Raw genomic sequence first — 46342 nt, 5'->3', positions numbered from 1 at the left:
CCCCACCCCCACCTCGCGCGTCGATCATGGAGTTGTGGTGGGGGACGAACCGGAGCAGAAGAGGTCTGATCGGGCGCCATGAGTGCATGATCGACGCCTCGGGGTGGGGCGCGGGGGCGTCAGTGGGGGGTGCGGGTGGGGGTGAAGCCCCGGGGGAGTTCGAGGCGGTGGCGGGCGAGGCGGTCGGCGTCCGCCAGGAGGTCGGCCGTGGGAGCGTCGGCGACGATGCGGCCGGCGTCCAGGATGACCGAGCGGTCGCAGAGTTCCAGGGCGTACGGCAGGTCGTGGGTGACCATCAGCAGCGTCACCGGCAGGGCGCGCAGGATCCCGGCCAGCTCGCGGCGGGCCGCCGGGTCGAGGTTGGACGACGGTTCGTCGAGGACGAGGATCTCCGGGTGCATGGCGAGCACGGTGGCCACCGCCACGCGGCGCCGCTGCCCGAAGGAGAGGTGGTGCGGCGCGCGGTCCCGGTGCTCGCCCATCCCCACCGCGGCGAGGGCCTCGTCCACCCGGGCGGACAGCTCCGCCCCGCGCAGGCCCAGGTTGGCCGGCCCGAACGCCACGTCCTCGGCCACCGTGGGCAGGAAGAGCTGGTCGTCCGGGTCCTGGAAGACGATGCCCACCCGGCGGCGTACCTCGGCGAGCGTGGCCCGGTCCTGGCTGACGGTCAGCCCGCCGACGCTCACGCTCCCCTCAGCCGGGGTGAGGATGCCGTTGAGGTGCAGCACCAGCGTGGTCTTCCCGGCGCCGTTGGGGCCGAGCAGCGCCACCCGGTCGCCGCGCGGCACGGTCAGGTCCACTCCGTGCAGGGCGACGTGCCCGTCCGGGTACGCGTAGCGGACACCACGAACGTCCAGGGAGAGGGCGGTCTGCACGGCACCGATCATGTCAGCACGACGGCCGTGGCGGCGATGCCGGCCGCCAGGACCGGCACGGTGGCCGCGACCAGCCACTGGCCGGCGGTCGCCGCGCCCGCGCCCTGCCACACCGCCGGCATCCGCCCGGTGTAGCCGCGCGACAGCATCGCCAGGTAGACCCGCTCGCCGCGTTCGAACGCCCGCAGGAAGAGCGCGCCGACGCCGGTCGCGAAGCCGCGCAACTGCCACAGGAAGCGCGGGTCGTCGCCCCGGGACATCCGCGCCACCCGCATCCGGCGGGCCTCGCCGACCAGCACGTCCAGGTAGCGCAGCATGAACGTGGCGATCTGGGTGAGGATCTGCGGGCAGCGCAGCCGGTCCAGGCCGACGATCAGGTCCCGGGTCGTGGTCGTCGCGGCGAGCAGCAGCGAGGCGAGCACGCCGAGGGTGCCCTTGGCGACGATGTTCCACGCCCCGAGCAGCCCGTCGGACGACAGGCTCAGGCCGAACACGTCGACCCGCTCACCGGCGCCGAGGAACGGCAGCGCCACCGCGAACAGCACGAACGGCAGCTCGATCAGCGACCGGCGCAGCAGCCAGCCGGGCCCGACCCGGGCCAGCGCCGCCACCACCGCGACCAGCAGGGCGTACGCGCCGAAGGCCCAGAACGCCTCGCGCGGGGTGCCGACCACGGCGAGGGTGAACGCCACCATCGCCGCGATCTTGACCTCGGGCGGGAGCCGGTGCACCGGTGACGCGGCGTCCCGGTACAGCACGTGCGCGTGCCCGGCGCCCATCCGGCCGCTACTCCCGACCCGACGCCCCGACGGGGGTGCGGGCGCCCCCGGCCGCGTCCTCGTCCCGGGGGCCGCGGCGGCGGACCAGCCAGAACGCCCCGCCGGCCACCGCGAAGGTGAGCAGCACGCCGAGGACGCCGGACAGGCCGGTGGAGAGGAACTCGTTGTCGATCCCCGCGACCCCGTAGTCGGCCAGCGGCCCGCCGACCTCGTGTTCGCGCTCCCGCTGGGCGGGGCAGTTGCCGCCGGTGATGTTGTCGTCGGCGTCGAAGGTGCAGCCCTCGCGCAGCGACGAGTCCAGCCCGTCGGGGTGGGACGAGGCGAAGTTGCTGACCACCCCGGCGAGGAGCAGGGCCACCAGCAGCCCGCCGACGACGAATCCCCAGGAACGCTTCCTCACCGGGCACCTCCGACGACGGGGACGGCGGGCGTGGACGCCGCACGCAGCCCGCGCAGCGCGTAGACGAGATCGGGCCGTACCTTCGCGACGGTGACCACCGTGGTCGCGGTGATCAGGCCCTCGCCGATGCCGATCAGCAGGTGCACGCCGGCCATCGTGCCGGCCAGACCGCCCAGGTTGCCGCCGAGGTCGGTGGTGCCGCCGAGCTGGTACTGGAGCACGAAGCCCATCGACGCGACCACCACGCTGACCAGTGCGGAGACGAAGGCGGTCACGCCCAGGCCGGCCGGGGTGCGCGGCAGCACCCGCAGCAGCAGCGCGATCAGCAGGTACGCCGCGGCGGTGCCGAGCACGGCCATGTTGGTGATGTTGAGCCCGAGCATGGCCACGCCGCCGTCGCCGAAGACGAGCGCCTGCACGACCAGCACCACGGCCACGCAGAGCGCGCCGACCCACGGGCCGACCAGCATCGCGGCGAGCGCCCCGCCGAGCAGGTGACCGCTGACGCCGGCCGTGAAGATCGGGAAGTTGAGCATCTGCACGGCGAAGATGAAGGCCGCGACGAGCCCGGCCATCGGGGCCAGCCGGTCGTCCAGGTCACGCCTGCCGCGCAGGACGCAGAACGTCGTCGCGAGCAGCGCCACCGCCGCGAACACCGCCGCGACGGGACCGTCGATGATCCCGTTCGAGATGTGCATCGCCAGGTTCTCCACGCGGCCTCCCACGCGTCGCCCGGCCAGGCCCGGCCGTTGACGTCAGCCTATTTCCCAGGCTTGGCAGTTGCCAAGAGTTGGCAACTGGCGTACGCCCGAGTGCGCGTCCGCCGCCGACCCGGCGTGCCGGCCGGGGCGGCGTTCCGGTCGGGTCGGCGCGCCGCTCGGGAGCGGCCGGGACGCGTTCCGGTCGGGGTCGGCGTGCCGTCCGGGGACAGCCGGGGCCGGCGGTAGGGTCGGGGCCATGACCGCGCCCGACCGCCTCTCCCCCGGTGACCCCGCGCCCGAGTTCAGTCTCCCCACCGACACCGGCGAGACGCTCTCGCTGACCGACCTGCGCGGCCGCAAGGTCGTGCTCTACGCCTACCCGGCGGCCATGACGCCCGGCTGCACCAAGCAGGCCTGCGACTTCCGCGACTCGCTCGCCTCGCTCCAGGCCGCCGGCTACGAGGTCGTCGGGATCTCGCCCGACAAGCCGGAGAAGCTGGCGAAGTTCCGCGAGCGCGACGCCATCACCTTCCCGCTGGTCGCCGACACCGACAGGTCCGTGCTGACCGCCTACGGCGCGTACGGCGAGAAGCAGTCGTACGGCAGGACGGTGACCGGCGTGATCCGCTCGACCTTCGTCATCGACGCGGACGGCAAGATCGAGCGCGCGCTCTACAACGTGAAGGCCACCGGCCACGTCGCCAAGCTGCGCCGGGATCTCGGGCTGGACTGAGGTCGCCGCCCGCGCCGGGACCGAGCACACCACCGGCTCGGCGCGACACTCTAGACTCAGCGGGTCGGCGGGAGTGGCGTAACGGCAGCCGCGGTAGGTTTAGGTCCTATTGTCCGAAAGGACGTGGGGGTTCGAGTCCCCCCTCCCGCACCGAGCGCCCTGTCGCGCGCGTCACGATCGCGGGTCGGCGCGGGGCCCGCGCGGTCAGGATTACCGGGTGAGCCTGCGCTTCGTCCTCGATCCCGAGCTGACCCCCGAGTTGCGGGAACGGATCGTCGCCCTCTGGGTCGACGTCACCAACGCCGGCGGGGCGGTCGGCTTCGTGCCGCCGGTCACCGTCGCCGACGTCCGGCACACGGCGGACCCCACCTTCGCCGGCATCGCCGAAGGCCCGGACCGCCTCCTCGTGGGATATTCGGGCGAGCGGCCCGTCGCCGCGCTGATCTTCTGCGACAACCGGTTCGACCTGAAGGCGCACTGGTGTGTGCTGAAGCGGGTGATGGTCCACCCGGACACCCAGGGCAACGGGTACGGCGCCGCGCTGATGCGCGAGGCCGAGCGCCTCGGCCGTGGGATGGGATGGGAGGCGCTGCACGTGACCGTCCGGGACGGGCTGGGGCTCGACCGGTTCTACCGCGGGCTCGGTTACCGGGAGATCGGGCGGCTGCCCGGCGCGCTGCGGGTCGCCCCCGGCGACGACCGAGACGAGATCCTCATGTGGCTGGACCTGACCGCCCCGCCGGCAGCCAAGGGCTGAGCCGAGCCCGGCCTCAGCCCCCGCAGGCGCGCGGCGACGTGGACGTGAGCGCGGAAGGCTCGACCGCCGCGTCCACCACCGGCCGGCCGGAGGACCGCACCGCCGACGGGGTCGCCGGGGCCGTGCCGGTCGGATCGGGCCGGGCCGAGGGTGACCGCGTGGGCGACGGTGGGCGGGTCGCGGCGGCGCCGCCCCGGCCGTACATCCGGACCGTGCCGCGTTGGACCTGCCCCGGCACCATCCGGACGCCGGTGGCGGTGACCCGGTGACCCCGGGTGTCGGTGACCCGGATCTCGTACGGGCCGGGCCCGGCGCCGGACGGGACGAGCCAGTAGTTGTAGTCCTCCCGGGCCGCCGAGCGCCAGTCACCGCCGCCAGCCGGCCGTACCTCGACGGCGCGCAGCGGGTTGCCGTGGCCGGCGACCAGGACGGCGAACCACCACCGCGACGAGCCCTCCTTCATCCGGAAGGTGAGCGGGCCGGTCAGCGCCGGGTCGGCCACCGCGCGGTAGCTGACCCGCACGACCCCCTCCGCGGGATTGGCGATCCGGGCGAACGCCTCCCGGGAGAGGTCGAGGTGCCCGTCGGCGCACTCCGGGCACTGGTCCATGACGAGGACGCGCACGGTGCCCTGCGGGCCGGTCACGTCGAGGTACCCGCCGCAGGCCGCGCCGGCCGCGTACGCGTCGGGGCCCAACGCGACGTAGAGCCGGTTCGCGGGCGCGGCCGGGTAGGAGCAGTTCCCGCCGGCGCCATTCGAGTCGTAGAAGGTGGCCTGTCCCTTGTGGACGACACCGGCGGCGGGCGGCGCGGCGCAGGCGGGGGTGGGCCCGGAGCGCAGGGCCAGGCTGAGACCGAGCACCGCCGCGAGCGCCGCGACACCGCCGACGGCGAGCCGGCGGGGGGCCCGGGAGCGTGGCGCGCGGCGGCGTCCGGGGGTGCGCACGTCTGCCGTGGGAGCGGTACCGTCGGTCACACCGGTCAGTCTTCCACCACCAGCTCGTCGCCGAGCGCGACGCTGCCCGTGGCCGCGGGGACGAGGTGGAGTCCGAAGAGGAGCTTCTGCCGGACCTTCCGGTGCCGGGCGAGGGTGCGCAGCGGTTCCTTTCCGCGTACGCCCGTCTCCTGGTCGGTGGTGGTGACCACGCAGCGGTCGCACGGCCCGGCGGCGCGGAAGCGGGCGGCGCCGATGCGCAGCCGGCGGCCGACCCAGTCGTCCTCGGCCCAGGCCGGCGCGCCCTCCACCACCAGGTTGGGGCGGAACCGCGCCATCGGCACGGGCTCCTCGTCGGCCTCGGCGAGCCACCCGTTAAGCGCGTCGAGCGAGCCGGCGGTGGCCAGCAGCAGCGGGTAGGCGTCGGCGAAGCTGACCTGCTCACCGGTGTCGTGCTCCCGGTCCCCCGACGGGATGTGCCGGGTCGGTCGGGCGAGCCAGACCAGCCGGACGGCACGGCCCAGGAACGCGCCGATCCAGGCGTCGGCCGCCAGCCCGGCGGCGAGCGCGGGGACGGGAAGCTTGCGGTTGCGGAAGGTCCGCACCGCGACGGGTTCACCGCCGACCGGCTCGGGCACGACCAGGTCGTCGTGCCCCTCGGCGCGCAGCAACAGGCCGCCGTCGTGGGGCGTGGCGTGCAGGCCGACCAGGCGCGTGGTCTCCCGCTGGGTGACGCCGACGCCGTCCGCGTCGACGATCATCCAGCGCCGGTCGCCGGCCAGGCCCCACGGCTCGACGCCCGCGACGTCGTGGTCGAGCCGGCGACAACCCTTGACGGGGTACGTGTGGATGGCGCTCAACCGCATCAGGCAACCCTGTCATGACGATGGATTCCCGACCAGCCAGTTGTCGGACGGCCAGGGACGATCGCGGGCACCCAGCCGGGGTGGGTGCCCGAGAAGGTTCATCGTGCCGTCATGCCCAACCGGAGCGGGTAGTCGTCGGTGTCATACAGCGCATCGACGTGCGACGCCGCAACGGTCATCGCCTCGTCGAAGCCCAGTCCTTCCGACCTTCGCTCGTACAGCACGTGCGAACCCGGCCCGAACCTGCCCAGCTGGTCCTCCAGGTGAGCCTCCACGAAGGACTCGACCCGCGCCTCATCCGCTTCGAACGTCAGCACGAGGCGGACGACGAAGACGTTGGGCAGATCCGCATCCGCCGCCGAGGACGCCTGCAGACAGCTGCGGATGTCCACCGACGATCTCTCGGTCTCCACCTCCGTCGTCAGATAGGGCAGGTGCTCAGCGTTCGCCCCGAAGTCGTACTTGAGCCAGATGTGGCGCCCGTACTCAGCGATCGAAAGCTGGCACCGGTGCACGGCGGCGATGAGCGTCATGGCCAGTCGGTGTTCTGTCACCACGCCAATCTCCGTTCAGTCACGAGGCGCCCACCAACTGCGATCCCCGCCTTGGGCGGCAGCGAGCAGATGTCTACCAGGCGATGCCGATGCCGTCTCCCGGGTACCAGTGGTTGGCGGGGGTCTCCCGGTAGGCGAGGAAGCGCCGGCCGGTGCGCTCGGCGTGCTCGGCGAGGACGTTGGTGGCGGTGACGTTGTCGGTGAGCAGGATCGCGCCCGGGGCCAGCCTGCCCTCGACCGCCTCGAACTCGCGCTTCTCGTGGGCCCGGCTGTGGTCGCTGTCGTGCAGGAAGAGGTCGACCGGCCGGTCCAGCGCGGCGATGGAGGCGATCGAGTCGCCGATCACCAGGTCGACCACCTCGGACCAGGGCGCGGTGCGGGCGAGGTAGCCGGCCTCCGGGTTGATGTCCAGCGAGGTGACCCGGCCGGGCTGCCCGTCGGCGGCGTTGCGCAGCAGCGCGGCGGCGAGCACGCAACTGCCGAGCCCCTTGTCGACGCCGGTCTCGACCACGTGCGTCGGCTTCGTGGCGCGCACGATGGCGTACCAGCCGATGCGGCGGGCGTAGCGGACCTGCCGGTCGGCCAGGCCCCGGCGGGCGGCGCCGGCCGTGGCGGACTCGATGTGCCGGCGCAGCACGTCGTCCGACTCGATCTCGGTGAAGTACGCGCGGACCTGCTTGACGGGCACGTCGCAGACCACGCTGACGAACCAGGCGAGGTGGTGGCGGCTCAGCTTGGTCAGCTCGTACGTGTAGTTGTGGTGCTCGCGCGAGGTGACCAGCCAGCGGGCCGAGGTGCGCAGCACCTTGGCGTCGTGGCGGACGACGCGGGCCAGGCGCTTGGGGAAGGCCGCGACGGGGGCGAGGGGGGTGCGGGCGATGGCCCGCCGGAGCTTCGTTGCGTCCACGCAAGGGTTCTACCAGCCGCAGGCGGTCAGGTGTAGTGCAGAGCGCACCCCGCGCACAAGTTGGTTGGCAGGTGGCGCGCCGAGCGGGAGCACCTCGGCCAGAGGGGCTCCCGCTGGGCGCAGTCTGTAGCAGTAGTCACCTCAGAGGAGTGCGGATCTCCGACCGAAGTTCAGCCAGGCCGTCGTCGCCGCCCTTCGCCTCGGCCCAGGCAATGATCTTCGATACGTCCGGCAGAAGCAGCCCGAACTCGTGTCGTGCCGCAATTCCCGCCGCGATGTAACGGCCTTCGCCGTGATCTCTGATGGCGCGGGCCACGTCACCGATGTCACCGCCCTCGTCCACGATCCTGCGGAGGAACGGACGCCACTCGTCCCACACGATCACAACGGTCTCCCGAAGGTAGTTCGCACCGGCTCCTTCTCCTGCACCTTCTGGTCAACGTACAGAAGCTTGGTGAAGCCGTGCTCGCCCGCCATCCTGCCAAGGGCCGCTTCGGCCGGCATCCAGGAGGTCGCGCAGGGCCTGGTGTCGCCGTATTGCTTGTGAAAGTTTTCATGCATAGAGTCGCGGCATGAATGAGGGAGCTGTCGTGGCGCCCACCGAGCGGGTGCTGGACCTGTTCCAGGGGGTCCGGCTCACCCCCACCCAGCGCCGCATCGCGCACTGCCTCGTGCAGCACGCGCCGGCCGCCGCGTACCTCTCGGCGGCCGAGGTCGCCGAGCTCGCGGGGGTCAGCCAGCCGTCGGTCACCCGGTTCGCGGTCGCGCTCGGCCACGACGGCTACCCCGCGCTGCGCCGCCGGCTGCGCGAGCTGTCCGCCGGCGCCCCGGGCGACGCCACCGACGCCGGCAACGAGCTCCAGCAGGCGGTACGCGCCGAGATCGGCAACCTCGACCGCCTCGCCGGGCAGCTCGCCGACCGGGACCGGATCGCCGAGACCGGGAGGCTGCTGGCCGCCAGCCGCCCCCTGCCGGTGCTGGGCCTGCGCGCCGCCGCCCCGCTGGCCGCCTACTTCGCCTACTTCGCCGCCAAGGTGCACCCCGACGTACGCGTGCTCGACGACGGCGGCAGCCTGCTCACCGACCGCCTCGAACAGGCCGCCGAGGCCGGGGCGGGCGCCCTGCTCGCCTTCGTCCTGCCCCGCTATCCCCGGGAGACCCTGGACGCGCTGCGCGAGGCGCGGGCCGCCGGCCTCACCGTGGTGGCCATCACCGACTCGCCGGTCAGCCCGGCCACCGAGCACGCCGACGTGGTGCTGCCCGCCGCCGTCGGCGCGCAGCTCGTCTTCGACCTGCACACCGCGCCGATGGCCCTGGCCATGGTGCTGCTCCAGGCTATCTGCGACGCCACCCCGACCGACACCCAGCGCCGGCTGGAGGCCTTCGAAGCCTCCGCCGCCCGCCGCCAGTTGTTCCTCGGATGACCCGGAGGAGAACCGAGATGACCCAGCCCGTCCGCGCCGCACGCGGCACCGAACGCACCGCCCGTGGGTGGCCCCAGGAGGCCGCGCTGCGGATGCTGATGAACAACCTCGACCCGCAGGTGGCCGAGCGCCCCGACGACCTGGTGGTCTACGGCGGCACCGGGAAGGCGGCGCGGGACTGGCCGTCGTACCACGCGCTGGTGCGCACCCTGACCGACCTGCGCGACGACGAGACCATGCTGGTGCAGTCGGGCCGGCCGGTGGGCGTCATGCGTACCCACGAGTGGGCGCCCCGGGTGCTGCTGGCCAACTCGAACCTGGTGGGCGACTGGGCCACCTGGCCGGAGTTCCGCCGCCTCGAACAGCTCGGCCTGACCATGTACGGGCAGATGACCGCCGGCTCGTGGATCTACATCGGCACCCAGGGCATCCTCCAGGGCACCTACGAGACGTTCGCCGCCGTCGCCGCCAAGAAGTTCGCGGGAACCCTGGCGGGCACGCTGACGCTGACCGCCGGCTGCGGCGGGATGGGCGGGGCACAGCCCCTCGCGGTCACCATGAACGGCGGCGTCTGCCTGATCGTCGACGTGGACCGCAGCCGGCTGGACCGGCGGGTGCACGACCGCTACCTCGACGAGGTCGCCGACACCCTGGACGACGCCGTCGAGCGGGCGCTGGCCGCGAAGCGGGACCGGCGGGCGCTGAGCGTGGGCGTGGTCGGCAACGCGGCCACGGTCTTCCCGGAGCTGCTGCGCCGGGGCGTCGACATCGACATCGTCACCGACCAGACCAGCGCGCACGACCCGCTGTCGTACCTGCCGGAGGGGGTGGAGCCGGCCGACGCCCGGGACTACGCGGCGGCGAAGCCGGCCGAGTTCACCGACCGGGCGCGGGCGTCGATGGCGAAGCACGTCGAGGCGATGGTCGGGTTCCTCGACGCCGGCGCGGAGGTCTTCGACTACGGCAACTCGATCCGGGGCGAGGCGAAGCTCGGCGGCTTCGAGCGGGCCTTCGACTTCCCCGGCTTCGTGCCCGCGTACATCCGGCCGTTGTTCTGCGAGGGCAAGGGTCCGTTCCGGTGGGCGGCGCTCTCCGGTGACCCGGCCGACATCGCGGCCACCGACCGGGCGATCCTGGAGCTGTTCCCGGAGAACGAGTCGCTCGCGCGATGGATCCGGATGGCCGGCGAGCGGGTCGCCTTCCAGGGCCTGCCGGCGCGGATCTGCTGGCTCGGCTACGGCGAGCGGGACAGGGCCGGGGTGCGGTTCAACGAGATGGTCGCCTCCGGCGAGCTCTCCGCGCCCGTGGTGATCGGCCGGGACCACCTGGACTGCGGCAGCGTGGCGAGCCCGTACCGGGAGACCGAGGCGATGGCCGACGGTTCCGACGCCGTGGCCGACTGGCCGCTGCTCAACGCGCTGGTCAACACCGCCAGCGGAGCGTCCTGGGTGTCGATCCACCACGGCGGCGGCGTCGGCATCGGCCGGTCCATCCACGCCGGGCAGGTCTGCGTCGCCGACGGCACGGCGCTGGCCGGGCAGAAGATCGAGCGGGTGCTGACCAACGACCCGGCGATGGGCGTCATCCGGCACGTCGACGCCGGCTACGACGCCGCCCGCGAGGTCGCGCAGGCTACCGGCGTCCGCACCCCCATGGCCGAGGCGTGAGGAAGGGCACCTTGTTAACGGATTTGGTAGAGGAAGGGTCCCTTCCTTACAGGTTCCGGGCGCTGTGGGACGAGATCGCACCGGTCGGGCGTGACGAGGGCAGCGGCGGCTACCTGCGGTACGCGCTGACCGAGCCGGAGCTGCGGCTGCGGGAGTGGTTCCGCGAGCAGGCCGACCGCCGGGGCATGCCGGTCACCGACGACGGCAACGGCAACCTGTTCGCCCGGTGGGGTGACCCGGAGGCCGGCGACGCGGTGCTGACGGGCAGCCACTTCGACTCGGTGCCGCACGGCGGGGCCTACGACGGGCCGCTCGGCATCGTCAGCGCGTTCCTCGCCGTCGACGAGCTGCGCGCGGCCGGCGTCGCGCCGACCCGACCCGTGGTGGTCGGCGCGTTCGTCGAGGAGGAGGGCGCGCGCTTCGGCGTACCGTGCCTGGGGTCGCGGCTGCTCGCCGGGGAGATCGCGGTGGAGCGCGCGGGCGGGTTGCGCGACGCCGGCGGGGTGAGCTTCGCCGAGGCGCTGGGCACCCGGCCGGCGGGCGCCCGGCCCGAGTTGCTCGGCGGCTTCGCCGCCTTCGTCGAGCTGCACGTCGAGCAGGGCCGCGCGATGGTGGACGCCGGCGCGCCGGTCGGGGTGGCGAGCGCGATCTGGCCGCACGGCCGCTGGCGCTTCGAGTTCACCGGCGAGGGCAACCACGCCGGTACGACCCGGATGGCCGACCGCCGCGACCCCATGCTGACGTACGCCTTCACGGTGCTGGCGGCCAACAAGGAGGCGCGGCTGCGCGGCGCCCACGCCACCGTCGGCCGGGTGGCCGTGGAGCCGAACGCCACCAACGCCATCCCGTCGAAGGTGACCGGCTGGCTGGACGCGCGGGCCGCCGAGCCGGAGACGCTGACGGGGCTGGTCGACGCGGTACGTGCGAAGGCCGCCGAGCGGGCCCGCCGCGACGGTACGGAGGTGGCGCTGACGGAGGAGTCGGCCACCCCGCTGGTCTCCTTCGACGGTGGCCTGGCCGAGCGGCTCGCGACCCTGCTCGACGCGCCGGTGCTGCCGACCGGGGCCGGGCACGACGCCGGGGTGCTCGCCGCGCACCTGCCCACGGCGATGCTCTTCGTGCGCAACCCGACGGGGGTGTCGCACTCGCCGGCGGAGTCGGCCAGCGACGCCGACTGCGCGGCCGGGGTCACCGCCCTGGCCCGGGTGCTGGAGGAGCTGACGTGCCGCTGACCGCCCGGCCGTCCACGCGCAGGTCTGCCGCAGTCGCCGGACGCGGCCCCCACCCGACCCGTCCGGCGCACGCTGTCGAGCTGCCCCCACGGTCGGGGCAACGCCCCGGCCCGGCCCACCCCACAGGCACTGTCGAGCTGCCCGCACGGGTGGGGCATCGACCGGGAGGGACTGGTTCGTTGGGCACGGTGGCGGCGCCGACGGTGTGGGGCCGGCGTGGCGCGCGGCGCTCAACCGGGCGCGCGGATGCGGCGGTCCTACAGACGGGGCAGCTCGACAGGGGGCAGACAACATGACCGGGACCCGCTGGCTGGCCGAGTACGCGTGGCTGCCCGACCACGCCGAGCCGACCGCCGACGTGCTGATCGAGACGACCGACGGGCGGATCACCGGGGTGACCCCGCTGACGGCCGGGAGCACGCCACCCGCCGGGGTCGAGGTCATGACCGATGCCGAGCGGCTGCCCGGGCTGACCCTGCCCGGGCTCGCCAACGCCCATTCGCACGCGTTCCACCGGGCGCTGCGCGGGCGCACCCACGGCGGACGCGGCGACTTCTGGACCTGGCGCGACCGGATGTACGCGGTGGCGCAACGGCTGGACCCGGACTCGTACCTGGCCCTGGCCCGGGCGGTCTACGCCGAGATGGCGCTGGCCGGCGTCACCTGCGTCGGGGAGTTCCACTACGTGCACCACGACCCGGACGGCACCCCGTACGCCGACCCGAACGCGATGGGTGCGGCGCTGGTCGAGGCCGCCGCGCACGCCGGGATCCGGATCACCCTGCTGGACACCTGCTACCTCACCGCCACGGTCGACGGGGAGCCGCTCGCCGGGCCGCAGCGGCGCTTCGGCGACGGCGACGCGCTGCGCTGGGCGGAGCGGGTCGACGCGTTCCGGCCCACCGACGACCACGTCCGGGTGGGTGCGGCGATCCATTCGGTGCGCGCGGTGCCGGCCGGGCAGCTCGCCACCGTGGCCGGGTGGGCGGACCGGCGTGGGGCGCCCCTGCACGTGCACCTCTCCGAGCAGCCGGCGGAGAACGACGCCTGCCGGGCCACGCACGGCTGCACCCCGGCCCGGCTGCTCGCCGACCGGGGGGCGCTCGGCCCGAACACCACGGCCGTGCACGCCACCCACCTGACCGGCGGCGACCTCACGCTGCTCGGGGACGCCGGCACGGGCGTCTGCCTCTGCCCGACCACCGAGCGGGACCTGGCCGACGGGATCGGCCCGGCCCGGCGGATGGCCGACGTCGGCCTGCCGCTCAGCCTGGGCAGCGACAGCCACGCCGTGATCGACCTCTTCGAGGAGGCCCGCGCGGTGGAGCTGGACGAGCGGCTGCGCACCCGCCGGCGCGGCCACTTCGGCCCCGCCGAGCTGCGCGACGCGGCCACCGTGGGCGGTCACGCCGCGCTGGGCTGGCGCGACGCCGGGCGGATCGCCGTGGGGGCACGCGCCGACCTGGTGACCGTACGGCTGGACAGCCCGCGCACGGCCGGCGTACCGCCGGTGGGGGTCTGGTTCGCGGCCGGCGCGGCCGACGTCACGCACGTCGTGGTGGACGGCCGGCCGGTGGTGCGCGACGGCCGGCACCTCACGGTCGACGTGCCGGCCGAACTGACCGCGGCGATCGAGGAGGTGACCGCATGAGCAGTCTGCTGGTCGACGACATCGGCGAGCTGGTGACCAACGAGCCCGGGGGCGAGGGCGGACCGCTTGGCATCCGGCGCGACGTCGCCCTGCTGGTCGAGGACGGGCGGGTGGCCTGGATCGGGCCGTCCCGCGACGCGCCGGCCGCCGACCGACGCCTGGACGCCCAGGGCGCCGCCGTGCTGCCCGGCTTCGTGGACAGCCACGCCCACCTGGTCTTCGCCGGGGACCGGGCCGCCGAGTTCGCCGCCCGGATGGCCGGGCAGCCGTACACCGGTGGCGGCATCCGGACCACGGTCGGCGCCACCCGGGCGGCCGGCGACGACGAGCTGCGGGCCACCGTGCGGCGGCTGCGCGACGAGGCGCTGCGGCAGGGCACCACCACCATGGAGATCAAGAGCGGGTACGGCCTCACCGTCGCCGACGAGGCCCGCTCGCTGCGGATCGCCGCCGAGGTCAGCGAGGAGACCACGTTCCTCGGCGCCCACGTGGTCCCCGCCGAGTACGCCGACCGCCCCGACGACTACGTGGGGCTGGTGTGCGGGCCGATGCTGGCCGCCGCCGCGCCGCACGCGCGCTGGATCGACGTCTTCTGCGAGCGGGGCGCGTTCGACGTGGACCACGCCCGCGCGATCCTCGCCTGCGGGCAGGCCGTCGGGCTGGGCGTGCGGGTGCACGCCAACCAGCTCGGCCCCGGGCCGGGCGTCCAGCTCGGCGTGGAGCTGGGCGCCGCCAGCGTCGACCACTGCACCCACCTGACCGACGCCGACGTCGACGCGCTGGCCTCCGCCCGGTTCGACTGCATGTGCGCCGACGGCCGGCACACCACCACCGTCGCCACCCTGCTGCCCGGCGCCGAGTTCTCCACCCGCTCGCCCTACCCGGACGCCCGCCGGCTGCTCGACGCCGGCGTCACCGTGGCGCTGGCGACGGACTGCAACCCCGGTTCGTCGTACACGTCGTCGATGCCGTTCTGCGTGGCGCTCGCCGTACGCGAGATGCGGATGACCCCGGCGGAGGCCGTCTGGGCCGCGACCGCCGGCGGCGCGCGGGCGCTGCGCCGCGACGACATCGGGCGGCTCGGCGTGGGCGCGCGGGCCGACCTGATCGTCCTCGACGCCCCGTCCCACCTGCACCTGGCCTACCGGCCGGGGGTGCCACTGATCCGCCAGGTTCTGCGCAACGGAGTGCCGCAATGACCGTGACCATCCTGCCCACCGGGATCTCCCCCGCCGACGTGCTCGCCGTGGCGCGCGGTTCCGCCAAGGTCGTCCTCGACCCGGCCACCGTGGACGCCATGACCACCAGCCGGTCCATCGTCGACGGCATCGAGGCCGCAGGCCGCCCGGTCTACGGCGTCTCCACCGGGTTCGGCGCGCTGGCGAACACCTTCGTCGCGCCCGAACGGCGGGCCGAGCTCCAGCACGCGCTGATCCGCTCGCACGCCGCCGGGGTGGGCGCGCCGATGCCGCGCGAGGTGGTCCGGGCCATGATGCTGCTGCGGGTCCGCTCGCTGGCGCTCGGCCGCTCCGGGGTCCGGCCCCTGCTCGCCGAGGCGCTGGTCGACCTGCTCAACCACGACGTGACGCCGTGGGTGCCGGAGCACGGCTCGCTGGGCGCCTCCGGCGACCTGGCGCCGCTGGCGCACTGCGCGCTGGTGCTGCTCGGCGAGGGCTGGGTGCTCGGCCCGGCCGGCGAGCGGCTGCCCGCCGCCGACGCGCTGCGCCGGGCCGGGCTGTCGCCGGTCGGGCTGGCCGCCAAGGAGGGGCTGGCACTGATCAACGGCACCGACGGCATGCTCGGCATGCTGCTGCTGGCGATCCACGACGCCGCGCACCTGTTCACGATGGCCGACGTCACCGCCGCCCTCGCCATCGAGGCGATGCTCGGCTCGGAGCGGCCGTTCCTGCCGGAGCTGCACGCCATCCGGCCGCACCCTGGGCAGTCGGCCTCGGCGGCGAACATCCACCGGCTGCTCCAGGACTCCCGGGTCATGGACTCGCACCGCGACGACCTCGCGCACGCGGTGCAGGACGCGTACTCGATGCGGTGCGCGCCGCAGGTCGCCGGGGCGGCCCGGGACACGCTGGACTTCGTCCGGACGGTGGCCGGGCGGGAGCTGGTCTCGGTGGTGGACAACCCGGTGGTGCTGCCCGACGGCCGCGTCGAGTCGACCGGCAACTTCCACGGCGCGCCGCTCGGCTTCGCCGCGGACTTCCTGGCCATCGCCGCCGCCGAGGTGGGCGCGATCGCCGAGCGCCGGGTGGACCGGCTGCTCGACGTCACCCGGTCCCGGGAGCTGCCGGCGTTCCTCTCCCCCGACGCGGGGGTCAACTCCGGGCTGATGATCGCCCAGTACACGGCGGCCGGGATCGTCGCGGAGAACCGGCGGCTCGCCGCGCCGGCGTCGGTGGACTCACTGCCCACCAGCGGCATGCAGGAGGACCACGTCTCGATGGGCTGGGCGGCGGCCAAGAAGCTGCGCACCGTGCTGGACAACCTGACCAGCCTGCTCGCCGTCGAGCTGCTCGCCGGGGTACGCGGACTCCAGCTGCGCGCCCCGCTCACCCCGTCGCCGGCCGGGCGGGCGGCCGTCGCGGCGCTCGGCGGGATCGCCGGGGAGCCCGGGCCGGACGTCTTCCTGGCCCCGCTGATGGAGGCCGCCCGGGCCGTGCTGGCCGGGCCCGAGCTGCGCGCCGCCATCGAGCGCGAGATCGGCCCCCTCGACTGACGGCCGCCCCGGGCCGCCGTGGCGCCACGGCGGCCCGGGCGCCCGCGGGTGTCAGCCCGCCAGCACCGCCACCCCGTTCAGCACGGGTACGGCGGCCACCGTCGACAGCAGGATCGAGTCGCGCGCCAGGACCGTGCCCCGGCCGTAGCGGATCGCGTAGACGAAGACGTTCTGCGCCGTCGGCAGCGCGGCGGTGACCGTGCAGGCCAGCACGAGGCCGGGCGGCAGCCCCATCGCGAAGCGGGCGACGAGGTAGGCGACGGCCGGCTGGACCACCGTCTTGAGGACGACCGCGAGCCGGACGTCGCGTCCGGTGTCGCCGGAGCCGGGCCGCGGCGCGCCGTGCAGGGAGAGGCCGTACGCGATCAGCGTGGCGGGCACCGCCATCGCGGCGACGAGCTCGATCGGCCGCAGGACCGGCTCCGGCGGCAGCCAGCCGGTCAGGCTGGCCGCGACGCCCAGCGCGCACGCGATGGTGACCGGGTTGGTGAGCGGCTGGAGCACCACCGTGCCGAGCGACGGCCTGCTTCCCGCCGTGGCCGCCTCGAGGAAGGCGAACGCGACGGGCGTCATGACGACCAGTTGGAACATCAGCACGGGCGCGACGAACGAGGCGTCCCCGAGGACGTAGACCGCGACGGGGATGCCGATGTTCGCCGCGTTGACGTACGACGAGGCCAGCGCGCCGATCGTCGCGTCCGCGACGGAGCGGCGCCAGCAGAGCCGCGCGACGGCGACGAACACCGACGCCACGGCGGTGGTGCTCGCCACCGTGACGACGAGGGCGGACGAGACGACCGCGGGCACGTCCGCCCGGGCCACCGTCTCGAACAGCAGCGCCGGGGTCGCGACGAAGAACGCGACGCGGGAGAGGACGGTGGCCGCGTCCGGTCCCAGTACCCCACCTCGGCCGAGGGCGTAGCCGACGGCGATGACGGTGACGATGACGGCGAACCCCGTCAGCACCCCTCCCACCGGGGCGGGTCCGTCAGCTTGCGGGCGGCAGCACCTTGGCGACCAGCTTGGCCAGCTCCCGCAGCGCCTTGCCCCGGTGGCTGACCGCGTCCTTCTCCTGCGGCGTCAGCTCGGCGTTGGTGCGGTCCTGGCCGTCGCCGAGGAAGATCGGGTCGTAGCCGAACCCGCCGTCACCGCGCGGCGACCGGAGCAGCCGGCCGCTCTGCCGGCCGTCGACCAGGTGCTCCTTGCCGCCGGGCAGCACCAGGGCCACCGTGCAGACGAACGACGCGGCCCGATTCTCGTCGGGCAGGTCCGCGATCTGGTCCAGCACGAGCTGGAGGTTGGCCTGGTCGTTGCCGTGCCGGCCGGCCCAGCGGGCGCTGAACACCCCCGGCATGCCGTTGAGGGCCTCGACGGCAATCCCGGAGTCGTCGGCGATGGTCGGCAGGCCGGTGCGCCGGCAGCCCTCCCGCGCCTTGATCAGCGCGTTCTCGCCGAAGGTCAGGCCGGTCTCGGGCAGCTCCGGGTACTCCTCGACGTCGTCGAGCCCGATCAGGGCGACGCGGTGCGCGCCGAGTGCGCCGTCGAGGATCCGCTGGAGCTCGACGAGCTTCTTGCGGTTACGGGTGGCGAGCAGCACCTTGTTCATGAGTTAAACGCCTTCCGCTGGGCTTCGGCCAGTTCCACGCAGCCGGCGACGGCCAGGTCGAGCAGGGCGTCGAGCTGCTCGCGGGCGAACACGCCCGCCTCGCCGGTGCCCTGCACCTCGACGAACTCGCCGGTGCCGGTGCACACCACGTTCATGTCGACCTCGGCGGCGACGTCCTCGGTGTAGTCGAGGTCCAGCCGGGGCTCGCCGTCGATGATCCCGACGCTGATCGCGGCCACCGAGCGGTGCATCACCTTGTCCGGCTTGCCGGCCAGCGACTTGCGCCCGGCCAGCCAGGTCACCGCGTCGTGCAGCGCCACGTACGCGCCGGTGATCGCGGCGGTGCGGGTGCCGCCGTCGGCCTGGAGCACGTCGCAGTCGAGCACGATCGAGTTCTCGCCGAGGGCCTTCAGGTCGATGGACGCCCGCAGGCTCCGCCCGATCAGCCGGGAGATCTCGTGCGTACGCCCGCCGACGCGGCCCTTCACGCTCTCCCGGTCGGAGCGGGTGTTGGTGGCCCGCGGCAGCATCGCGTACTCGGCGGTGACCCAGCCGAGCCCGGAGCCCTTGCGCCAGCGGGGCACGCCCTCGGTCACGCTGGCGGTGCAGAGCACCCGGGTGCCGCCGAACTCCACGAGCACCGAGCCCTCCGGATGGGTGCTCCAGCCCCGGGTCAACGTCACAGGTCGGAGTTCGTCGGGTCGCCGCCCGTCAGGTCGTGCCATCCCTGCACCCTATGCGGTGCGGCGGTCGTGCCGTTCCGGGGTGCCCCGTCCCGGTCGACGGCGCGTCCGTCGCCCGGATCAGTCGCACTCACGGATGCGGACGTTGAGCACGAGCGGCCGGTCCCAGCCGCTCGGCACCTTGTCCAGGCCCGTCGTCGTCACGGTCGCCCGGCAACCGTTCGCCCGCCACGTCCAGGTGCAGGTGGGGCCGCCGTACTGGAAGCCGTGGGCCACGCACCGCGTCACGTCATCGATCTTGGCGTCCTGTGCTCCGGCGGTGACGAGCCAGTCGTGCACCCGTTCGCCGAGGTCCACCGGGCACCGCCCCTGCGGGCAGGTGAACCGGTACACCTGCGACGACGCGTCGTCGCCCTCGACGAGCCCGTCGGAGGTGAAGCTGTGCGGCCGCCCCCAGTCCGCGAAGATCGCGCGCCGCTCGGCCGTGTCCTGCCGGGGTTCCCACCAACCCAGGTAGCCCGCGATGCCGCCACCGGCGCAGAGCCCTGTCGCGAGCAGCCCGGCGAGCAGCACGAAGAGCACCCGCAGCCCGGTGGACCGGCGCGGCGGTGGCGAGCCGGACCCGGCCGACGGAAGGCCGGCCACCGGCGGGTACGCGACGCGTTGTCCGGGCGCCGGGTGGGGCCCGGCGGCCGACGGCGGGTACGGCCCGGCGGCCGACTGCGGGTGCGGCCCGGCGGCCGACGGCGGGTGGCCTGGCCAGGTCCCGGCCGGGGCCGGCGGGAACAGCGCACCAGGCGGGCCGGGCGGGCCCGTGGGAGAAGTTGGCGGGTGGGGCTGCCAGCCGGCCGACCCGGAGGGGGAGTCGCTCACCGGCGAGATCCTAGGCGGACGACCCGGTTTCCGAGGCCCCGTGCGAGGCACGGAGCGGCCGGACGTCGGACTGCCCGGTCAGATCTCGTAGCTGGCGCCGGGCCGGACGACCTCGAGCGGCCCGTCGAAGGCGGCGCCGGCCGACGCCACGGTGTGCGCCTCGCTGCCCCAGGCGGGCACGAGGTGGGTGAGCAGCAGCCGGCCCACTCCCGCCTTGGTCGCCACCTCGCCGGCTTCCCCGCCGGTCAGGTGCAGGTCCGGCGGGTTCTCCACGCCGTCGAGGTAGCTCGCCTCACAGAGGAACGTGTCGGCGTCCTGGGCCAGCCGCAGCAGCGCGTCGCAGGGCGCGGTGTCCGAGGAGTAGCAGAGCACCCGACCGCCGTGCTCCAGCCGGACGCCGTACGTCTCGACGGGGTGGTTCACCCGGTCGACGGTGACCGCGAACGGGCCGATCGGGAAGGTGCCGGGTTCGAGGGCGTAGAACTGGTAGACGTCCTCGACCGTGCCGTCCTCCTGCCCGTACGCGGCGGCCAACCGGTCCGGTGCGCCAGCGGGGGCGTAGACGGGCAGCGACGGGTAGGGGCCGTCGGGGGCGTAGCGGCGGACCACCACGTACGTCACCGCGTCGAGGATGTGGTCGCAGTGCAGGTGGGTCAGGATGATGGCGTCGGGGGCGTGCAGCCCCGCGTAGCGCTGGAGGTTGGACAGCGACCCGGAGCCGAAGTCGACAAGCAGCCGGAAGCCGTCCGCCTCGACGAGGTAGGCCGAGCAGGGGGACTCGGGACCGGGGAAACTGCCCGCGCAGCCCAGGACGGTCAGTCGCATCGAGTCTTCTCACTGTAACTATGCGTAGTTTCCGCGTCGACGGTCCCGCTGTGGATGATCTCTACCGACGCGTACACCACGCAGGGCAGCCTACGCGCGCCCGCGCGACGACAAGAGTCATCCACAGGAAGTTGTCACCAACGTGACACCCGGCCCGGGCCGCCCGACCGGATCCCGTGACGAGACGGCGTCCGCCGGTAGCGCTGGGTTAGCGGGCCGGCCGCGTCGCGGGGGCCGTGACGGGCGGCCGGGCCACCGACGTGGGTCGGTGGCCCGGCCACTCGACGTCACGCCCAGAGCTGGCCCTCCAGGGCCTCCTCCGCGTCGGCGAGGGTGCCGCCGTACGCCCCGGTGGAGAGGTACTTCCAGCCGCCGTCGCAGACCACGAAGGCCACGTCGGCCCGCTGGCCGGCGCGGACGGCCTCGTGCGCCACCGCCAGGGCGGCGTGCAGGATCGCGCCCGTGGAGAAACCGGCGAAGATGCCCTCCACCTCGACGAGCTGCCGGGTCCGCAGCACCGCGTCGCGGGTGCCGACGGAGAAGCGCCGGGACAGCACCGACGCGTCGTAGAGCTCGGGGACGTAGCCCTCGTCGATGTTGCGCAGCCCGTAGACCAGCTCGCCGTAGCGGGGCTCGGCCGCGACGACCTGGATGCCGTCGACCTTCTCGCGCAGATAGCGCCCGGTGCCCATCAGCGTCCCGGTGGTGCCGAGGCCCGCCACGAAGTGCGTGATCGTGGGCAGGTCGTGCAGCAGCTCCGGGCCGGTGGTCTCGTAGTGTGCCCGGGCGTTCCCCTCGTTGCCGTACTGGTAGAGCATGACCCAGTCGGGGTGCTCGGCCGAGATCTGCTTTGCGGTGGCGACCGCCTGGTTGGAGCCGCCCGCCGCCGGCGAGAAGATGATCTCCGCGCCGTACATCCGGAGCAGCTGCACCCGCTCGGTCGAGACGTTCTCCGGCATCACGCAGACCAGCCGGTAGCCGCGCAGCTTGGCCACCATCGCCAGCGAGATGCCGGTGTTGCCGCTTGTCGGTTCGAGGATCGTGTCGCCCGGCCGGAGCCGGCCGGCCTCCTCGGCCGCCCGGACCATGAACGTGGCCGCCCGGTCCTTGATGCTGCCGGTCGGGTTCCGGTCCTCCAGCTTCGCCCAGAGCCGCACCGGCGGCGCCCCGTCGGGCACCGTCGGTGAGAGCCGGGGCAGCCCGACGAGGGGCGTTCCCCCGCAGGCGTCGAGAAGGCTGTCGTACCGCGCCATGGCGACCGCCCCCGTCAGCGGGTGGCGGCGGCCGACCGCGCGGCGACTGCGGCGCCGTGCTGGGCGATCGCGGCAGCCGCGGCGAAGCCGAACGCGCCACCGGCGACGGCCGGCAGGATGGTCACGCTGTCGCCGTCGTTGAGCTTGGCGTCCAGCGCACCCAGGAAACGGACGTCCTCGTCGTTGACGTAGACGTTGACGAAGCGGTGCAGCGCACCGGCGTCGGTGACCAGCCGGGCCTTCAGGCCGGCGTGCCGGGAGTCCAGGTCGGCGAGCAGGTCGCCCAGCGTGTCGCCGGCGCCCTCGACGACCTTCGCGCCGCCGGTGTAGCTGCGCAGGATGGTGGGGATGCGAACCTCGATGGCCATGGTGTCGTGCTCCTCGATGATGATCGGGCGTGCCGAAGGGTGACGGGACGTGGACGGGTGTGACGGCGCTGGATCAGCGGCCGGAACACTCGTAGTCGACCGTCGCCGGGCTCTGCCCGAACATGTAGGACTGCACGGCGTGCGGGTCCACCCCCGCGTCCACGATCCGGACCGGCTCCTCGGCCACCACGCCGTCGACGATCCGGAAGGAGCGGATCTCCTCCGTGTCGGCGTCGCGGGTGGAGACCAGCAGGTAGTGCGCGCCGGGCTCACCGGCGAACGAGATGTCCGTGCGGGACGGGTAGGCCTCCGTGGCGGTGTGCGAGTGGTAGATGACGACGGGCTCCTCGTCCCGGTCGTCCATCTCGCGCCACACCCGCAGCTGCTCCATCGAGTCGAACTCGTAGAACGTCATGGAACGGGCCGCGTTGTCCATCGGAATGTGCCGGGTGGGGGTGTCGCTGCCGGCGGGACCGGCGACCACGCCGCACGCCTCGTCGGGGTGGTCCCGCCGGGCGTGGGCGACGATCGCGTCGATGATCGACCGGTCGATGCTCAGCACGTGGTCCAGCCTAACGCGTACCTGCCGCGACCTTAAGGTGGTGCCGGTCACGCCTAGTCGATCAAGGCGTTGAGCAGGGATTCCTGGAGGTAGCCGAGGTAGGCGTAGACCGACAGTTGGAACACCCGGCTGGAGGTCGGGTCCTCGGCGACCGCGTCGTCGAGCTCCTCGCCGAGGTCGGTGCCGTCCTTGATCTCCAGCCGGACGCCCATCGCCAGCCGGGCGTCGTTGAGCGCCCGCAGCCACGCCTCGGCCGCCTCCGCGTCGAGACGCACCTCGCCGCCGGCCTCGTCGGGCAGCGACGCGAGGATCGCACCGGCCTGGTCGATCTTGGCGGTCTTGAGGTCGCCCTCGGTGTAGCGGCGGAACTCGGCCGTGCCGGACGGGTCCTCCGGGTAGACCTCGGGGAAGAGCCGGCCCACCACCGGGTCGGTGTGGTCGAAGCCGTCGGTGAGCAGCCCGACCACCTCGGATGCCACCTTCCGCAGCACCCGCACCTCGTCGACGGCGAAGGTGACGACGTAGCGGTCGCCCTGGCGACGGAACATGCTCACGACCGGTCCACCGTCGCCCACAGCCCGTACGCGTGCAGCTGCGACGCGTCGTGCTCCATCCGTTCCCGGGCGCCGCTGGAGACCACGGCGCGGCCCTTGTGGTGCACGTCGAGCATGAGCTGTTCCGCCTTCTCCCGGCTGTAGCCGAAGAGCTTCTGAAAGACCCAGGTCACGTACGTCATGAGGTTGACCGGGTCATCCCACACGATCGTCACCCACGGCCGGTCGGACGCCGGCACCTCATCGGTGTCCGGCGTCTCGACAGGTGCAACCTGCGGAGCCGCCATGCCCCCCATCGTGCCACCGGACTCGGCAAACCGAGGAACCGGAACGCCGGCCCGGCGTGGATCGCCGCGTCCTGCCTGGTCAAGGGCGTCGGCGGCAGCGGGCGGTGGCCGCCCGGTGCCGACGCCGCAGGCGACCGGACCGCCCTCAGGCGAGCAGGATGCCGTGGTCGACAGCATCGGAGAGCACCCCGTCCAGCGAGAGGCGGACCACCTCGAACCGCCGGGACACCTCCCGGCACAGTTCCAGTTCGACCTCCCGCAGCGCGCGCTGGGCCCAGGCCCGGGCGGCGTTGGGATCGTGGTTGCCGGGGCTGCGCCAGTGCTGCCAGCAGCCGCCCGAGAGGGCCACGGCCACCGGCGGGAGCACCTCCTCGCGCGCCACGCCCGGATAGCTCGCCAGCGTGTCGGTCGCGCCGGTCCCGGTCAGCCCCGCCACGCCGCCGGTGCTGGTGACGAGCAGCACGCGGTCCAGCTCGTGCTCGCCCCGGTGCTCCGTCAGGCCCCAGCTCACCGGGACGTCCAGGCGCCGCCGGACGCCCGCCGGCAGCGGCGTGCCGAAGACCCGGCCGGCGATCTCCTCGACGAGCCCGCGCACCGCCTCGTCGCACTGGGCGGTGGCCAGCAGCGACAGCGCCTCCATCTCACGGTCGAGCAGCTGCGGCAGGCCGGCGCAGCCGACCCCGAAGACGATCTCCTGCACCACGCGGAGGTGGATGTTCGCCACCTCCAGGGCCAGGTGCTGGCGGATGCGCCGGGAGGACGACCGGGCCTGCCGGTCGAGCTGCTCCGACCAGCCACCCGGGTCGGCCACCACCGGCACCCGGCCGTGCGATCCCGGCAGCACCGGCGGCTCGGCGCTCGCCCGTCGCAGCCCCTCGTCGGCGGCCCAGCCGACCAGCGCCCGGCGCAGGTCCGCCCCGTCACCCGCGGCGTCGATCGGGAACCAGCGGGCGTCGGCGAGCCCGGGCACGGCGGCCAGCAGGGCCGCCCGGTGCGCCTCGACGGTGACCGCGACCGGGTCCACCGGTGCGGGGGCCGACCCGTCGGACGCCCCCGTGCCCTCCGTCGTGGCCGCGCCCTCCGGCACCGGGGCCCAGCCGCCCGCGCCGGGGGTGACCGCGAAGACGACCCCGACGCCGGCACGGGCCAGGTCGGCGAGCAGGTGGAGCTCGACCGCGGTGAAGGCCTGGTCGGCGGCGATCACGAAGAGCACCGCCCCGGACCGGCCCGCCGCGTCGAGCAGCAGCCGGCCGCCGGCCGCCCCGAGGGCACCCGTGTCCGGCGTGTCGACGAGGCTGAAGTGCCGCAGCAGGGGCTCGGGCAGGCTCAGCTCGACCCGGCGCGGCGGGCGCGCGAGCGCCGGCCCGGCGGCCAGCCGGTCGGCGCCGTAGGAGTGGGGCTGGCGGTAGCCGGGGACGTACGCGGCCCGCGTCGGCACCTGGGAGTGGCGCACCACGAGCCAGCTGCCGGCGGGCACGGCGAGCATGGCGGGATCGAGCTGGAGCAGGCGGGCGAGCACCTCGCGCCGCCCCGCGGCGGCCGGGCCGACGCCGATCACGGCCAGCGGCTCCTCCGGGCGGGGCTCGGTCACCCCCAGCCGGACGGGCAGCCGGTCCCGACGGGGCAGCTCGGCTCCGGCCATGTCGTCGGGGCTGTCGACGGCGGGGAGAGGACCGGGCTTCATCGAAAGCGGCCTCCCGTGGCAGGCGACCGGCAGCGGCCGGCCGCGTGGAATCGTCCGGTGACGGCACCCGGATGCCGGAAGAGTACGGGCGGCCAGGCCCTCGAACCGAACACTTCGAATACTCACAGGTAATCACGAGGCTACTCAACTTCGGTGCGTGACGATGTGCACGCGGACGGATTCCGATCGATATGCTGCCCCGATGAGTCGGTGGGGGTTCGTCGGCCGAACGGATGAGCTCAACCGTCTGCTGTCGGCGGTGACGGGCGCGGAGCGGCGGGGCATCTTCTTCAGCGGCAACGCGGGCATCGGCAAGAGCCGTCTGCTGCGCGAGGGGATGGCGGCCCTCCCCCGCGACGGGTACGCCGTCTGGACGATCGCGGCCAGCGCCACCACGGCCGCGCTGCCCTTCGGCGGTCTCGTGCAGGTGCTCCCGACGGAGCAGCCGCAGGGCCTGTCCCCCGCCGGCATCCTGCGCTGGGCGGTGGACGTGCTGCAGCAGCAGGCGGCCGGCCGCCGGATCGTGCTCGCGGTCGACGACGCGCACCTGCTCGACCCACCGTCGGCGGCGTTGGTGCACCTGGTGGCCCGCTCCGACAACGCCACGGTCGTCGGCACGTCCCGCGACGGCGAGCAGCTCCCGCTGCCGATCCGCGCCCTGTGGACCGACGGCCTGGTCGACCACGTCGAGCTGAGGCCGCTGCCGCCGGCCGAGACCACGCGGCTGCTCTCCGCGATCCTGGAGGGGCCGGTCGACGCCACCTCCGCCGACCGGCTCGGCCGGCTCTCCGAGGGCAACCCGCTGCTGCTGCGCGAGCTGGTCTTCGCCGCCGACCGCGGGGAGCTGACCCGCACGTACGGGATCTGGAAGTGGACCGGCCGGCTGGAGCTGGCGCCCAACCTGACCGACCTCATCGACGTGCGGATCGGCCAGCTCACCCCGGGCGTACGCGGGGTGGTGGAGCTGGTCGCCTTCGGTGAACCGCTCGGCCTGCACCTGCTCAACCAGGCCGCCGACCCGGTCGACGTGGAGACCGCCGAGGAACGCGGGCTGATCGCCGTGGAACACGACGACCGCCGGGCGAACGTGCGGCTGGCCCACCCGCTCTACGGCGAGGTGATGCGCCGCCGCTGCCCCGTCAGCCGGACGCGACGGTTGCAGGCCCGCCTCGCCGAGCTGCTGGAGCTGGTCGGCAAGCGACGCCGCGACGACCTGCTCCGGGTGGCCGTGTGGCGGCTCGACTCGGGCACCGCGCAGGATCCGGCCCTGCTGCTCGACGCGGCGCGGCAGGCGTTCGCCCGCTACGACGTACCGCTGGCGACCCGGCTGGCCCGCGCGGCGCTCGACGCGGGCGGCGGCTTCGACGCGGCGGAGCTGCTGGCCACCATCCTGATGTTCGCCGACCGGCCGGACGAGGCGATCGGGGTGCTGGACGCGGTCGCCACCGACATCGAGGGCGACCGGCGGCTGAGCCGCTGGCTGACCGTGCGGGGCATGGTCAGCTACTGGGGGCTGAGCCGGGAGTCCACGGTGGAGGAGATCGCCGCCCGACGGACGACCCTGACCGACTCCGCCGACCAGGCCCGGGTGCTCGCCTTCGAGGGCATCATGCGGCTGCACCGGCTGGACACCGGCATCGCGCTGCGGCTCGGGCAGACGGTGCTGGACCGGCCGGCCGCGAGCGTCGCCGCCCGGGAGTTGGCGCGCAGCACGATCGCCCACCTTCAGGCCGCGCAGGGGCAGCTGCACCGCAGCGCCACCGCGATCAACCGGGTGCAGGCCGAGGCGGGCCGGTGGCGGGCGGACATGCCGTACCTACAACTGGCCCTGGAGCTGGCCCGGGGCACCCGGCTGGCGCTCGCGGGCGACCTGGCCGGCATCGACGCGATCGTGGCCGACGAGTTCGCCGACCTGGCCGGGGCCGGCGACTTCCGGCTCGGCACCGGCTACCTGGCCATCCTCCAGGCGTACGCGGCCCGGCTGCGCGGCCAGAGCGACGCGGCGCTGCGGACCAGCCTCGGCGCCTGCGCGGTGCTCGCCACCAGCCGGGTCTACGCGGGACTGGCCCAGGCCGAGCGGGCCCAGGCGGCGGCGCTGCGGGGCGACGCCGCGCAGGCGGCCGAGGCGATGGCGGAGGCCGACCGCACCCACGCCCCGGGCATGATCGTGCTGTACCCGTGGCTGGAGCAGGCCCGGGGCGCGGTGCTCGCCGCCGGTGGCGACGTGTCCGGCGCCGTCAAGCACCTCAACGGGCTGGCCGACCGGCTGCGCGCGGACGGCTTCGCCGGCCACGAGGTGCACGTGCTGCACGACCTGGTCCGGCTGGGCCAGCCGACCGCGCCGCTCGGCCCGACCTGCTCCGACGGTGGCCGGCGCACCGTCGCGCAGCGGCTCACCGAGCTCTCCGAACGGGTCGACGGGCTGCTGCCCCCGCTTCTCGCCCGGCACGCCCGGGCCGCCGCGGGCGGCTCCGCCGACGAGCTGCTGGCGGTCGCCGACGGCTTCGACGCGCTCGAGCTGACCGTCTACGCGGCGGAGGCCACCGCCACCGCCCTGGACCGGCTGCGCCGGCGGCGGTCCCCGGCGGCGGCCGCGGCCCGGGAACGCCTCGCCGCCCTGCTCGGCCGCTGCGACCTGGTCCGCACCCCGGCGTTGCAGGCCGGCTCCCCGGCGCTGAGCGACCGCGAGTGGCAGGTGGCCCGGCTCGCCGCCGACGGGGTGACCAGCCGGGTCATCGCCGAGCGGCTCTACCTCTCCGCCCGCACCGTGGAGAACCACCTCCAGCGGATCTACGGCAAGCTCGGCGTCGCCGGCCGGGCCGAGCTGCGGGCCGCCCTGCGGGCGATCCCGGGCCACGACGGCAGCGATGGCGGGTGAACCCTAGGCTGGGGCGGTGAGCACCCTTCGCCCCGCGCTGCTGACCGACCACTACGAGCTGACCATGGTCAGTGCCGCCCTCCGCGACGGCTCCGCCGACCGCCGCTGCGTCTTCGAGGTGTTCAGCCGCCGGCTGCCCGCCGGTCGTCGCTACGGGGTGGTGGCCGGCACCGGCCGGCTGATCGAGCTGATCCGCGACTTCCGCTTCGACGCCGACGAGGTCGACTTCCTGCGGCGTACCGGGGTGGTCGACGAGCAGGCCGCCGCCTGGCTGCGCGACTACCGCTTCACGGGCGACATCGAGGGCTACGCCGAGGGCGAGCTGTTCTTCCCCAGCTCGCCGATCCTCACCGTCTCCGGCGGCTTCGCCGAGTGCGTGGTGCTGGAGACGCTCATCCTCTCCGTGCTCAACCACGACAGCGCCGTGGCCGCCGCCGCCGCACGGATGGTCACCGCGGCGCGCGGGCGGACCCTCATCGAGATGGGCTCCCGGCGCGCGCACGAGGAGGCGGCGGTGGCCGCGGCGCGGGCCGCGTACCTGGCCGGTTTCCGGTTCACCTCGAACCTCGCCGCCGGGCTGCGCTACGGCATCCCGACCGCCGGCACGGCCGCGCACGCGTTCACCCTGCTGCACTCCGACGAGCGGGCCGCGTTCGCCTCGCAGGTCGCCACGCTGGGCAAGGACACCACGCTGCTGGTCGACACGTACGACATCAGCCAGGGCATCCGCAACGCGATCGCGGTGGCCGGGCCCGACCTGCGGGCGGTGCGGATCGACTCGGGCGACCTGGCGGTGATCGCGCAGCAGTCCCGCGAGCTGCTCGACTCGCTGGGCGCCACCGAAACCAAGATCATCGTCTCCGGTGACCTCGACGAGCACGCCATCGCCTCGCTCGCCGCCGAACCGGTCGACATGTACGGCGCGGGCACCGCCGTGGTCACCGGCTCCGGCGCGCCCACCGCCGGGCTGGTCTACAAGCTCGTCGAGGTCGAGGGCCGCCCGGTGGTCAAGCGCTCCGAGCACAAGGCCACCATCGGCGGCCGGAAGGTGGCCGTACGCCGGCACAAGCCGACCGGCACCGCCACCGAGGAGATCGTCGTGCCGCAGGGCGTGCCGGACCCCCGGCCCAACGACCGGCTGCTCCAGCACTCGTTCCTGGCCGGCGGCGAGCCGGTCGACCGGCCGACCCTGGACGAGTCGCGGGAACACCTGCGACAGTGCCTGATCTCCATCCCGTGGGAGGGCCTCAAGCTCTCCGCCGGCGACCCGGCCATCCCGGTCACGGTCGTCCCGGCCGACTGAGAAAGGAGCACCAGGTGAGCAACGCGCTGATCATCGTGGACGTGCAGAACGACTTCTGTGAGGGCGGCTCGCTGGCCGTGGGCGGCGGGGCCGGCGTGGCGGCCGGGATCACCCGGCTCCTCGCCGCCGAGCCGGACCGCTGGGACCACGTCGTCGCGACGAAGGACCACCACGTCGACCCGGGCGCCCACTTCGGCGACCCGCCGGACTTCGTGGAGTGCTGGCCGCGGCACTGCGTGGTGGGCACTCCGGGCGCGGAGTTCCACCCCGACCTGGCCACCGACCGGATCGAGGCGATCTTCCACAAGGGCGAGTACGCGGCCGCGTACTCCGGCTTCGAGGGGCACGCCGAGGGCGGCGAGAGCCTGGCCGACTGGCTGCGCCAGCGTGGCGTGGACCGGGTCGACGTGGTGGGGATCGCCACCGACCACTGCGTACGGGCGACCGCCCTGGACGCCGCCCGGGAGGGCTTCGCCACCACCGTCCTGCTGGACCTCACCGCCGCCGTCGCCCCGCCCACCACGGACGTCGCGCTGCGGGCGATGGACGGCGCCGGGGTGACCCTGCGCGGGGAGCCTGTGATCAGGGCCGCATGAGGCCGTAATTCGTTGGCGGGTGTCGTACCTCCGGCCGAGGATGTCCGGCGGAGGTACGCACCGACATGAACCTGAAGCCTTACCGGGAGGCGCTCGCCCTGCCCGGTCTCCGGTCGTTGCTGCTGGTGTCGGTGCTCGCCCGCGTCCCGCTCACCGCCACCGGGGTGACCCTGACGTTCTACGTCGTGCTCGACCTCGGGCGCGGCTACGGAGCGGCCGGGCTCGTCGGCGCGGCGATCACCGTGGGAGCCGCGATCGGCGGCCCGCTGCTCGGCCGCCTGGTCGACCGGCGCGGCCTGCGGCCGGTGCTCGTGCTGACCGGAATCGCCGAGGCGGTCTTCTGGTCCACCGCGCCGATGCTGCCGTACCCGGTGCTGCTGCCCGCCGCGTTCCTGGCCGGCTCGCTCGCCCTGCCGATCTTCTCGGTGATCCGGCAGTCCATCGCCGCGATGGTGCCGCCGGAGCGGCGCCGCCCCGCGTACGCGCTGGACTCGATGTCGGTGGAGCTGTCGTTCATGGTCGGCCCCGCGCTGGCCGTGGCGGCGGCCACCGCGATCTCCCCGCGCACCACGCTCCACCTGGTGGGGGCCGGCATCGTCGCCGCCGGCGTCGCGTTCTGGGTGCTGAACCCGCCCGTCCGGGGCGGCGGCGAGCCGGCCGGGCCGCAGCCGCGGGTGCCCCGCCGGTCGTGGCTCACCCCGCGCCTGCTCGCCGTGCTGGCGGTCAGCGCCGCCGGCATGCTGGTGCTCGGCGGCACCGACGTGGCGGTGGTCGCCGTCCTGCGGGAGAACGGCGACGTCGGGTGGACGGGCGCCGTCCTCGCCGTCTGGGCGGTCGCCTCGCTGGTCGGCGGCTTCGCGTACGGGGCGGTCACCCGCTCCTTCTCGCCGCTGATCCTGATGGCCGCCCTCAGCCTCTGCACCATCCCGGTCGGGCTGGGCGGGGCGCACTGGTGGCTGCTCTGCCTGGCGCTGATTCCCGCCGGGGCGCTCTGCGCGCCGACCATCGCGGCCACCTCGGACGCGGTCAGCCGGCTGGTCCCCGCCTCCGTACGCGGCGAGGCGATGGGCCTGCACGGCTCGGCGGTCACGATCGGCATGGCGGTCGGCGCGCCGCTCGCGGGCGCCGTCATCGACGCCTCCGCACCGGCCTGGGGCTTCGCGGTCACCGGGGCGGTCGGGGTGCTGGTGGCGCTGGCCGTGCTCCCGATCGAGCTGCGCCGCCGCCGCACCGCCGCCACCCATGCGCCCACCCCCGAGCTCGTCCCGACCCCCGCCACCTGACCCGCCACCCCGGGGCTCGGCGGCCCCTGACCGGCGGCCCTGGCTCGGCGTCCCTGACCCGGCGTCCCTGGCTTCCCGACCCACCTGGCATGAGCCGGTCCTGACGGACCTGCGAGGGCCGGCGGGCACACAGGCAGGGCGTATCCCTTCCAACGCCGACGGGCGCCACCCCGGGTGGGGTGGCGCCCGTCGTACGTGGTGCGGAGCGTCAGCGCCGGTCGGCGTCGCTCGCGGTGTCCTCGCGGTAGCTGGCACCGCCGTCGGACTCGCTGGTCAGCGGCTTGGCGCCGCCCTCCGGCGGGCCGGCCAGGCTCTGGCCGCCGGCCGCCAGCTCGGGGAACTTGAGGTCGAACGCCGGCCGCTCGGAACGGATCCGCGGCATCCGGTCGAAGTTCCGCAGCGGGGGCGGGGAGCTGGTCGCCCACTCCAGCGAGTTGCCGTGACCCCACGGGTCGTCGACCTCGACCACCGGGCCGGCCTTGTACGACTTCCAGCAGTTCCAGATGAACGGCAGGGTCGAGATGCCGGTGATGAACGCGCCGATGGTGGAGACCATGTTCAGCGTGGTGAAGCCGTCGCCGGGCAGGTAGTCGGCGTACCGGCGCGGCATGCCCTCGTTGCCCAGCCAGTGCTGCACCAGGAACGTGGTGTGGAAGCCGATCATGGTCAGCCAGAAGTGCACCTTGCCCAGCCGCTCGTCGAGCATGCGGCCGAACATCTTCGGGAACCAGAAGTAGATGCCGGCGAAGACGGCGAACACGATCGTGCCGAAGAGCACGTAGTGGAAGTGGGCCACCACGAAGTACGAGTCGTGCAGGTGGAAGTCGATCGGCGGGCTGGCCAGCAGCACGCCGGTGAGACCACCGAAGAGGAAGGTGACCAGGAAGCCGATCGAGAAGAGCATCGGCGTCTCGAAGCTGATCTGGCCGCGCCACATGGTGCCGATCCAGTTGAAGAACTTCATACCGGTCGGCACGGCGATCAGGTAGCTCAGGAAGCTGAAGAACGGCAGCAGCACCTGGCCGGTGGAGAACATGTGGTGCGCCCAGACGCTCATCGACAGGCCGGCGATGGCGATGGTCGCGGCGACCAGGCCCTTGTAGCCGAAGATCGGCTTACGGGAGAAGACCGGGATGATCTCCGAGATGATGCCGAAGAACGGCAGCGCGATGATGTACACCTCGGGGTGGCCGAAGAACCAGAAGAGGTGCTGGTAGAGCATCGGCCCGCCGGTCGCGGGGTCGTAGACGTGGGCGCCCAGGAGCCGGTCGGCGGCCAGCGCCATCAGCGCGGCGGCCAGCAGCGGGAAGACCAGGATCACCAGGAGACCGGTGACCAGGATGTTCCAGGTGAAGATCGGCATCCGGAACATCGTCATGCCGGGCGCGCGCAGGGTCAGGATCGTGGTGATCACGTTGACCGCGCCCAGGATCGAGCCCAGACCCGAGATGACCAGGCCGACGACCCACAGGTTCGCGCCCACGCCGGGCGAGTGCTCGACGGAGCTCAGCGGCGCGTAGGCGGTCCAGCCGAAGTCGGCGGCGCCACCCGGGGTGAGGAAGCCGACCATGGTCATCGAGCCGCCGAAGAGGAACAGCCAGTAGGCGAAGCTGTTCAGCCGGGGGAACGCCACGTCGGGCGCGCCGATCTGCAGCGGCACCACGTAGTTCGCGAAGGCGAACACGATCGGCGTCGCGAAGAACAGCAGCATGATCGTGCCGTGCATGGTGAACAGCTGGTTGTACTGCTCGGGCGACAGGAACTGCAGCCCGGGCCGGGCCAGCTCGGCCCGCATGATCAGGGCCATCAGGCCACCGATCATGAAGAACGCGAACGCGGTGACCATGTACATGATCCCGATCTGCTTCGCGTCCGTGGTACGCAGCAGCCGCGCGATGGCCGACCCCTTGACCGGCGCTCGGACCGGCCAGGGCCGGGTCACGACCGGCTTGGGTGCGACGGTGGTCACGAGTGGCCTCCGGTTCTGGGTTGTCCCGCTCGGCACGCGCTGGTTATCTGCGGGCCGTCATCCGCAAGGAGGATAGTCCCCGGCAGGTGGCTACGCCGCGTGGGGTGGTCGGGTAGCCTGCACGGCCCCGGCGCACCGGGCCCTCGGCCGCCGGCCGCTACAGCGGGCCGAGCAGCAGCCGGTAGTGCTCGCCGAAGATCCGGTCGCCGCGCCCGCGCAGCAGCGGGTCGCGCAGCGCCGGCGGCACGTCCCGGGTCCGGTTGCGGTCCCGGGTCCGGTCCCGCACCCATCGCGTACGCGGGCGACGACGACTCTCGTACGCCGCCAGGGCCGCCTCGACGTCGCCTCCGGCCGCGCGGAGGGAGTCGGCGAGCACCACGGCGTCCTCCAGCGCCATCGCCGCGCCCTGGGACAGCGTCGGTGCGGTGGCGTGCGCGGCGTCCCCGACGAGCAGCACCCGCCCCCGGGACCAGCAGCCCAGTTCGACCTCCTCGGTGACCGCGACGTGCACCCGGTCCAGCGCCTCCAGCACGGCGGGCACCGGTCCGCCGTAGTCGCCGAAGAGCTCGCGCAGCCGGGCCGTCGGGTCGGCCGGCGCGACGGTGCCGGCCTCGTCGGCGTAGCAGTGCAGCCGCCCGGCGCCGATCGGCACGACCAGGAAGCCGGCGCGCTGGCCGAGCAGGGCGGTCCACTCCGCGACCGGGGGCCCGTCGCGCACCACGCTGCGGTAGACGACCTGGCCGGCGGGTCGGGGCGGACCGCCGAGCGCGGCCAGGGCCCGGATCGAGGAGCGCGGCCCGTCGGCGCCGACGACGAGGTCGTACTCGGCGGCGGTGCCGTCGACGAAGGTGACGCCGACGGAGTCCGGCAGCAGGTCGACGGCGCGCACCTCGGCGCCGTGCCGGACGGCGCCGCCCGCGCCGGTGAGCAGCACCCGGTGCAGTTCCGTCCGGGGCAGCGCCCGGCACTCGCCGACCCCGGACCAGAGCGCGTCGAGGTCCACCTCGCAGAGCGGCGCCCCGGCCGCGTCGAGGAACCGCTGCCGGTGGATGACGTGCCCGAGCGGGCGTACGGGCCCGTCGAGGTCGAGGCGGCACAGCGCCCGGGCCGCATTGCCGGGTAGGTAGAGGCCGGTCTCGGCGTTCTCGCCCGGCGGCAGCCTCTCGGTGACGTCGGGGCGGAAGCCCGCCATCCGCAGCGCCCGGGCCACGGCCAGACCGGCGATGCCCGCGCCGACGACGAGGATGCGCAGGGGAGAGCCACCCATGGTGGTGTACGCCTCCGGAGGGGTTCGGCACGCGTTGGAGGCAAGACACTACTCGGCACAATCGGCACACACCAGAGTCAATCGTCCCAGGCGAAACACTCCTCGGCGCCCGCCGCGCCTGCTTCGGGGGACCACCTGCCCACCGAGCGACCCGGGCGTGACAAACCTCACTTACCTCTCCAATACCCCAGGCCCGTTGCGCTGTGGTTTCAGAGATGTAAATGTGTCGAAGGATTGTGGGAGCGCTCCCGCGCCCACCGACCGACTCCGTCCGGCGTTCCGCGCCGAAGCCGAAGGAGCATCATGAAACGTCCACTCCGGGCCCTCGCGGCAGCCGCGCTGCTCGCCGCCGGCTCGATCGTCGCCGTGGCCCTCGGCGGCACCGCCAGCGCCGACACGCAGATCTGCGAGCAGTACGGCTCCACCACCATCCAGGGCCGCTACGTGGTGCAGAACAACCGCTGGGGCACCACCGCCCAGCAGTGCATCAACGTCACCGGCAGCGGCTTCGAGATCACCACCCAGAACGGCAGCAACCCGACCAACGGCGCGCCGACCGCGTACCCGTCGATCTTCCTCGGCTGCCACTACACCAACTGCTCCCCCGGCACCAACCTGCCGATCCAGGTCAGCCAGATCAGCAGCGCCACGAGCAGCATCGCCTACCGGTACGTCAGCAACGCCGTCTACAACGCCTCGTACGACATCTGGCTGGACCCGTCGCCGAAGCGCGACGGGGTGAACCAGATGGAGATCATGATCTGGCTCAACCGGCAGGGGCCGATCCAGCCCATCGGCTCCCCGGTCGGCACCGCCACCATCGACGGGCGGAGCTGGGAGGTGTGGCGCGGCAGCAACGGCTCCAACAACGTCATCTCCTACCTGGCGCCGTCGGCGATCAGCAGCGCGAACCTCAACCTGCTGGCGTTCATCAACGACACCCGCAACCGGGGCGCGATCACCAACTCCTGGTACCTGACCAGCATCCAGGCCGGCTTCGAGCCGTGGCAGGGCGGCGCCGGCCTCGCGGTGACCTCGTTCTCGGCGGCGGTCAACGGTGGCGGCAACCCGCCGCCCACGACCGCGCCGCCCACCACGCCCCCGCCGAGCACTCCCCCGCCGGGCGGCGCCGGGTGCGCGGTGAAGTACACGCCGAACTCGTGGAGCAACGGCTTCACCGCCGACGTGCAGATCACCAACACCGGGTCGAGCCCGATCAACGGCTGGACGCTGGCCTACAACCTGCCCGCCGGGCAGCAGATCACCAGCTCGTGGAACGCCACGGTGAGCCAGAGCGGTTCGGCGGTGACCGCGCGGAACATCAGCTGGAACGGTTCGCTCGCCCCGGGCGGCACGGCCAGCTTCGGCTACCAGGGCACGCTGAGCGGCGCGTACGCGTCCCCGACCAGCTTCACCCTCAACGGGGTCACCTGCTCACGCGCCTGAGGACGCACCGACACGGTGCGGGGGCGCAGCCTTGCGGCTACGCCCCCGCACCGTTACGAACGCCTACGTCCCCGGAGTGCCGGGGCAACAGCATCACCATTGCCCCGGCCGCCCGTTCGGAACCAGCTATGAATCGCCACCTCTGCGATGCACGACGCTCGACAGCTGCTTCATGAAGGAGCCCAGCCTGTCCGACATGTCGTCCGGCACCGTCTCCACCTTCGCACCAGCGGCGACATGCTCACCGAACGCATAGAGAGCCTCCCACAGCCACGAGGCCGTCACTGGATCAAGTCGGATGGCGACCATGCCGTCAGTCACCTCAACGCGTGTGCCGAAACGATCTTCTTCCATCTCTATCCTTGGGTGTTTCGCGTCACGATAATTTTAATCTTCGCGTAATCATCCTCAACCCTTACACCGGGCATCCCAGCAACCCACCTAGCCTCCCCGGGGGGTGAATTGCGGGGAGACAACGGCTTGACCGGCGTATAGAACTCGACACCCCGCTTGCCCGCCGGCAGCGCGCCTCGATATGCCTGAACCATAGGACGGTCTTGGAACGAGACGCGCGAAACATTCCCCCAGAGCTCACCGCCCTCGCTCATCTGAGCAGCCACGTCGTCCCCCTGAGTGGGAGACTTCAGCCGATGGTAGGGCCCATAGAGACGATCACCAGCAGCGTTTTCAATGAAGGTCTCACCACAGTTGTGTACGAGGACCGGAGTATCGCCGGCAACCACATAGTACGTGTGGATGTCGTCGATCGTGAGGTTGTGGACCTGCGCCGGCTCCGTCCACTGCCGGATCGCGCTGATCTGCACGTGGGTACCGGCCGAGGTGCGCAGCCACTGGCCAGCCTGCAGATCAGCGGCGTCGACCCACTCGTCGAGCCTCGGCACCCAGAACGGGTGGTTGTCCGTGGCGACGACGCTCTCCGTGGCGTCACCGCTGTCGCCGTCGGGGTCGATGGTGACCTCGACCAGGTTCTTGGCGCCTTGGCCGATGATGGTCGCCACCACCGGTTTGGTCGTCGTCTTGCCGGTCACCGGATCGGTCACCAGCACGACGTCACCGGTCTTGACGTCCTCGATCGGCTTGCGCGACCCGTCGGCCATCACCACCAACGTGCCCGGCACGAAGCTGTTCTTGCAACTGATGAATGCCTTCGCCTTGTCGACCAGATCGACGAGCAGGCCCTTGACGCGGCTGGCAAGCGCGGCGGCCTTCTCCCACTTCCATGGCGCGCCGTACCTGGCGGCCAGCTTGCCGAGCGCACCACCGAAGGCCGACGACACCACGTTGACCGCCGTGGCTATGCAGCCGTCCATGTCGCCCTTGAGGAAGCAGTCCAGGGCATCGGTGATGCCCAGCTCCTCCATCGCGATCTTCCCCAGGGCCTTGGCGATGTTGAGCATCCTCGCCTTGGCCTCGGCGATGCGGCGCTGCCGCTCCTTCTCCGCCGCCGCCCGGGCCGCCGCGGCCCGCTCCTCGGCCGACGCCCGCGGGTTGTTGTGCACGTTCTTCGTCGGCTCGTCCGGGTCGTACGCGCCCGAGCAGCCACCGCAGCCGTCGTTGTGGCCCTTGACCTTGTGGTAGTTGCCGTACATGTCCTCGTAGTCGGCGCCCGGGCCGCAGGCGTCGTCGGAGCACGCCTTCAGACCGTCCGGGTCCGAGTACGAGATCGGGTTGTTGTTGGCGTACGCGTACCCGTTCATCTGCTGCGGGTCGTTGACGTCGATGATCGGGTCGACCGAGATGAACCGGCCGGCGATCGCGTCGTACTCGCGGGCGCCGATGTTCACCAGGCCCGTCGTCGAGTCGATGTTCCCGTTGACGAAGCCCTTCTCCGTCGGCCATTGACCCGGCGCCGGTGCCGTCCCCCGGCTCTCACCGAACGGGGTGGTCCGCCGGTGCGTGATCGCGCCGGCCCCGTCGACGGTCGCCTGGCCGGTGCCGTGGTGGTCGCTCGCCACGTACCGGATGCCGTCGGTCTTGCGGACCAGCGTCCCGCCACCCGGCAGGCCGTAGTAGCGGGTCGCGTCGGTGACCCGGGTCTGGTGGTTCAGCCGGATCTCCATGCCCGGCAGGTAGAGGGTGGTGGCGTTCGGCTCCTTGCGCAGCATCCGGGAGCCGTCGACGTCGTACGTGAAACTGGTCTTCTTGCCGGCGGCGTCGGTTACCGATTCGAGGTTGCCCTCCGCGTCCCAGACCAGGGTCTGGTCCTCGCCGGTCCTCGTCCGCTTCGTGGTGTTGCCGGCCGCGTCGTACTGGTAGGAGTACAGCCGGTCACCCGCCGGGGTCGACTCCGTCATCTGGCTCAGCGTGTGCGGCTGTGCCTGGCCGGCGGCGGGGTAGGTGTAGCTGCGCTCGATGAGCGGGGTGCCGTTGGCCGCGTACTGCGCCTCGGTCTTGCGGTTGCCGGTCGCGTCGAAGGTGTAGGCGTGGTGGTACGGCGCGATGCCGCCCACGCCGGTCACCGACGGGCCGCCGGCGCAGGGGTCGGTCGCGGTGCTCGCCGACGTCCACGCCCGGTCCATGCGGCGCAGGTAGTCGTAGGTGAAGCACTGCGTGTCCTGCGTACCGGACGGGTTGTTCACGATCCGCTGGATGTTGCCGGACGCGTCGTAGGTGTAGCGGGCGTCGATGTCGACGATCGGGGCAGACTCGCGGTCCAGCCGCTGACGGGTGAGCCGCTTGGAGCCCTGCTCGTACTCGTAGGTCGACCACACCTTCCGGGTGCCCACCTGCGCCTCGGTCTGGAGGACCTCGCCGGTGCTGGCGTACTCGATGTCCGTCAGGTAGGCGTTGTCACCCGTCGTCGCAGTGAGCCGCTCCAGGCCGTCGTAGGTGTAGGCGATCGTCTCGAACGGCAACCCACCGCCGTCCGACATGCTCATCGACTGGACGGTGCCGTCCCGGTTGTACTCCGCACCGAAGACGTACATGCCGGCGAGTTCGGCTCCGGCGTGGTCGGGCACCTGGATGTGGGTGGCGTGCGGCCGGTAGAACTCGTCGTAGTTCGAGTAGTAGGTGGCGTACTCGGCGCCGTCCACCCACCGGCTCGTCGCCGAGAGGTGGCCGACCATCTCCAGGTCGTACGTCCAACTGCTGAGGAGAGTGCCGGTGTCGGCCGCCCCCTTGTAGACGGCGGTCTTGCGGCCGATCGCGTCGTATGTGCTGCTGACCGTCTGGTTGACGCCGTTCGTGGTGCTGACGACCCGGTCCAGGTCGTCGTACGCCGTCGTCGAGGTGCCGGCGTCCGGGTCGATCGACTTGGTCTTGCGACCGAGCTGGTCGTACTCGTGCGACCAGACGTTGCCCGCCGGGTCCTTGACCGTCTTCAGCTTGCCGGCGTGGGTGTAGGTGTACTCGGTCTTGTCGAACACCCCCGTCGGGCCGGCGCCCTTGTACTGGAGCAGCTCGGTGGTCTGCCCCAGGGCGTTGGTGATCGACGTGGTGGGGGTGCCGCCGGCCGGCGGGTCGATCGAGATCCGGTCGCCGCCGTAGGTGGTCGTGGTGCGCCACTTCTCGATACCGGCGACCGCGAAGATCTCCGCCGTGACCCGGTCCGCCCCGTCGTGGACGTAGAGGGTCTGGCCGTTGACGTCGCCGTTGACCGCCGGGTAGATCAGGTCGCTGGGCGCGCCCGCCACCGTGTAGGTCGCGTACGTCTTGGCGAGGCTGCCCGTCGCGGTGTAGAAGGTGTCCGCGACCGTACGGGTGCCGTCCGGGCCCTCCGACTGGACCTGCCGCGGACGCAGCAGACCGTCGTGCAGCTTGTATTCGACGTTGTAGGACCCGTCGTTCTGCCGCTTCTCGGTCTTGATGGTTACCGGCTTGTCCGTCCGGACCAGATAGGTGTAGCGGATGCTGGGGTCAAGGCCGGCGGTGCCGGTCCGGTCCGGCAGCCAGACCTTCGTCAGCCGGCCCAGGGGGTCGTACTCGAGGATGCTCTTCAGGCCGTTCGGGTCCACCTGGCTCACCGGTACGCCCCAGGCGGGGGCGTAGTCGGTGGTGGTGACGTGCAGCAGCGGGCTGGTCTGATTGACCTTGGTGGTCAGGCCGTTCGTGTCGGTGTACTCGGTCTTCGTAAGGTTGCCGAGCGAATCGACCGCCGTCAGCGGTCGCCCGTACGAGTCGAACGTCCCTCCCGACGCGCGGATGTACGTCGCCGTCGTGCCGTTGTGGCTCTTCAGCCGCTCGGAGCGGGTCGGGTTGCCCAGCGTCGGCGCGACGCCGAACGCGTTGCCGTCGTAGAGCGTCCGGGTGTCGGAGATGACCTGCGTGCTGCGGTCGGGGGTGACGGAGCACTTCACCGACACCGACTCGACCCGCGAGACCAGGCTGTAGAGGTGGCCCGTGGCGTTGTCGGCGTAGGTGGTGCGGCTGCACGACTCGTCGCCCGCGACGTTGACGTCGCCCTCGTTCTCGGTCTCGGTCACCCGGCCGAAGCTGGTCTCGAAGACCGAGGTCTGCTTCGTCTCCCGCCAACCACCGGCGGCCAGCGCGACCAGGCTCCGCGCCGTCGTGGTGTTGACGAACCAGGCCTTCCTGCTGCCCCAGCTGAAGGTCTGAGTCGCGGTGTTGTGCCGCCACGGGATCGCGATGCTCTTGCTGACCTCGTTGGCGCCGTCGTACACCACGCTCTCGAGCTGGTGCCCGGAGAACTCGGGGTGGTCGGTGTGGGTGCCGCCGGTGGAATCGTCCACGGTGACCGTACGGGTGCCGCCGTCCGGGTCCTTGTCGCCGTGCATGCCCCGCAGATAGCGGTACGCCGTCTTCGTCGTCTGGGCGTCGCGCTCGCCGGCGGTGACGACCACGTTGCCGTAGCCGCGCCAGTCGCTCCAGGTCAGGTCCTCCGGCTTGGAGATCCCATCGGGATCCGCGTGCCGCCAGGCGGCCCCGCCCTGGTACTGGTACCGGGTCACCATGTCCGGTGCGCCGCCGGTCCGGTCGGTCTCGACGACCTCCTCCACCACGTACTTGTGGAACCAGTCGGTGATGGGGTCGCCGCTGCCGAGGGGATTCCACTTCACGGGGAAGCAGCGGCGCGTGCTGTTGCCCGGCGTGGGCAGTGTGGTCTGCGTGCAGTCCGGCGCGGCGTAGGTGACGTCGATCTGCCCGCCCGAGTCGTTCCACACCGTGGTGAGCCGGACGCGGACCAACGGGGCGATGAAGTCGCCGTCGCGGTCGATGCGGTTGGGCAGCTGGAGGGGGCCCAGCTCGACCGACGGCATGGCGATGTCCGCCCCCGGACCGTAGCTGCCCGTGTGGGTGATCTTGTGCAGCCAGAGGGTCCGCGAGCCGTCGCTGTTGTCGGTGAACAGGTGGTCGAGCTTCCACGTGTCCACCGGCGTCCAGCCGGTGCCCTCGCGGATCTCGGTGGTGATGCCGGTCAGGCGTACCCGCGTCCAGAACGTCGGGCTGAGCTGGTCGAGCTTGCACTTGGTGTTCGCGGCGCAGTTGCGGTCGAACGGCACGTCCGGCCAGTGCGGGGCGGTGGCGGCGGTCAGGTCCTGCGGGTCGCAGTCGACGCTGCCGCTCGGCAGGCACCGCTCCTTGGTGGCGAACACCACCCGGGCCGGGGCGTTCGTGGTGTAGACGGCGTTGTGGCGCTGACCGTAGTCGACGCGCTTGAGCGAGCCGCCCCGCACGTACGGCACGCCGTTGACGTCGGTCTTCTTGCCACGCGCGTAGTGGTTGATTTCCTGGTTGTAGTAGTACGAGGTGACGTTGCCGTAGCGGTCCTTGACGTAGTCGAGGCTCCACCGCCACGCCTGGTCGCAGTACGCCGAGGTGAAGGTCGCGTTGTAGCACGGCTCGCCCGAGTCGTCGCCGTAGATCGGCAGGGTCCAGGCCGACTTGGTCTCCTCCTTGCCGGAGGTCCAGCCGGGGAGCCGGTTCATGCCGAAGTAGTACTCGGTGCCGTTGGTGGTGGTGACCCGCCAGTACTCACCGTCGTTGTCGCCGTTCACCGCACCGGAGAGGCGCTCGACCTTGGAGCCGTCGTCCGTCGCGAACCGCCAGGTGCTGCCGCTCTTGACCAGCTCCGTCGACCTGCCGTTGAGCAGGATGGTCGCGTTGTCGAACGCCCAGCACTGGTCGGCGTACTGGTCGTGCCCGTCCTCCGCGCACGGCTTGTACCGGCGTTCGATGTGGCCCGGCTCGTAGTTGAAGCCCTCTCCGATCCACGAGCCCTGGTTGTTCGTGGTGGCGGTCCGACCGTCGATCGACTGGGACGAGTACCCGAGGGTGATCCCGGGAGCGTTGCCACCGGGCACCGGCGGGGTCCGCAGCGGGTAGCTCCAGGAGAAGCCGCCCGTGGACGGGGCCACCGACCATTTCGACGACGGGGAGAGACCGGTGGCGCCGTAGTCGCCCTGCGACGAGGCGTCCGTCGCGGTCATGGCGAACAGCGCGCCGGTGCTCGCCTCGGCGGACACCGTCTTCGACTCGCCGTCGTTGGTCGTCGGTACCGGCACGCCGGCACAGTCCGCCCGGTGCGGGGTGGTCAGGGCGCACTCGGGCAACCGCACCAGCCGCAGCCGGGCGCCGAAGTCGCCGCCGTAGGCGCTGGCGATTCCCTCGTAGCCGAGGCCGAGGCGGACCTTTCCGGCGGCGGAGCGCCCGTCGTTGCGGGTCAGCCGCACGACCGGGCCCTCCACGTTCGCCCGCTGCGAGACCTCGCGTGCGAGCACCTCGACCCGGACCTTGCCCGGAGCCGGGTCGGTGGCCGGCCTCGGGTCGCCGGTTGCCGCTGGGCTGGTCCTACCGGGGGACGCCTTCGTCTCGGCCGGCACGGCGGACACCGAGACCGGCAGGCCGCCGATCTTGGCGGTCGCGGTCGAGGCGGCCGACCGGGCAGTCGAGGGCGACGGTACGGAGACATCCGCGGCACCGGCCGCGGGCCAGGAGACCTTCGCCGGCCCGGCGGTCGCGGCGGCCAGCACCGGGTTGCTCTTGCGGGGCTTCACCGGCAGCGGATCCCGCTTCGGAAGCACCTTCGACGAGTCTGACGTCGACGGGCGGTTCGACTTCGGCTCGGCCGAGGCGGGGTTGGTGGCGAGCTGGATGAAGCTCGCCCCCATCACGCCGGCCATGGCCCAGGAGATCGGTCTCGTGAACCGGCGGTTGAACACGCCGGAGCGGACCGGAGGTCGGGAGAACATCGCCCCTCCAGGGGTCGGGAAGAAGAAAGGGAGACCGCGGCGCGAGGCGGTGGGCCCGATCGGTACGGACGGACCCACCGCCTGCCGCGTCACAGCGTCGGTTGCTCGCGTACCGAGACGTTGAGCTTCTGGATCAGCACCGGGTCGGTCACCCCGTCGTAGACCCGGACGTCGTCGATCGCGCCGGACAGGTGCTCGTCGAAGGCGCCGGCGATGAAGGCCCGGCCCAGCTGCACCCCGCCGGTGGCGGCGAAGGGCGACTTGAGCTCGATCGCCTGGCTGAAGGTTCCGTTGACGTACAGGGCCATCTCGCGGATGTAGCCGTTGTAGACGAGGGTGAGGTGATCGCCCTTGCCGATGAGCTTCGGTGCCTCACCGGCGCTCCTCGTCGTCCACTCCGGGGCCGCCACGTCGCTCTCGGCCATGGCCAACTCCCACGAGCCCTGGTCGTTGCAGCGCACGATCACCGAGCTGCCCTGGCTGCCCTTCTGCGAGAAGACGGCCATCGGGGCACCCGCGCAGTTGCTGGTCAGCTTGACCCGGGCGCTGATCGAGAAGCTGCCCGCCATGTCGGCGTTCGTCGGCGTGCTCGCGTAGCTCTCCGGCTGACCGTTGAGCGCCAGGTGGCCACCGCCGAGCAGGGAGAGCACCGGGTGGCGGTAGATCGTCGCCGCCGGTCCCAGCGTGACGCCCGCACCACCCTTCTCCTCGGGGCTCACCTTGCTGGTCTCGGCGTTCAACCGCCAGTACGCCTTGCGGTTCGGCGCCGTCTTCTTCAGGCCGGTGACCTCCGCCGGGAGGACCAGCCGGTCGAAGACCGAGACGTCCGCCATCGACCCCTGCCAGTTGTCGAAGTAGCCACCCTTGGTCAGGGTGCGCCCGATCTGCAGCGGGCCACGCGCCTTGGTCAACGACCGGCGTTGGGCGACGACCGGGGCGGCGGCGCCCACCTGGAGCGACATCTCCTTCCTGGTGCCGTCGAAGATGGCCGCGACGTACGTCCAGCCCGTCGTGGCCGGGCCCCCGATCACCTGCCACCGGCCCAGCGTGACGACGTCGTTGACCGGCATCCGGAAGTACCAGGCGCCCTCGTCGATGCCCAGCGTCGGGCCCGGCTCACCGGTGCCGTCCTGGCTGATCGCCACCTGCCTCCGGGCGGGGTCGTCGACCTTGAACCAACCGGTGATCGCGAAGCTCGTCGACGTGTCCGTCAGCACCTGCTTGGCGGTGGTCAGGTAGGCGTTCGCCGTGCCGTCGAAGCGGGCCGCCGTGTCGGACGGGCCGCCCGGGCCCTCCACGCCGAAGGTGATGCCGCTGCCGACCGTGGCGTCGTTCTCGCCGAGACCGTCGTTCGCCTCGTCCTGGCCCGCGACCTCGCCCAGGGACCACTGCGACGTCGGCGGGCGCTTGCCCACCCGGAAGGTGCAGGAGGCGATGGTGCTCGACCGCCCGGCCCGGTCGACGGCCTGGACGTTGATCGTCCGAGGACCCTCCTTGTCGGGGTACCAGTTGTTCAGCGTGACCGGGCCGCCGTCCGTGGCAGGGTGCAGCACGTTCGTCGGCATCGGGTTGGTGTTGAACCCGTAGCGGTACGCCACGACGTCCGTGGCGGCGGAGTCGAAGGTGAAGCTGGCGGGCACACCGATCGAACCGAGCCACTCGTCGCTCTCGATGCAGTTCGGCGCCCCCGACGTGCCGTTGTCCGCCGCGTCCTGCGGCAGGTAGACGGCGGAGTCGACGTCCGGGGCGCTCGGACTGGTCGTGTCGTACCAGAACTGACAGACGTCGCGGGTGCCGTCACTGCTCCACGGCCCGGCCTTGGTGTTGTCGCTGCCCCGGACATCCCAGGAGATGAGCACGTTCTGCGGGATGTCGCTGAGCGCGGGGGAGGAGAAGACCGATCCGCTGGCCTTCAGGGACGTCAGGTACGTGCGCGTCTGCGTCGTACCACCGGGCGGTGTCCAGGTGACCCGGAACTCGCCCTTGACCTGCTCCGTGTGCGCCGAGGAGTGGTCCGGGTCCCGCAGCACCGCGTTGAGCCTCGGCGGCACGTCCACGTACGGCGCGTTCGCCCCGTAGGCACACTGCCCGCCGGGCGACATGGTCAGCTCGTTGAGGTTCGGGATGAGCGGCGACCGGTTGTAGCGGACCGAGAGGAGGCCGTTGTCGCAGAACCGCTTGCTGTGCGTGTAGTCGCTCTCGTTCGTCGCCCGCAGGCCGAGGACCACCGATCCCTTGTTCTCCTCCGCGGCGATCTCCACCGCCCTCTTCGCGTTCCAGCTCGCGTTCTGGTTGGTCGAGGTGCACGACGACTGGACGCTGGAGGGGGATGCCGTCGCGAGCAGGGTCGCGCCGCTCCAGCCGGAGCCCCCCGGCTGGTTGCCCCAGTTCGTCGACGTCCCGATGGTGGACGAGAGGGGCATGAGGTAGAGCGAGGCGGCCCGGGCGGTCGAGTTCCAGGCGTGCTGCATCGTCACCCGGAACTCGGCGCTCAGGATCGTCTTTCCGGAGTACGGCGTGGCGAGCCGGTAGAACAGCCGCTTGATCTTCGAGTTGTTGCACGAGCTGGGGCAGAGCCCGATCCGCTCGTGCCGCTTGCCGTCGAACTTCCAGTACTCCTCGCTGGGGTACCCGCTGTCGACCATCGCCCAGCCGCTGTTGGTGCTGCTCTGCCACACCGGGTCGATGTACAGCGGGAAGGACGCCTCCGGGTCGGTGAGCATGGCCCGGTTCGGCGTGAGCGTCAGGGTGTTGTCGGCGTAGTCGAGACCGACCTGGGCCACCTCGGACGTGTCGCCCGGGCCCTGCACCGAGGCCGCACCCGGATCGGTGTCGACGGACGACGACCGGGCGGCGACGCCCTCGCCGTCCGGCGTCCCGCTGTCCCACATGGTCGGGGCGTCGGCCTCGAGGACCGGGTTTCCGGTGGCCGGGTCGAGCGCCACCACGCCCCCGTCCCCGGTCTCCTGGATGGTCAGGCCGGCTGCGGTGACGCCGAGCTGGAGGTTCTGCAGTTCCGGCAGGTTGGCCGCCTCGGGCGTCTTGACCAGGAGCACGTGCGAGAAGCCCTCGACGGTCACGGTCGCCACCAGATCGACGTCCGGGAACACGTTCGGGTAGGTCGCCTGGCTGCCCTCGACCAGCGGGGCGGGCAGCGGCCCGTGCGGCCAGGTCAGCGTCATGCTCTTCTGGTCGCGCGACGCCACCATGAGCGGCGCGGTGCCGCCCTGGGACAGCTCCATCCCCAGCAGCGCGGCGGTCGGCCCGTAGGCGCCGTTGGGCAGGACCATCAGCGTCGAGTCGGCGGGTACCCAGGCGTCGCCCTGGGTGACCCGGACCGCTTGGGCGTGGTCGTTGGCGATCAACGTGCCGTCGGGCTGCGCGAAGACGTCGCGGTACTCCGTGCGATGCGACAGCACCTCGACCGGTTGGTTGAGCGCCTTGGCCGCGACCAGCGCCTCGGCCTCGGTGTCCCGGATGGGGTCCTGCTCGAGCGCGGCGGCGGGCACCACCGGCGGTGCC

38 protein-coding genes and 1 tRNA gene (1 of these 39 cut by a window edge) are annotated in these 46342 nt (G+C 72.8%); 14 read left to right on the top strand and 25 right to left on the bottom strand.

The window, feature by feature from the left end; translation table 11 throughout:
* Positions 1-119 precede the first annotated feature (119 nt).
* Genes RM555_RS15975 through RM555_RS15960 form a run of 4 tightly spaced genes read right to left on the bottom strand, consistent with a single transcriptional unit; the run spans position 120 to position 2767 of the window.
* Positions 120-887, bottom strand: coding sequence for an energy-coupling factor ABC transporter ATP-binding protein (locus RM555_RS15975; protein WP_311412474.1), 768 nt, complete (start codon positions 885-887; stop codon positions 120-122).
* Positions 884-1654 (bottom strand): cobalt ECF transporter T component CbiQ, encoded by a 771-nt coding sequence (gene cbiQ / locus RM555_RS15970; protein ID WP_311412473.1) that lies wholly within the window; start codon positions 1652-1654, stop codon positions 884-886. Before cbiQ ends, RM555_RS15975 begins: the two co-directional genes overlap by 4 nt.
* A 7-nt stretch (positions 1655-1661) precedes the next feature.
* On the bottom strand, positions 1662-2054 hold the full coding sequence (locus RM555_RS15965; protein ID WP_151456737.1) for a PDGLE domain-containing protein: 393 nt from the start codon (positions 2052-2054) through the stop codon (positions 1662-1664).
* Entirely contained in the window at positions 2051-2767 is a 717-nt protein-coding gene (locus RM555_RS15960) for an energy-coupling factor ABC transporter permease (protein WP_311412472.1), read from the bottom strand. The genes RM555_RS15965 and RM555_RS15960 overlap by 4 nt, the downstream gene beginning before the upstream one ends.
* Before the next feature lie 244 nt (positions 2768-3011).
* Between RM555_RS15960 and bcp the strand changes: the two genes are divergently transcribed.
* The 3 genes from bcp (at position 3012) to RM555_RS15945 (ending at position 4245) form a co-directional block, all read left to right on the top strand.
* Positions 3012-3488 carry a thioredoxin-dependent thiol peroxidase gene (gene bcp / locus RM555_RS15955; protein ID WP_151456739.1) on the top strand — a complete coding sequence of 159 codons (477 nt, stop codon included), beginning with the start codon at positions 3012-3014 and terminating at the stop codon, positions 3486-3488.
* A 67-nt stretch (positions 3489-3555) separates the two neighbouring features.
* Positions 3556-3638 (top strand) — tRNA-Leu (locus tag RM555_RS15950).
* 67 nt (positions 3639-3705) lie between these two features.
* Positions 3706-4245 carry a GNAT family N-acetyltransferase gene (locus RM555_RS15945; RefSeq protein WP_311412471.1) on the top strand — a complete coding sequence of 180 codons (540 nt, stop codon included), beginning with the start codon at positions 3706-3708 and terminating at the stop codon, positions 4243-4245.
* 13 nt (positions 4246-4258) lie between these two features.
* Here the strand turns inward: RM555_RS15945 and RM555_RS15940 are convergent, their stop codons facing one another.
* The 5 genes from RM555_RS15940 to RM555_RS15920 all read right to left on the bottom strand — a co-directional run bounded on the left by RM555_RS15940 (position 4259) and on the right by RM555_RS15920 (position 7891).
* A complete protein-coding gene (locus tag RM555_RS15940) occupies positions 4259-5221 on the bottom strand; it encodes an expansin EXLX1 family cellulose-binding protein (RefSeq protein ID WP_311412470.1) in 963 nt (320 codons plus the stop codon).
* Positions 5222-5226: 5 nt separating this feature from the next.
* Positions 5227-6045: an MOSC domain-containing protein gene (locus RM555_RS15935; RefSeq protein ID WP_311412469.1), complete on the bottom strand. Its 819-nt coding sequence runs from the start codon at positions 6043-6045 to the stop codon at positions 5227-5229.
* Positions 6046-6143: 98 nt separating this feature from the next.
* Positions 6144-6602 carry a hypothetical protein gene (locus RM555_RS15930; RefSeq protein WP_311412468.1) on the bottom strand — a complete coding sequence of 153 codons (459 nt, stop codon included), beginning with the start codon at positions 6600-6602 and terminating at the stop codon, positions 6144-6146.
* Positions 6603-6672: 70 nt separating this feature from the next.
* Entirely contained in the window at positions 6673-7506 is an 834-nt protein-coding gene (locus RM555_RS15925; protein ID WP_311412467.1) for a class I SAM-dependent methyltransferase, read from the bottom strand.
* Positions 7507-7642: 136 nt separating this feature from the next.
* Positions 7643-7891: a hypothetical protein gene (locus RM555_RS15920; RefSeq protein WP_311412466.1), complete on the bottom strand. Its 249-nt coding sequence runs from the start codon at positions 7889-7891 to the stop codon at positions 7643-7645.
* A gap of 187 nt (positions 7892-8078) precedes the next feature.
* Between RM555_RS15920 and RM555_RS15915 the strand changes: the two genes are divergently transcribed.
* The 6 genes from RM555_RS15915 (at position 8079) to hutH (ending at position 16211) form a co-directional block, all read left to right on the top strand.
* Positions 8079-8930 (top strand): MurR/RpiR family transcriptional regulator, encoded by an 852-nt coding sequence (locus RM555_RS15915; protein ID WP_311412465.1) that lies wholly within the window; start codon positions 8079-8081, stop codon positions 8928-8930.
* A 17-nt stretch (positions 8931-8947) separates the two neighbouring features.
* The gene (gene hutU / locus RM555_RS15910; RefSeq protein ID WP_311412464.1) at positions 8948-10597 is read left to right on the top strand and encodes a urocanate hydratase; all 1650 of its coding nucleotides are present in this window, start codon (positions 8948-8950) and stop codon (positions 10595-10597) included.
* A gap of 11 nt (positions 10598-10608) precedes the next feature.
* The gene (locus RM555_RS15905; protein WP_311412481.1) at positions 10609-11829 is read left to right on the top strand and encodes an allantoate amidohydrolase; all 1221 of its coding nucleotides are present in this window, start codon (positions 10609-10611) and stop codon (positions 11827-11829) included.
* Between the two features lie 292 nt (positions 11830-12121).
* Positions 12122-13480 (top strand): formimidoylglutamate deiminase, encoded by a 1359-nt coding sequence (locus RM555_RS15900; RefSeq protein ID WP_311412463.1) that lies wholly within the window; start codon positions 12122-12124, stop codon positions 13478-13480.
* On the top strand, positions 13477-14679 hold the full coding sequence (gene hutI / locus RM555_RS15895; RefSeq protein ID WP_311412462.1) for an imidazolonepropionase: 1203 nt from the start codon (positions 13477-13479) through the stop codon (positions 14677-14679). The genes RM555_RS15900 and hutI overlap by 4 nt, the downstream gene beginning before the upstream one ends.
* Positions 14676-16211, top strand: a complete 1536-nt coding sequence (gene hutH, locus RM555_RS15890; RefSeq protein WP_311412461.1) for a histidine ammonia-lyase — start codon at positions 14676-14678, stop codon at positions 16209-16211. Before hutI ends, hutH begins: the two co-directional genes overlap by 4 nt.
* 51 nt (positions 16212-16262) lie before the next feature.
* Here hutH and RM555_RS15885 read toward each other — a convergent pair whose 3' ends face one another.
* The 11 genes from RM555_RS15885 to RM555_RS15835 all read right to left on the bottom strand — a co-directional run bounded on the left by RM555_RS15885 (position 16263) and on the right by RM555_RS15835 (position 24906).
* The gene (locus tag RM555_RS15885; RefSeq protein ID WP_311412460.1) at positions 16263-17177 is read right to left on the bottom strand and encodes an AEC family transporter; all 915 of its coding nucleotides are present in this window, start codon (positions 17175-17177) and stop codon (positions 16263-16265) included.
* Positions 17178-17199: 22 nt separating this feature from the next.
* Positions 17200-17817, bottom strand: a complete 618-nt coding sequence (gene rdgB, locus RM555_RS15880; RefSeq protein ID WP_311412459.1) for an RdgB/HAM1 family non-canonical purine NTP pyrophosphatase — start codon at positions 17815-17817, stop codon at positions 17200-17202.
* Positions 17814-18542, bottom strand: a complete 729-nt coding sequence (gene rph / locus RM555_RS15875) for a ribonuclease PH (RefSeq protein WP_311412458.1) — start codon at positions 18540-18542, stop codon at positions 17814-17816. The genes rdgB and rph overlap by 4 nt, the downstream gene beginning before the upstream one ends.
* Before the next feature lie 78 nt (positions 18543-18620).
* Positions 18621-19373 carry a hypothetical protein gene (locus RM555_RS15870; RefSeq protein ID WP_311412457.1) on the bottom strand — a complete coding sequence of 251 codons (753 nt, stop codon included), beginning with the start codon at positions 19371-19373 and terminating at the stop codon, positions 18621-18623.
* Positions 19374-19451: 78 nt separating this feature from the next.
* The gene (locus RM555_RS15865) at positions 19452-20198 is read right to left on the bottom strand and encodes an MBL fold metallo-hydrolase (protein ID WP_132233858.1); all 747 of its coding nucleotides are present in this window, start codon (positions 20196-20198) and stop codon (positions 19452-19454) included.
* A 287-nt stretch (positions 20199-20485) separates the two neighbouring features.
* Positions 20486-21451 carry a PLP-dependent cysteine synthase family protein gene (locus tag RM555_RS15860; protein WP_132233856.1) on the bottom strand — a complete coding sequence of 322 codons (966 nt, stop codon included), beginning with the start codon at positions 21449-21451 and terminating at the stop codon, positions 20486-20488.
* 14 nt (positions 21452-21465) lie between these two features.
* Positions 21466-21819, bottom strand: a complete 354-nt coding sequence (locus RM555_RS15855; RefSeq protein ID WP_311412456.1) for a MoaD family protein — start codon at positions 21817-21819, stop codon at positions 21466-21468.
* A 73-nt stretch (positions 21820-21892) separates the two neighbouring features.
* The gene (locus tag RM555_RS15850) at positions 21893-22381 is read right to left on the bottom strand and encodes a M67 family metallopeptidase (protein ID WP_311412455.1); all 489 of its coding nucleotides are present in this window, start codon (positions 22379-22381) and stop codon (positions 21893-21895) included.
* 53 nt (positions 22382-22434) lie between these two features.
* Complete coding sequence (locus RM555_RS15845) at positions 22435-22929, bottom strand: DUF2017 domain-containing protein (RefSeq protein ID WP_192581321.1); 495 nt, start codon at positions 22927-22929, stop codon at positions 22435-22437.
* A 2-nt stretch (positions 22930-22931) separates the two neighbouring features.
* Positions 22932-23222, bottom strand: a complete 291-nt coding sequence (clpS, locus tag RM555_RS15840) for an ATP-dependent Clp protease adapter ClpS (RefSeq protein ID WP_089001780.1) — start codon at positions 23220-23222, stop codon at positions 22932-22934.
* A gap of 145 nt (positions 23223-23367) precedes the next feature.
* Positions 23368-24906, bottom strand: coding sequence for a hypothetical protein (locus RM555_RS15835; protein ID WP_311412454.1), 1539 nt, complete (start codon positions 24904-24906; stop codon positions 23368-23370).
* Positions 24907-25108: 202 nt separating this feature from the next.
* Between RM555_RS15835 and RM555_RS15830 the strand changes: the two genes are divergently transcribed.
* The 4 genes from RM555_RS15830 (at position 25109) to RM555_RS15815 (ending at position 30966) form a co-directional block, all read left to right on the top strand.
* Positions 25109-27784, top strand: coding sequence for a LuxR C-terminal-related transcriptional regulator (locus RM555_RS15830; protein WP_311412453.1), 2676 nt, complete (start codon positions 25109-25111; stop codon positions 27782-27784).
* Positions 27785-27800: 16 nt separating this feature from the next.
* The gene (locus RM555_RS15825) at positions 27801-29087 is read left to right on the top strand and encodes a nicotinate phosphoribosyltransferase (protein WP_311412452.1); all 1287 of its coding nucleotides are present in this window, start codon (positions 27801-27803) and stop codon (positions 29085-29087) included.
* A gap of 14 nt (positions 29088-29101) precedes the next feature.
* On the top strand, positions 29102-29683 hold the full coding sequence (locus RM555_RS15820; RefSeq protein WP_151453616.1) for an isochorismatase family protein: 582 nt from the start codon (positions 29102-29104) through the stop codon (positions 29681-29683).
* Between the two features lie 65 nt (positions 29684-29748).
* Complete coding sequence (locus RM555_RS15815; protein ID WP_311412451.1) at positions 29749-30966, top strand: MFS transporter; 1218 nt, start codon at positions 29749-29751, stop codon at positions 30964-30966.
* A gap of 208 nt (positions 30967-31174) precedes the next feature.
* Here RM555_RS15815 and ctaD read toward each other — a convergent pair whose 3' ends face one another.
* Positions 31175-32935 (bottom strand): aa3-type cytochrome oxidase subunit I, encoded by a 1761-nt coding sequence (gene ctaD, locus RM555_RS15810; protein ID WP_121396348.1) that lies wholly within the window; start codon positions 32933-32935, stop codon positions 31175-31177.
* 157 nt (positions 32936-33092) lie between these two features.
* Positions 33093-34202, bottom strand: coding sequence for an FAD-dependent monooxygenase (locus RM555_RS15805; RefSeq protein WP_311412450.1), 1110 nt, complete (start codon positions 34200-34202; stop codon positions 33093-33095).
* A 303-nt stretch (positions 34203-34505) separates the two neighbouring features.
* Between RM555_RS15805 and RM555_RS15800 the strand changes: the two genes are divergently transcribed.
* On the top strand, positions 34506-35648 hold the full coding sequence (locus RM555_RS15800) for a GH12 family glycosyl hydrolase domain-containing protein (RefSeq protein WP_311412449.1): 1143 nt from the start codon (positions 34506-34508) through the stop codon (positions 35646-35648).
* A 126-nt stretch (positions 35649-35774) separates the two neighbouring features.
* Here the strand turns inward: RM555_RS15800 and RM555_RS15795 are convergent, their stop codons facing one another.
* The 3 genes from RM555_RS15795 to RM555_RS15785 form a co-directional block, all read right to left on the bottom strand.
* On the bottom strand, positions 35775-36002 hold the full coding sequence (locus RM555_RS15795) for a hypothetical protein (RefSeq protein WP_311412448.1): 228 nt from the start codon (positions 36000-36002) through the stop codon (positions 35775-35777).
* Positions 36003-36004: 2 nt separating this feature from the next.
* Positions 36005-42820, bottom strand: coding sequence for a polymorphic toxin-type HINT domain-containing protein (locus tag RM555_RS15790; protein ID WP_311412447.1), 6816 nt, complete (start codon positions 42818-42820; stop codon positions 36005-36007).
* A gap of 89 nt (positions 42821-42909) precedes the next feature.
* Positions 42910-46342: the 3' portion of a LamG domain-containing protein gene (locus tag RM555_RS15785; protein WP_311412480.1), read on the bottom strand. It continues 35 nt past the right edge of the window; 3433 of the gene's 3468 nt are visible here — the last part of the coding sequence; its start codon lies beyond the right edge, outside the window; its stop codon occupies positions 42910-42912.

The sequence above is a fragment of the Micromonospora reichwaldensis genome (assembly GCF_031845925.1).
GTDB classification, from domain to species: Bacteria; Actinomycetota; Actinomycetes; order Mycobacteriales; family Micromonosporaceae; genus Micromonospora; species Micromonospora reichwaldensis.
The sequence above is the reverse complement of the archived record's forward strand: the minus strand, read 5'-3'. Positions and strand labels throughout refer to the sequence as shown.

Coding starts and splice junctions, on each gene's coding strand:
- RM555_RS15975 (WP_311412474.1), bottom strand. CDS start 887: ATGATCGGTGCCGTGCAGACCGCCCTCTCCCTGGACGTTCGTGGTGTC.
- cbiQ (WP_311412473.1), bottom strand. CDS start 1,654: ATGGGCGCCGGGCACGCGCACGTGCTGTACCGGGACGCCGCGTCACCG.
- bcp (WP_151456739.1), top strand. CDS start 3,012: ATGACCGCGCCCGACCGCCTCTCCCCCGGTGACCCCGCGCCCGAGTTC.
- RM555_RS15935 (WP_311412469.1), bottom strand. CDS start 6,045: ATGCGGTTGAGCGCCATCCACACGTACCCCGTCAAGGGTTGTCGCCGG.
- RM555_RS15915 (WP_311412465.1), top strand. CDS start 8,079: ATGAATGAGGGAGCTGTCGTGGCGCCCACCGAGCGGGTGCTGGACCTG.
- hutU (WP_311412464.1), top strand. CDS start 8,948: ATGACCCAGCCCGTCCGCGCCGCACGCGGCACCGAACGCACCGCCCGT.
- RM555_RS15900 (WP_311412463.1), top strand. CDS start 12,122: ATGACCGGGACCCGCTGGCTGGCCGAGTACGCGTGGCTGCCCGACCAC.
- hutI (WP_311412462.1), top strand. CDS start 13,477: ATGAGCAGTCTGCTGGTCGACGACATCGGCGAGCTGGTGACCAACGAG.
- hutH (WP_311412461.1), top strand. CDS start 14,676: ATGACCGTGACCATCCTGCCCACCGGGATCTCCCCCGCCGACGTGCTC.
- rdgB (WP_311412459.1), bottom strand. CDS start 17,817: ATGAACAAGGTGCTGCTCGCCACCCGTAACCGCAAGAAGCTCGTCGAG.
- rph (WP_311412458.1), bottom strand. CDS start 18,542: ATGGCACGACCTGACGGGCGGCGACCCGACGAACTCCGACCTGTGACG.
- RM555_RS15865 (WP_132233858.1), bottom strand. CDS start 20,198: ATGCGACTGACCGTCCTGGGCTGCGCGGGCAGTTTCCCCGGTCCCGAG.
- RM555_RS15860 (WP_132233856.1), bottom strand. CDS start 21,451: ATGGCGCGGTACGACAGCCTTCTCGACGCCTGCGGGGGAACGCCCCTC.
- RM555_RS15855 (WP_311412456.1), bottom strand. CDS start 21,819: ATGGCCATCGAGGTTCGCATCCCCACCATCCTGCGCAGCTACACCGGC.
- RM555_RS15845 (WP_192581321.1), bottom strand. CDS start 22,929: ATGTTCCGTCGCCAGGGCGACCGCTACGTCGTCACCTTCGCCGTCGAC.
- clpS (WP_089001780.1), bottom strand. CDS start 23,222: ATGGCGGCTCCGCAGGTTGCACCTGTCGAGACGCCGGACACCGATGAG.
- RM555_RS15835 (WP_311412454.1), bottom strand. CDS start 24,906: ATGAAGCCCGGTCCTCTCCCCGCCGTCGACAGCCCCGACGACATGGCC.
- RM555_RS15830 (WP_311412453.1), top strand. CDS start 25,109: ATGAGTCGGTGGGGGTTCGTCGGCCGAACGGATGAGCTCAACCGTCTG.
- RM555_RS15815 (WP_311412451.1), top strand. CDS start 29,749: ATGAACCTGAAGCCTTACCGGGAGGCGCTCGCCCTGCCCGGTCTCCGG.
- RM555_RS15805 (WP_311412450.1), bottom strand. CDS start 34,202: ATGGGTGGCTCTCCCCTGCGCATCCTCGTCGTCGGCGCGGGCATCGCC.
- RM555_RS15800 (WP_311412449.1), top strand. CDS start 34,506: ATGAAACGTCCACTCCGGGCCCTCGCGGCAGCCGCGCTGCTCGCCGCC.
- RM555_RS15795 (WP_311412448.1), bottom strand. CDS start 36,002: ATGGAAGAAGATCGTTTCGGCACACGCGTTGAGGTGACTGACGGCATG.
- RM555_RS15790 (WP_311412447.1), bottom strand. CDS start 42,820: ATGTTCTCCCGACCTCCGGTCCGCTCCGGCGTGTTCAACCGCCGGTTC.